Below are 57,530 nucleotides of genomic sequence, written 5' to 3'. Positions count from 1 at the left end.
TTTTTAATAAAATTTTTGTATAAAACCAACCTCATCTCTCATCAAAACTTGGAATCATGGCAAAAACTGCAATAGGGTCTTGCAAGATAATCAAAATCGGCATAGGCTAATCTATTTCGTTTTTATATTCATATACAATCTGTATTAGGGATCATTATGCTGTCAAACTGGGTACGAGCCATCTTACAAGCCACCGTCTATGACGTTGCGATTCAAACACCACTTGAAGCGGCACCCAAGCTGACCCAACGTTTTGCTAATGACATTCGTTTTAAGCGCGAAGATTTACAACCCGTCAAGTCCTTTAAATTGCGCGGTGCTTACAACCGTATTAGCCAATTGAATGATGAGCAAAAAGCGCGCGGTGTCATTTGCGCATCGGCGGGCAATCACGCACAAGGCGTAGCTTATTCTGCTCGCAAACTTGATCTTAACAACATCATCGTTATGCCAACCACCACACCTGACATCAAAGTAGATGCCGTGAGAGCACTGGGTGGCAACGTTGATTTGCATGGCGACAGCTTCGATGAAGCCAACCGTTATGCAATCAATCGCGCTGAAACCGAAGGCTTAACCTTTATCCCGCCTTACGATGATGAATTGGTTATTGCTGGGCAAGGCACTATCGGTCTGGAGCTAACACAACAGTGGCGAAATATGGATTACGTCTTCGTTGCAGTTGGCGGCGGTGGTCTCATCTCTGGTGTCGCGGCCTTTTTGGGCGCAGTGGCTCCGCATGTCAAAGTCATCGCTGTAGAGGCGGAACAGTCTGCCTGTTTAAAAGCAGCACTAGAAACAGGTGAACGCGTCAAACTGGAACAAGTTGGCTTATTCGTCGATGGTGTGGCGGTGGCTCAAATTGGCGAGCTGCCTTTTGAAGTTGTCCGTACACAAAAAAGTGACAACTCAGGCCCTATCGTCGAACCTGATGTGATTACCTGCACCAATGATGAAGTCTGTGCCGCCGTCAAAGATATCTTTGAAGAAAACCGTAGCATCGTCGAGCCTGCTGGCGCCTTGTCTGTTGCGGGTATGAAGAAATATATCGCTGCCAATAATATTCAAGGCAAAAACTGCGTCGGCATTATCTGCGGTGCCAATATGAATTTTGACCGTCTGCGTTATATCGCTGAGCGTACCGAAATCGGTGAGAAAAAAGAAGCCATCTTTGGGGTCACTATTCCTGAACAAACAGGCGCATTCTTAAACTTCTGCCGTAGCCTGCATGGACGTAATATCACTGAATTTAACTACCGTGCTGATAGCAAAAAATCACCAGACTCTATGGAGCCTGCCTCAATCTTTGTCGGTATCGCTCTAAAAGAAGGGGATAAAGAGCGTCAAACTATTAGTAACCAATTGGCCGCTGATGGCTACACTGCCCATGATTTAACCGATGATGACGTCGCTAAATCTCATATTCGTCATTTGATTGGTGGTCATGCACACGTCGAAAACGAGCAGTTATTAAGTGTGGTGTTCCCAGAACGTCCAGGTGCGTTGCTTACTTTCTTAGAGAAGCTTGGTGACGATTTTAATATTACCTTGTTCCATTACCGCAATCACGGTGCCGCTGAAGGTCGCGTACTGGTAGGCCTACAAGCCTCAGAGAGCAACTCTCGCCAGCTACAAGACGCGCTACTTGATATTGGTTACGACTGTACGATGCTCAACGACAATATCGGCTATCAATTGTTTTTGAAATAATAAAAGCAGGTATAAATCACTTTCTACTCTGTCAGTTTTTTAATCCATTAAGAAGCTGACAATGGCGAGCGGATGGTAACAACAGTTAGTTTTTAACGGTTATTGGTGAGTATAATGCCATGATGAAAAATATATTAATGATACTGGTACTGCTGGTTTTGGTAATTGTGGGTTATAAAATTTTTCAACCTGAGAGCGCACCGAGTAGCTCTATCACGGATTCATCCAATACGCCTCCAGTAGGCGCTGCACTAACCACTGCTGACTTTGATGAGATACAGCCAACGTATGTCGATTTGGATCCAAATTCAGAAGCAGTCCCAGTAATCAATTCAACAATAAATTCACAGCCAACAACGTCAAGCTTTTCATGTGATGGTAGACAACACTGCTCTCAGATGACCTCATGCGAAGAGGCAACTTACTTTACACAACACTGCCCTAATACAAAAATGGACGGCAATCATGATGGCATACCTTGTGAACAGCAATTGTGTAACTGATTTTTATAAACTAAAAATACAATATATCCCCTATCCAGCCCATCAACCACAAAAACTTATTTGCAAATTTAAAATATGCCCTAATCTCATTAAGATTAACTTATTTTAAATAAATACAGACATCCATATAGAGTAGCTGTTATGCAAAATAATACAAACAACAAAACCCAAGGCTTAGCTAAAATTCGCCTTGATAAGTGGCTTTGGGCAGCACGTTTTTATCGAACACGTACACTTGCCAAACAAGCCATCGAAGGTGGACGAGTTCACTACGCTGGTAGCCGTGTAAAAACCAGCAAAGAGATTGCGATCGGAGATGAATTAACCATCCGCCAAGGCTCAGCCACTGCCATGACTGAAAAAACCGTCATCGTGGAAGCGCTAACCACTCAACGCGGTAATGCGAGCGCAGCTGAAGTATTGTATTCAGAAACTGATGAGAGCGAAAATCGCCGCGCTTATCATGCAGAGCAACGCAAGCTTGCCAATCTTGCTCGCCCTGATAACAAACCCAACAAAAAAGAGCGTCGTGACATTCAGCGCTTTAAAAGCAAGCAAGACTAAAATACCGCCATCATTACACTGAATCATAGACCCTATCGCCATCAATACTGTGTCATATGACCATATTGTTCAGCCTATACTCTTGCCATTTACGGCATTAAACGTTACGCTGACAGCCGATTCAATCTATCAATTGCATGCTGATAAAAGCCGCACTAATAATGCTGGTCTCTTATGGCATGTTTTTTTTGTTATACAAGGTCATATTATGCTGATGAAAACCTGTACGCCATCGTCTGTATTATTGGTTTGTTTAGGAAATATTTGCCGTTCACCAACTGCTGAAGAAGTATTTCGTCAGCAAGCAGCGATTGCTGGATTATCAATAAAAGTAGACTCTGCAGGCACAGGTGATTGGCATATCGGTCATAAACCCGATGAGCGAGCACAGCGTCATGCCAAAGCGCATGGTTATAAAATCAATAAACTCATCGCACGCCAAATCAATAACGATGACTTCCGCAATTTTGATTTGATTTTGGCAATGGATGCGCAGAACTTAGCCGACTTGCAAGCGCTCAAAAACAATCTAGCAGATACTGAAAATAGTATGGCCAAGCTGGCATTATTCAGTGAAGAAGACCCAACGTATGGCGGTGATGATGTACCTGACCCTTATAAAGGTGATGCTGATGCCTTTGAAGAAGTCATTGAGCGTATAGAATCAAGCGCACAAGCTTGGATTGAAAGCTGGAAAGCTTGCTAGCGATAAAAGCTAGATTTACATGCCTTTTACGTCTCGCATCCTCTATAATGATTACTATGTAATTTTTTATCTATTTGCCATATGAGCTACGTTATGACCTCAGCTTCATGCCTTAATTCTAGTGCTCAACTTGCCACGACAACGGATTCAGTAGCAAACTTATTGCCTAGCGAGTCCGTTGACTTGTCACACAGCAATACTATGGCCCTGACCTGTATCGCTGACTATGTTGTGACGTTGACAGATGAGGCACAACTTGACACCTTTATGGCAGACTATGCGAAAAATACAGAGCAACAAAAGCCATTGTTTGTACTGTCTGGTGGTAGTAACGTATTACTGCCCACACAACTAAATGCAATCGTGCTACAGCCGAAAATGCGTGGCATCAGCTTGACCGCGCAGACGGATCGTTACGTCGATATTGAAGTGATGGCAGGCGAAAACTGGCATGACTTGGTTGTCCATACGGTCAGTCAAGGTTGGTATGGATTAGAAAATCTTGCGCTGATACCTGGCCTCACTGGCGCTGCACCGATACAAAATATTGGTGCTTACGGTGTCCAGTTAGAAGACCACTTACAGTATGTCCGTGCTTACCACATTCCCACCCAGACGTGGCACCAACTATCAATAGCAGACTGTGAATTTGGCTATCGCGACAGCATCTTTAAACAGACTCCCAATACATGGCTAATCAGCCGTGTGGGATTCAGATTACACACAGATATAAGCAAAGTGTTAGCCAGTTACGGTGATGTACAGACAGTGGCACAGCGTTATGCTGAACAGCAAAGCCGAAACAAGGCTACTCCTGCTGATATGATGCACGCTATTATAGAGATTCGCCAACAGAAACTTCCGGATCCCAAGCATCTGGCTAACTGTGGTAGTTTTTTTCAGAATCCTATTATTCCCAAAGAGCAATTTGTTGCGTTACAAGCCTCTTATCCAGCTATCGTTGGTTATCCAATGCCTAATGATAAAGTAAAAGTTGCAGCTGGTTGGCTCATTGAACAGGCAGGGTTAAAAGGTGGTGGTATTGCACCCATTGTCACCCATCAGCAGCAAGCACTGGTACTCACCAACCATGCTCCTTATCAAGCAACTCAAGAAGATGTCGCGATAGCACAGCGTTATATCACTGATGCGATCTATGAGAAATTTGCGATTCAGTTATCACGTGAGCCAGTTTGGGTAAATACTGACAGCTCTATTGGGCATGATGAGCATGTGGCCTAAAAAGTCACGGTCTAAGCGGCTGTTATCTAAGCGATTATGGCATTACTACTTACGTTCAGCTGAACGTATGATAACGCTGTTTCGTATCATCAATATTACCTTTTTGCTTGGCTCCACAACTGTTATTTTAGTCCTCATTAGTTTATTCACCCCCTTATTTTCGCAATCGATTGTTTATCTATTTACGCTACTTCCCTTGCCAAAGATACCTTCTGGAGCGGCGAGCTCCCCACCGACGGCCTATGTAGTATTAGGCGGCGGACTGACCAACGATCAGAACAATCAAATCATTCTAAACAGCTATAGTCTCAATCGTGCTCGTACTGCTGCGGGCGCTTATCACGACCTGCCCTTACCTATTGTGCTCAGTGGTGCTGAAGCGCCTTGGCTCGGTCAATGGCTCATCGAGCATGATATCGATGGACTGATAAGCGAAAACGCCAGTATGAATACTTGCGAAAATGCACGCTTTACCGCAAAGCGTATACCACTACGTCACGTCTACCTCATCACTGATAGCTACCATATGGCACGCGCCCGTAGACAGTTTGCGCTTAATGGTATCAATACTACACCTCTCAGCGCTCCTCTACCAGTTGGTCGAGACTGGGAAAAACCTGCACAGAATCTAACGCATTCACGGCGCGCCGTTTATGAAGTCGCCGCTTATTTACGTGATGTGATACGTCCGCAGATGGATTGTCGTCATGCCAGAGAGGTTACTTCACAGCAGCTATTAACGCCTAGAGGCAATGCGTCAAAGTCACCTACAGAATAAAATTGGATGAGCATTTGAGCTAGATTTTATTTAATGATGAGCATGGCTAATGGCTATTTCACTTTTATGTTCATAAGCAATCACCACACTTATAATAGGTGTATAATGCCACCAGAAATTGCTATCTAAGAGACTCTCCATGCTCAGTATATTTTTATTAATTCCGTTAAGTCTCATGTTATTTGTGGTTGCCATTTGGGCAGTACGTTATGCGGTAAAATCAAACCAATTTGAAGACTTAGACAACGCCTCACAGCGCATTATATTAGATGATCGTCAAGAGCGCAGACAAACCATGCAAGCTCATGAGAATGCTATATCTACTAAGCAAACAAATGGTAGCGCTGCAACTAATACAGCTGGTGGTAAAACAAACGGTACTGACATAGAGTCCGTCAATCCTTCTAATATTGATAGCAATCCAAAAATATAGCTTCGAGAGATAGTCGGTTCGAGATCATCAAGAGGCAAGTAAGACAAGTTCAAGTGTTACACATAATAGACTGAACAAGCCTAGCACCTTGTCTAATCAATATAGAATTGACCATATCTTGACTATACGTGACTCACGATTATGTTTCGTCCAATACCATCTATTTAAGTAGATTCAATCTTTCACTGTTTTTAGGAGAATCACCCCATGACCACAGCTTTACTCGTTGCGGCATTACTAATGGGATTTTTTGGTTCACCACATTGTTTAGGTATGTGTGGTGGTCTTGTGACAGCGTTTGGCCTATCGATGAAAGATGCCAGTCCTGCTAAACGCCGCGCCCTTGTCGCCACCTATCATTTAGGCCGTTTGAGCAGTTATGCATTATTGGGCTTAATCGCAGGATTGATTGGAACCACTGTGCTAGCGCCATTAATGATGGGCAATAGCATGCCACGTATTTTATTAGGCTTAGTATTGGTGTTTGTTGGTGTCACTATGCTTGGTGCACCATTTTTGAACAAACTTGAACGTTTTGGTATGCGTTTTTGGCAATACCTAAGCCCACTTCGTCAAAAAGTATTCCCGCTCAACACTTTTCCACGTGCACTAACTGCCGGTTTACTTTGGGGTTTCTTACCTTGTGGGTTGGTTTATGGTGCCTTACTCATCGCCGTAGTTGCTCATAATCCACTGAATGGTGCGGCACTCATGTTTGTCTTTGGCTTAGGGACAATACCGATGTTGGTCGCCACGCACGAAACGGTTGGTTGGTTACGTGACAAAATTGGACGCTTTCGCCTAAGACAGCTAAATGGCGCTGTCATGGTCATATCAGGTTTGGCCGTGGCGGTCGTGCCGATGGTCATGTCAAGTATGCATGGTGGGCATGATATGTCTAATATGCATGGCGATCATATGCAAATGAGTGACTCAGAAATGATGGACATGCCTATGGACGCAGACATGGATCACAGCAGTCACCATATGATGCCAGCTGATGATAATACATCCCACCAAGGCATGGATCATAGTATGCATGATATGAGTGATGCATCGATGGACAGGAACCACCATGAGCACTCTGAAACGATGGAACATGCTCAATAGAGTCATTGACCACAGATATAATCAGTGAACTACTAAACCGCTACGGCGTTATCCTCTTTAGATGTAATACTTGTACAATCTGCAGTCTGCTGCCTTGTAACCATTTTAGAGTTCTTTGACTATATTATTAAAATATAACATTGCGTGCTATCAAAGCTTGCCGTATGAAAAAGCCCTTAACATCAATACAAATGTTAAGGGCTTTTATCATTTTATTCGCTGCACACTATAGTTAATTCAGTTTAAAAGAGAGTCAAGGCAACCGAGTGCAGATATATAATACTTCAAGCAAGGTTAACGCTGTCACTCTTTTATAGAGGATTGACTACATAGAAAAACTAGCCGCTTTAAAAGTACTACTATTGCCATTGCTCAAGCGAAAACTTAGTATCCAAATGCTTTTCTAAGGCTGGTACATTAAACGCGTCATCCTCACTCACAAAGCTAATGCTGATACCGGTTTGCCCAGCACGTCCCGTACGACCAATACGATGTACGTAATCGTCTGGCTGATCAGGCAAGGTATAGTTAACCACATGACTGATATCATCGACATGGATACCACGTCCTGCGACATCTGTTGCGACCAAGATAGAAGCATGGCCATCTTTAAAGCGCTGTAGGTATTTTTCACGTTTTTGCTGAATAACATCACCTGACAGCATAACGATTCTGTGGTCTGCACGCAGCTTATGATATAACCGCTTAACTTGGTCTTTACGGTTGGCAAATACAATGACTTTGTCCACTGCAGGATCGCTAATAATACGCTGCAAGGCTTCTAGTTTCTGATCTTCTGTCAATAAGTAAAAGTGCTGATCGACCAACTCACTGGTTTTGTGCTCAGGCTCAATTTCAACAAACTGCGGCTCATGTAACCAGCGATAAGCCAAATTCATCACATCTTGGTTAAAAGTGGCAGAGAATAGTAAGCTCTGACGGTCTGTATTGGCTGGCATCCGGCCTACCAGACGCTTGATATCAGGAATAAACCCCATATCCAACATGCGATCTGCTTCATCTAATACGAGTACTTCAACGCGATCTAAGTAGACCATGCCTTTATTCGCAAGGTCAATTAAACGTCCAGGCGTCGCAACCAAAATATCAACATATTGACGCTCAAGCTCATGCTGCTGGGTTTCATAATTAGTACCACCCATGATACACACGCTATGTAGCGCCGTATATTTGGTCAAAGCGATACAATCATCAAATATTTGCTGGGCAAGCTCACGTGTGGGTGCCATTACAACCGCGCGCGGCTCACCTAAATAGCGCTCTTCATCATTGGTAAAAGGACGCTTAAGCAATGCCTCCATGATCGTTAATAGGAAAGTTGCCGTCTTACCAGTACCTGTTTGAGCCTGTCCAATAGCGTCTTGATTTGCCAACGTATGTGGTAGTATTTGTGCTTGGATAGGCGTCAATGCAGTAAACCCTAAATCACTGACAGCACGTAATGTCGGTGCTGAAAGCGGCAAATCAGTAAATGTCGTAAAATTACTCAAAAAAATATCCTTTTTGTGTTAATCACTTGTATGTTGTCCATCGTAAGCAAACGCATTATCAAACGTTATAATACTATATAGCGTCACCAATAATCATTGCCACATCAAATCTATAGATAGCGGATAGTCATGCAGACATAAAAAAGCCAAGCCCGATACTTACTCTGACCTAATATGCGGAGATTCACTCAACATAGGTAAGATAAGACGGGCTTGACTCAGTAGTATATCAGTAGTTTGTACAGACATTATAGCTAAACCGCTCTAATGACCGGATAGATTACTCGTCTACTTTTCTGACTTCTTCAGCTTGAAGGCCTTTTTCGCCTTCTACTACACTGAATTCAACCTTTGCGCCATCTGTTAAAGAGCGATAGCCATCACCTTGAATCGCGCGGAAATGGACAAAAATATCTTCTCCGCTATCACGTTGAATGAAACCAAAACCTTTTGAGTCATTAAACCACTTAACAGTACCTTGCTCACGAGCTGACATAATATTACTTCCTAAAAAAGTCCGCTTAGCCCCAAATTCCTTTGCAACATTGCATACAAACGGGATCTAAAATTATGAAATCAAAAAACTTAAGAGTCCTACACTAACCACTATTACTAACATATAGCTTTTATGATAGACAATTACCTCTATAAACATTCTTTACGCTTATAGAGACGATAAGTGGCTTTCATATCAGCATTACTTTAGCTATAGCAACAAACTTGCAATAATTATTGCATAAAAAATATCATAGCACGGGTTTTTAGCAACATAAAGACTTTTAGCATGCTTTTTTACTTTCAGGTTGATTTTTCATGTAATTTTTTTATAACCACTACTAGCAAGCTGCTATCATAAACAAATAAGCACCATTGGGTGACATAATTCTCTTTTTCTACGACCCTTATGCCTTACAATAAAAGATAAACCACTAACCTTACTTAATCGCTATAGAGACCAGTATGACGACCTCATCACAACCTACCACAGTATTAGATACTTCTAGTCAAAGCAGCACTAAACAACTCACTCATAAGCTGCTGTTGGTTAACGGGGTCAATCTGAATTTATTAGGTAAGCGTGAGCCTGATATTTATGGTCATGCGACGCTTGCTGATATTGAAGAACGTTTGATTGCGCGTGCTGCTCAGCATAATATCGAATTGATTTGCATACAATCAAACCATGAAGGCCAGCTAGTAGATGACATCCAACATCATGGATTGTTAGCAGATGCGACAGCACAAGTAGATGCTATTATTATCAACCCTGCTGCATTTACGCATACTTCAGTTGCTCTACGTGACGCATTACTAGCCACACAAAAGCCATTTATAGAAGTACACTTATCTAATGTTCATGCACGTGAATCTTTTCGCCATCATTCTTATTTGAGCGATGTCGCAGTCGGTGTTATTTGTGGTTTGGGACAAATGGGATATCAAATGGCACTAGATTATTGGCTCAACAACCTCTACTCTATCAATCTTAGCGACTAACATTTATCGGTTTTTTGAAGTGATGGTTTTAAGTGCTAGCAATGATTGCTTGTATGTACTAAAGATGGCTCAGTTAAACGGTAATATAGTTGATTCAATTTAAAATTGTTTGATTAAAATACTAGGGCGTGTCCTCATTTTAGAAATGGTGATAAAAATGAGATAAATTGCAGTCAAACAAGGAAAATAGCGCAAATAATATCGAGATATTAGTCAGCTATTTGACGCCGTTTGGCAAGATTTAGCCATTTTTAACCCATTTAGATGACTATCGATTGAATTGAGGACACGCCCTAGCATTATGGCTGAATAAACAACCCAATATACGGTGATATGAATGGTAAAATCGTCTGGAAAGCGCTTTATGAAACTCGCTGGCATGACTGTAAGTATTGCCGGAAAAGCAGCTAAAAACTCATTTAAGCACCTATCAAGCGATGAAGAGAAACGTCTGCAAGCACGCTCAGAGCTCATGCAAGATGTGGGGATTCAGATAGCTGAGACGCTTGGTGAAATGAAAGGCGCCGTCATGAAAGTGGGGCAAATCGCGTCACAATATAAAGACGTGTTTCCACCTGAGGTTGCCACTGCTCTAGAGAAGCTGCAAAAAGATGCGCCGCCCATGCCATACGCACAGATACAGGCACAAATAGAACGTGAGCTTAAAGCGCCTGTTGGAGAGTTATTCGACGAATTTGAAGAAACACCATTTGCTGCTGCCTCTATTGGGCAAGTGCACAAGGCTGTATTACCCTCTGGTCAAAGAGTCGTGGTAAAGGTTCAGTATCCCGATGTGGATGAAAACTGTGATAGTGATCTTAAACAAGTACGCATGGCTTTAAAAATCGCTGGTGTGCTCAATATGAGTAAGCAACTACAAGAACAGTTGTTTCATGAGATTCGCCAAAGTTTGCATGATGAATTGGACTATATTAAAGAAGCAAATAACTTACGCGTATTTGGTGCGTTTCATGCAGAGGACGAAGGTCTTATCATTCCGAAAGTTATTAGTAGCCACTCATCTAAACGGATTTTGACACTGACTGAAGAGATGGGAGAAACGCTAACCGTCGCAGCGAGTTGGGATAATGACATCAAACAAGAAATAGCCAAGCGCCTGTTTCATTTTACTGCAGGGCAGCTATTTGGACTGTATCGTATGCACTGTGACCCACATCCTGGCAACTTTGCCTTTCGTAAAGATGGTAGCGTCGTGGCTTATGATTTCGGCGGTATTCGCAGTTATAGTGACAACGAGGTTCAACTGTTTCGACGTTTCGCTAAACATGCGATCAAAAGTGACGTCACTGCTCTTGAGCAAGATTTAATAGCATTAGATATTCGCCGTGATGATGATAAAAACATCCCTGGTGAATTCTATGAAAAATGGCTATCCATTGGCCTAAAACCCTTCTCTATTGAACCTTATCAAACAGGCACTTTCGATTTTGGTAGTAGTCAAATACATCACGAAGCCATTGCACAAATGCGGACATCTTTGAAGTATTTTGGTCAGTTTCAGCCTTCTGCGACAACCATGATGCTAGATCGAACCGTGTCAGGACAATATTGGAATTTGGTCAATCTGGGTGTAAATATTGACTTATCACCGCTTATCAGTGAGTACATCGATATATAGCATGACACGAAGTAAAAACTCACATCAAAGCGGCTAAGCCATACTAAACGTGCAGCGCATGTCCACAGCGATCACAAAACTCTGCGGCGATTGCGTGACCAAACTTACCACAGTTGGGACAAGTAACAGGATTGAGTTGAGGACGCATATTACGTGCTAGCTCAGCAGTAAAAATACCGGTGGGTACAGCAATGATCGAATAACCGGTAATCATAACCATACTTGCAATAGCCTGGCCCAGCGGCGTTTTAGGTGACATATCACCATAACCAACTGTAGTCAGCGTGACGATCGCCCAATAGATGGACAGCGGAATACTGGTAAAACCGTTCTCTGGCCCTTCTACCACGTAGATAATCGAGCCAAAAATCGTGACTAGTAGTACGAGAGATAAGAAGAATACCGTAATCTTTTGTTGACTGGTCTTAAGCGCCGAGGCCAAAAATCCGGCTTGTTGCATATAAGCTTTGAGCTTGAGTACGCGAAAAATACGCAAAATACGCAAAATACGTATGACGAGTAGATACTGCACACCTACGAACATCAGGCTTAAATAACTTGGTAATACCGACAACAAATCCACAACCCCAAAGAAACTAAAAACGTAACGCAAGCGATTGGGGGCTGAAAATAACCTTAAGGCATATTCCATTGTAAATAAAATGGTGAAAAACCATTCTGCGTAAAAGAATATGGTGCCATACTGCAAGCGCATATATAGCACACTATCAAGCATCACCACAGCCACACTGGCCAAGATTGCAATCAATAATATAATATCGAAAAGCTTACCTAAACGAGTGTCCGTGCCTTCAATAATGACATGGATACGGTTACGCAAGTGTGTAATGGCTTCGGCAGTGAGTTGCTTCATAGAGTCAGTAACTTCATAAAATCAATGGCTTGATAGCATCCAATGACTTAAAATGTGATGGATAAGGCCAAGTTAGTCAAAATACACAAAACTGGTTTATAATATTGCTCACTTATCACAGTGAATACAATCTATAAGTTGCCACAGTGTAGCAAAAAAGCACTCTCAACAACATACAAATCGTTAACGTGTCAGTAGCTCTATTACGTAAAAGAGATAGAGTATCTATCTGATAAGACACGTGACTTGGTATGAAAGATAATTATTAAACAATTTTTTTAAGCACAATAAATAGTACGCAGAACTTAAGGATGTTATATGGCAGGCCATTCAAAGTGGGCAAATATCAAACACCGCAAAGCTCGTCAGGATGCGGTAAAAGGTAAAGTATTTACCAAGATTATCCGTGAAATTGTTTCTGCTGCCAAGCAAGGTGACCCCGACCCTGATAAAAACCCGCGCTTACGTGCCGTGATCGAAAAAGCACTATCCGTCAACATGACCCGCGACACGATTAACCGTGCGGTCGATCGTGGTACAGGCGGTGGCGATAATGAAAACATGGAAGATGTCAGCTATGAAGGCTATGGCGTGGGCGGTGTGGCCGTACTGGTCGAGACCATGACTGACAACCTAAATCGTACGGTCAGTGAAGTACGTCATGCTTTTACGAAGAACGATGGTAATCTTGGCACTACAGGTTCAGTGGCTTATCTGTTTACCAAACGCGGCGAAATCACCTTTAACGATGTAACCTTAGAGGATGAAGTCATGCTGGCGGCACTAGATGCTGGCGCCCTCGATATCGAAAATGATGGTGAAAGCTTACTTGTCATCACTGAATGGGAAAGCTTCGGTCAAGTTCAAGACGCGCTTAATGCAGCGGGCCTTGTTTCTGACAATGCTGAAGTAACCATGTCGCCATCAACCATTGCCGAAATAGACAATGTCGAAGATGCCGAAAAAGTCATGAAAATGATTGATATGCTAGAAGATATCGATGATGTACAAGAGGTTTATAGCAATGTGAACTTCTCTGCTGACGTAATGGCACAGCTTGAAGGATGATTAATATAGTCTCAAATGTGGCCTATGTTGCTGAACTTTGAGACCTAAATATTAGAAATAGCCTTTAGTATTAATCATTTAAACTTTAGAGCCAGACAGTTTCTTACTGTCTGGTTTTTTGTTGTCACAAGCCGCCTTATGGATATTGTTTTTGTGAAAGTTGAGGAATATAATCGCACAAAAACAGTAATAGTTATTATTTGCAATAATGCGAATAATTAAGGACTCTCTATGAGTATTACGATACTCCCTTCTCAACGCCCCACTACCGATACGTCTACTCTTTCTGATAACAAAACCACATCATCTCCTGTGTGTTCATTGCTGGATTTCGATAAGCGTCAACCTGCCATTATTGATGATATTGTCGCCAATAGTCGGTTTGGTGAAATCGATGGGGCTATCAGTCAACGACTAAAAGACTTAGGGTTTTTGCCTAATACGTTGATTCATATTGTAGCCAAAGGATTGTTTGGTAAACCACCTTATGCAGTGCAGCTGAGCACAGGCGCACAATTTAGCTTACGTGCCGATGAACTGATAAAAATACAGTGCCGTGCTGTCACATAAAGGCAAATGATAAAAGGCACTGATTGTTGGATGCCCACGTGCTCTATCCAAACGCTTTTTTCATATAGTCTATTCCATTTAAAAGTACTACAAGGCAACCGAGTGTAGATGTATATTAAATACGTCAAGCGAGGTGAATGCAGTAACGCTTTTTTAGTGGAATGACTATGCCAGTCCTTTTAACAGCGATTCATAAGCTTATGACCTCTTCAGCAACCCTTTCAGTACCAGCCAATCAAACTAAAGCCAGCACTGCTCCTATCACACTGGCTTTGGTCGGCGCACCCAATTGCGGCAAAACAGCTACTTTCAATGTACTTACAGGCTCTAAAGCTAAAGTGGCAAACTACTCTGGCGTCACAGTTGATAAACGCAGTGCTAGCCTACTTGGGCACTCTAATGTCAATATTTTAGATCTACCGGGCACTTATAGTTTAAAAACAGCCAGTCTCGATGAAGAAGTCACTCGTAAAGTACTGTTTGGTCAGATGCCAGGCGAATCTGTCCCTGATGGGATTATATTTGTGGCTGATGCAACCAATCTACGTATGTCATTACGTATGTTGCTAGAGCTAAAAAACTTAGGCTTACCCATCATCGTGGCACTCAATCTAAGTGATGTGGCGCAGAGCCGTGGTTTAGTCGTAGATGAGTCGATACTATCAGATGAGCTAGGCGTTCCTTTCGTACAAACAGTCGCCATTAAACGTAAAGGCTGTGCGAAATTACTCACTTTAGCCGATGAACTGATTGATTATATTGGTGATAGCGAGCAGCCCATACATTTTTTTGAGACTGATACTGATACCCATACGATGTACCAACAGGCTGACGATATTCTCAGCCGAGCCGTGACGGCAGTACAGCGTTTGCCCAAATGGCATGAACGTTTGGACCAATTGACACTTCACCCCGTGATAGGTGTTGTCATCTTATTGATGATTTTGTTTGTTATATTTCAAGCAGTATATGCATGGGCCACACCGCTGATGGACAGCATTGAGTGGCTAGTAGGTAGCGTGGGAACTCTGTTATCACAATGGCTACCAGATGGAATATTACAAAGCCTAATTGTTGATGGCATCGTAGCTGGCGTGGGCAGCGTCGTGGTATTTGTGCCACAAATTGCATTACTGTTTCTATTTTTGTTGATACTTGAAGATTCAGGGTATCTGCCTCGGGCCGCTTTTTTACTAGACAATTTATTGGCCAAGATAGGACTGTCTGGACGCTCGTTTATTCCCCTACTATCAGGTTTTGCGTGCGCCGTACCAGCGGTTATGTCGACCCGTACTATTCCTAGTCACACAGAGCGATTGGTAGCGATTGCTGTTTTACCCATGCTAACCTGTTCGGCTCGCTTGCCTATTTATGCGCTCATTATTGCCGCTGTGATACCCAATCATGCGGTGCTTGGCATATTTAATTTGCAGGGCATTACGTTATTTATACTATATGTGGCTGGCACGTTTTCAGCGGCGCTCATCTCTTGGCTGTTCAAACATTTTCATAACACAAAGTCAGAATCTTCTGCTTTTCCGTTACTGATGGAACTACCCACATATCGTATGCCCAATGTTAGGCATATAGCAGGTGAGCTTTGGGACAAAGTAAGTGCGTTTCTCATGAAGGCTGGTACCGTTATTTTCACCTTATCTGTTGTACTATGGGTGTTGGTTACCTTTCCAGAAGCCCCTACTGGCAGCGCTGGACCCGCTATTGATTACAGCTTTGCTGGTATGCTTGGGCATTTAATTGAGCCTATTTTTGCGCCTATTGGCTTTACCTGGCAGATGTGTATTTCTTTGATTCCAGGACTTGCAGCAAGAGAAGTCGTTGTAGCGGCTTTGGGTACAGTATATGCCGTGGGCAGTGTCGGTGATGAAGCTATCAATCAAACGCTTATCCCGATTATTCATGCCCAGTGGGGACTTGCGACTGCATTTTCGTTTTTAGCATTTTACGTATATGCGCCTATGTGTTTGGCCACGCTGACGGTTATCCGCCGCGAGACAAAATCGCTAAAGCAGACGTTGGCCATCACTGGCTATTTGTTTGTATTGGCTTATGTCATGGCTTGGCTAGTCTATCGAATAACAGGCCAAATTTTTGGATTCTAAGGAGTTAATAATGAGTATATGGTTAGAATATTTTATCGTCTTTATAATCGTTGCCATCTCTATTTACTATGTATGGACAAAGGTTATATTTAAGAAGTCACAAGGCTGCTCTGGCTGTAATAAATGCGCCAAATAAAAAAGCACCAAACCTCATAACAGGTTTGGTGCTCAATCAATTCGTAAAAAATAGATTTATACTTATGGTTTACATTTGACCCCTTCAAGCGCTAACAGATATTCTTTTTTATCTAGCCCGCCTGTATAACCGCCAAGCTTACCGTCACTAGCAATCACTCGATGACAAGGCACGATAATACTAAAAGGGTTTTTGCTATTGGCATTAGCAACGGCACGAAACCCTTTAGGACTATCAACACGCTTTGCCAATGTAGCATAGCTGATCGTTTCGCCATGATTGATATCTTGTAGTGCATGCCATACTTGCTGCTGGAATTTAGTGCCCAAGCTCATATCTATCGGCAAATCAAACGCCTGAAGTTCACCTTTAAAATACGCCGTTAATTGTGCGATGGCTTCTATTAACAATGCTTGAGAAGGTTCATTATCGCTTAGGCTATTATTGTCTATAAAGGTAAAGTCTTGCTCTGTAAGTTTATAATGATTTTTGAGTTTAGGAATAGATTTTGAGTGCTGCCAAGAGTTACCTGCCAGCAACCAATTGGCCTCAACGAGCATAGGGTGACCATGCTCATTGACACGGGCGATTAGCGTTAATCGATGTGATCCAAAGGCTGCTGTGGTAACTATCATGGCTTCTACTTCCCAATTCTCTTAAAAATTATTTACCAGCTAAAACAGGCTATTTTATTCTTTATCGTCAGTCTCAAATAACGCGGCAACAAACTGTTTTGGACTAAAGGCACGTAAATCATCAATCGACTCACCCACCCCAATATAGCGAATAGGCACGTCCGTTGTCTCAGCAATATTAAAGACTACGCCACCTTTCGCCGTACCATCTAACTTGGTAATGGTAATACCGGTCAATGGTACGATTTTATTAAATAGCTCTACTTGGTTAATCGCATTTTGCCCTGTGCCAGCATCAAGTACAATCATGCCTTCATGCGGCGCGCTTGGATCAGCTTTACGCATGACACGTACGACTTTCTCTAGTTCGGCCATCAAGTGAGTTTTGTTTTGCAAGCGACCAGCAGTATCCGCGATTAACACATCAATGTTTTTTGCTTTGGCAGACTGCATGGCATCGAAGATGACAGACGCACTATCAGAGCCATGACCTTGCGCTACTACTGGTATGTTATTACGCTCACCCCATATCTGTAGTTGCTCTGTGGCTGCCGCACGGAACGTATCGCCCGCCGCTAACATAACTGATTTACCTTCACCTTGTAGGCGCTTGGCAAGCTTACCAATCGTTGTGGTTTTACCCACACCATTGACACCAACGACTAGGATGACAAATGGCTTTTTGGTGCTATCAATTACTAAAGGTGCGACTTTCGGGGTTAAAATATCGACTAGCTCACTTTGCAGTGCTTTATATAATGAGTGTGCATAAATCAAATCACCACGGGCGGTCTGTTCAGTGAGACTTTTGATAATACGATTCGTTGCATTCACTCCAATGTCAGCCACTAGCAGCTGATCTTCCACTTCTTCTAATAGCTCGTCATCAATCTCTTTGCCACCGATTAAGATACTGACCATACCTTCGGCTAGGTTTTTACGTGACTTACTCAGCCCCGTTTTCATACGATTAAACCAACTGCCTTTTTTATTGTTTTCTTGACTCTCTGCTGATTCTGGTGCTGTCTGAGTTACCGCTTGCGAATTGCTACTTGCATTGCTATTGGCATTAATATTAGCATTGCTACTTGCAGCGCTAACAGCTGATGTATCGCCTAACTGATCCTGTAGTGGCATGGTTGGGGCAGTAGAGATACTACTAGGTGTCGCAGCGTTATGTTTATTAACTGTATCACTTTCGATTGGCGAACCCAGAGCGATATTATCTGCTGCATTAGCGACGGCATTGATACTTGGTACTTCTTTACTTACCGTGCTGTCTTTTTGCGCTGCTGCAACATCGACAGTTTCATCGACAATGGGTACGGATTGTGCCGATAGACTGGGTAAAGTAATATCGTCGTCATCCAAGTCATCAAGATCTCCATCGAGGTTAATGACCACACGACTATTATTGTTTGGGTTATTCATAAGCTTGCCCTAAAAGTTATCACAATCAGTTATTTGTTTATTTTAAACGGGTTTATCGGTCATGATGTTTTGAGCATCGACATGACAAATAATTTTGCCTTAGTTTAGCATAATTCAGGTTATGCTCAGCCCTTACCATCATAGACTATCGTCAAAATTTATAAGTTTAAGAGATCATATAACCGACTGAGAAAGTTTTGCTTAAGGTTTGGACACAAAAATCTGACTTTACACATGTTAAACTTCACCTACTCTACCAGTCTTACTTCCTTGTTCTAGCTTTTCATTCTATACCTAGAAACCACTTTGGTTATCACCTTTTAGGAGTTACCTATGTCATCACTATCTAACACTTATAAAAAACATGCACAGAAAATAATCAGTATCAGTACCGTAATGCTGATAGCGACCGCCACACTAGCAACAACAGGCTGTAACACCACACATGATATTAAGCCAACCGCTACTGTTATGGTTGGTGCACATACTTCTCTATAGCACTTTACTACGACAACTAAGGCCTATTAGACATTCACAAATTGTCACTACTTTTCTAACGTTAAGTCATCTGAAAAGTTGAATCGTCTAAACAATAGCCATTGTCTGTCTATACCATAGCTGAATAGTGAACCTGTCCTAATATATTGTTTGATTTATCAATCATCAGTTTACAAGCTATCATTTTATATGAGTAGAACACATCATGACATTGTCTTTACCACTACCTAAAACCGCTTTACGCATTGCTTGTTCCATCGCAATGATGACGACCCTTGCCGCTTGTCAAACCAATGCTATCGATCCAAAGCCATTGTCTACCGCTCAAATTCCAGCAACTCCGAGCACATTGAACCAAGCTAAATCGGGTCAAAACCAAATGACCAATGACAATCAGTCATCATCATTAACCATGGACATGTCCGGTCGACATGAGTATCAGTTAGAGAACGGTCTGAAAATAGTGATAAAAGAAGACCATCGTGCACCAGTGGTCATGTCTCAGATTTGGTATCGAGTAGGTTCAACTGATGAGCCAATCAATAAGGGTGGTATCTCTCACTTACTTGAGCATATGATGTTTAAAGGCACTACTGACGTGTCAAGTGATGATTATGAGCGCTTAATCGCCAAGTTTGGCGGCGTCAACAATGCCTTTACGAGCTACGACTATACGGGTTATTACGAGCTGTTCCCTGCAAACCGATTTCCCCTAGCGCTTGAGCTAGAAGCAGATCGCATGAAAAACCTGCTGTTCAATGAAAAAGAGTTTGTCAAAGAGCACCAAGTTGTCATGGAAGAGCGCCGTCAACGTACCGATGACAATCCACTGGCAAAAGCATACGAGTCCTTTCGTTTACTCGCACTGCCTAACAGTCCAAAAGGTGAGTCCGTCATCGGACCCATGAGCGAGCTTGAATCAATAACGCTTCCAGAGCTAAAAGACTGGTATCAAAAATGGTACGCACCAAACAATGCAACCTTAGTCATCGTCGGTGATGTCGACCCTCAAGACGTGTTGGCTCAGGCCAAACGATACTTCGGTGAGCTAACGCCGAGCACTTTACCGAAACGCCCTACTGTCAGCCAAAAAGGCTTCCGTGGCTATCAGAAAGTCGACTCCGAGCAAGCCGTACAAGTACCAGTTTTATTAATGGGCTATAACGTACCCAGCCTCGTCACAGCAGGTGAAAATAATGAAAAACAAGCGTATGCGCTCTCACTGGCTCAAGATGTATTAGATGGTGGCTTGTCTGCTCGCCTTGAGAGTCGACTGATACGTGAGCAAGGGCTACTGACCACAGTAGGAACGTCTTATGATTTGCTCGATCGCGGCGATGGTCTGTTCCTGATTCAAGCAACTCCGCGTGAAGGCGTGAGCTTAGAACAAGCGCAGCAAGCTATTATGACTGAGATAGAGAAGCTAAAAACCGATCCAATTGCCGCCGACGAAATCAGTCGTGCCAAAACCAACACGGTGACAGGGCTTGTCTACGCACAAGACAGCATGGAAGGTCAGGCACGTATGATTGGCTCATTACAGTCCATTGGACTGGATGACAGACTGCTTGCCGAGCTACCAGCCAAACTTGATGGCATCTCAATCGCTGACATACAAACGGCCAGCAAAAAATATTTAGTAAAAGACAATTTAACGGTCATGCATGTCATCCCGCCTAAAGACCAAGCCAACACAAAAAAATAATGGTGTGGTGATTATGCCGATCATAAAGACGTTACTATTAATAAGAAGAAAACCATGACTCAAAAAAATGACTTATTACAGATACGAAAAAACCCTCTAAATCATGCACGAATGCCAATGCAACGATTAAACGCTGCCTCTAAAAAACTCTCTCATCTAAGCATGGGTATATTATTCGGTATGACGATATTAACGATACCCGCACAGGCGGACTCGGCGGCTACGGAAGAATACCGCGGCTCAGCGGCTGCCGTAGATACGAGCGCACCCATTGCAGCATTATCGAAATTGACGAGCTTAAATGACGCCAAACCTTTGACCGTCACCGTACCGACAATTCAGCAATTCAAAACCAAATCGGGTGTACCTGTGCGTTTTGTACAAACCACAACATTGCCAATTGTCGATATCGACTTGCGCTTTAATGCAGGTAGCGCACGTGATGGCAGCATCCAAAAAGATGGCTTTGGTATTGCTAGTATGACAGCGACCATGCTGACGCAAGGCTCTAAAAGCTTGGATGAAAACAAGTTCACACAAGCAGTTGAAACATTGGGTATAAACCTAAACAGCAGTGCCTATAAAGATATGTTTATCGTCTCATTGCGGAGCTTATCTGATGATAAAAATCTGCTGCCTGCCATCGATTTAATGACTCAGATGCTCAGCGAACCTGCTTTTGATGATGATATTTTAGCGCGCAACAAAGCACGATTATTGGTCGGTTTGCAGCAACAAAAACAAGATCCCAATAGCCTTGCCAGCATTGCTTTTGATCAAGCGCTATACGGGGAGCACCCCTACGCTCACCCATCCGCTGGTACGCTTGAAAGCGTCCCTAGTATCGGCAAGCAACAGCTGATAGATTTCAAAAACCGTTATTTAGTCGCGGCTAATGCTTCACTTGCTATGACGGGGAATCTAACCTTAGCACAAGCAAAAAAACTGGCTGAAGATATCACCACCGAGCTACCGACAGGTCAGGTAGCAACTGAGTTACCTGAGCCAAAATCACTAAGCCAAGCAAAACACATTCATATTCCATTTCCGAGTACTCAAACCACCGTACTGATGGGCCAGTTAGGCAGCAAACGCGCTACCAATAGAAAAGATCAGCAGCAGCAAACAAACTTTGCTGTCGGCAATGAAGTCATGGCTGGCGGAGACTTTAATGCACGGCTGATGACTGAAATCAGACAAAACCTTGGCTACACATATGGCATCTCAGGCTCTATGAACCCAATGCTTGCAAAAGGCCCTTATCAAATTGGGTTTTCGACTCGTAATGATAAAGCTCGTGCTGCCATTGATGCCAGTTTAGAGGTTATCAATGATACTTTAGATGAGGGTATTACCAGTAGCGAGATGCAACTGACAACAGATGGTCTTAAGAATAGCTTTCCAATGGGATTTGCGAGTAATGCGGGGATTAATGGTCTGCTTGGCATGATGAATTTTTATCAGTTACAAGACAATTATCTGACCAATTACGTCAATCGTATTGACCAAGTAAAGCTGTCGGAGGTCAATCAAACCATGCGCGACACGCTAAAGCCTGATGATTTTTTAATTGTCACTGTCGGCCAAGATGACCCTTGGAAAGATAAGAAGCCTAAAAAGTAATTGTTTAATTTAAGAGCGATGCCAGAAATAGCATCGCTCTTGACGTTTATCTTTAGTGATGAAGACAGTTAAGGGCATATTTAATTGGCAATGGTTACGGCAACGTCATAAATAAAATTTTCAGGCTTATAGTCTGCCCCATTGTAAGCCAGTCGAATCACGTGCTTGTCGTAAGAGCTTACTTGATAATCACCATTGGCAAAGTTGTGTAATGTAGGGACTATTAATAATGCTTCGATTTGACGATTATTAACTTTAACAGAAATATTTTGACCTTCTTGTGGATATAGAAAATAATCACAATAATCATTCACCATGACTTCTGCATTACGCTCAATGACATGACTGCCGACATTTTCTTGTATCAGTTTTGGACAGACATCTGAACGTTGTGAAGCCAATCGAGCGTAAGAGTTTCGAATATTGTCTTCGATCTCTTGCGCCTCTTGTAAGTCTTTATCAGCATTGTTAGCAGTCGCCTCGGTCATTGGCATGCTATCCTCAAAAATAGAATCCGGACTACAAGCACTGATAAATAAAATCGAGAGAATTGCTGAACCAAATAAAACAATGCGCTTGTTATTTAACTTCAAAAATGTTTTGGTGGACTTATAGGTATGATTATTTTTTGCTGAGTACTGCTTTTTCATAAATTCTACTTATAATAAATTTCTTGTAAAAGTATGGAATTATTAAGATTGGCAGGCAAGGTTTACAAGCTGTCTAGCGACTCAATCAAGAGGTCAAGTAAGTGTTACTTTTAGTTATGCGGATATAGTTTATCAGCATATTCATTAATACCAAAGAAAATTTATGATTCATCCGTTTATTTTTTACTTTTAAACAATCCTACAGCTGATCTTCTTTCTATTGCTGTCAGCAAATACTTATTTGTTATTCTGATCACTGATAAATAACCTTAATAGCGACAAGGCGAGCCACTACTCGCATGGTTGAACCCCCACTTACGATAGCCATCAGTATCTAAGTGAATAGCACCTGTCGCATATAGGCCTAAACCAAAATTATGAGCTTGTCCTTGATATTGCCAGAACTGACACAAACTATCCTGCATAGTGCTCAGCCTCCATAAGTTGTCTTCATATTCTGGCACCCAGATGTCCATAGCACTAGCATTCATATGCTTACTGCTATCAGCACCACCTGCACAGTCATTGAGGCCGGGACTACGATATACTGAGCGTATCTCGCTACTGGCTGGCAACACTCCTTGCTGCTTCAAATCGCTATACAGACGTAACGTCGGTACAATATTTGCCCACAACTCTTGTGGAGGTAACTGATAAGGCTCATAACCACACTTGTTCCAACTGCGCGCAGTCGTCAATAGTTGAGATAACGGTGGTACGTTTTTTGCACCCACTTGCGAGCTTAGATAGCGCTGATACTCTGCCACTTGCCTAGCACGGTAACTATTACTATTCAACCATGCATTGAAGTCGATACTGGTAGAGTCACTATAGGTATTACTCGGAGTATTATAATTATTATTACCTTGATTCGTACTACCAAAAGGCTCACGCCGATTGATATTCACACGTTTATTTTCTTCGATAGATAGACGGGCATCCAAATTAAAATCACGCTGTTTTTGAGCAATCAATCCCTGCATGCTATCGCCATTGGTAGTATTTTGGCCACTCAGCATCGTAACACCAGGACTGTGAATTGAGCCATTTGTGGAAGGTTCAATGTAGACATTACTACCTTGACGTACTTGTATTCGACGTTCACTATTATCACTGGTAAGCGCAGCATGGGCAGAAATACTGCTGACACACACAAGTAATGCAATCATAGGCTGCTGAATACGCCTATAGCTATGGGTTTTTATATTATTCATTGCAAGATTCTACCGCTAAAAACGTTTTATCGATACTATCAAATTTTCAGCAAGCAGGCTAAACTATCGCCTCTAATCAGAGGAGTGATATTCGTAATTAACACTTATCCTCATAATTTTTATAATTATGTGACTTTGTTGCTTATTTGTTATATTTTACGCAATATTTCACCAGTGTAAATAACATATCTCTCTGAATCTATATCATTAGATAAACCTTCTCTTTTACACCAATTGCCAGACTCACTTTGCCTATGTCTTCTAATCCGCAATATCGTTTTTCACGTCAGAGCCATCACTTCGGCCAAGGTCATGCACCAACGCTATGGCAGCGTATTCATATCGACCCATGGCTAACACTGCTTTTATTAACGGTTTGCTGCATTGGTTTGACGATTTTATACAGTGCTGCAGCCCAAGACGTCAATATGGTCATACGCCAGATGATCAGCTATGGTGTGGCGTTTACGGTCATGGTTATTATGGCGCAGATACCTCCTAGTATTTATCGTACCTTTACGCCCATATTTTATGTGCTTGGGCTGATACTGTTGGTACTAGTTGATATCATCGGTGAAGTACGTATGGGTGCTCAGCGCTGGATTAACCTACCTGGGTTTGGTAGTGTTCAGCCATCAGAATTTATGAGACTGGGCATGCCGATGATGTGTGCTTGGTTTCTGTCCAAACGTGAGTTGCCGCCATCCGCTTCTAGTATCGCTATCACGTTAGGATTGATCATAGTACCTGTCTTATTGATTGCTAAAGAGCCTGACCTTGGCACCTCGATATTGGTAGCAGCCAGCGGTATTTTTGTGTTGTTTTTAGCAGGGCTATCTTGGCGACTGATTTCAGCAGCAGCCATTCTAGCAGTACCTCTTATCGCCTTCGCTTGGAACTTTCTATTACACGACTATCAGCGAACACGCGTCATGACATTGCTAAACCCTGAAGCCGATGTCCAAGGAGCTGGTTGGAATATCATTCAATCTAAAACTGCTATTGGGGCTGGTGGCCTCACAGGAAAAGGCTACTTAGAGGGTACGCAGTCGCACCTACACTTCTTACCAGAGGGTCATACAGATTTTATTATTGCCGCTTTTTCTGAAGAGTTTGGCTTGCTAGGTGTATTGCTATTGATGTTTATTTACTCTTGTATCCTCATGCGCGCCTTGTACATTGCCTTTACCCACCCTGATGCCTATAGCAGATTGTTAGCAGGTGCTATTGCCATGTCTTTCTTTGTTTATGTATTCGTCAATGTCGGTATGGTTGGTGGTATTTTACCTGTGGTTGGTGTCCCTTTACCTTTTATCAGCTATGGCGGTACTGCTATCGTAACGCTGATGGCAGGCTTTGGGCTGCTAATGTCTATCCACACCCATAAATCAGGTTAGCGCTGATTTGTCAAAAAATACTTAAAGATAACTGGGAGGGATAAAATGGGAAATACCCCTCCTTTACAACCTTTAATTTAACGGATTAAAGTAGTGAGTTCAGATAGTAGCAAGTTCAGAGAAAACTAAGCATAAACATCATATATTGATTAAATTCAATAATTTTTAGCATTTGATTATTTCAGTGAAAAACATACACATTGCCATAAAAACCCCCTAGATAGGCTATTAAAATACTCGCAAATATTTGATATAGATAATATAAACATCAACTTTATCTTTAATTCCTTTCTCGCAAAACACACCTCCATAAATAGTACTGATAGATTTTAATCCTTGTTTTTTACAAATAATTGCGTTAACCTCGTTCAAATGTACTTTGATACATAACCCGTACAGAGCTACTAAAAAAGTTTTCATTCAATTATATTCTGGTTGTAGCTCAGCCGTATAGTAAGCAGCTTGTAGATTTTGAGCTTTCAAATACACTACTGGATTAACGGTTTAGCCACAAATTTATACGTAAAGGCATTTATTAAACAATAGGTTTAGTACTTAACTGTCCTATCTGAATTATTTGTTTTACTAATATCGTTGACTATCATTTGAGCGTGTCATAAGTACCTTCAGTGAAGTAACTGTAACCGACTTATGATTATGAAAAATTACCCTATATTAAAATCTATAAAAGTCTTATCTGGTATCAATTATTATATAAAAATCAGATTAATAATAAGACTTAAGTGTATGACACAGTTAAGCAGAACAAATACTGTGACACGCCATCTAACATGATTAGAGTTAGGTTTTAATGTACATGTTATAGAGGTATCTATGAATAAGCGTTTATCTGGTTTACTTACCGTATCAGCAGTATTGTTTGCCGGCTCTGCAGCCGTTACTAATGCAAATGCTGTAGAATCAAAAACCTCCCTTGCGATGATTTCACAAGATAACGCCTCCCATATCGATCGTGTGCTTGGTGAGCTCAGCCGTCAACATGATGGTGCATCAAGTTTGGTTAAGTCAGCACGACAACCTACTTCATTAGCACTTAGCAGCTCACTGTTGGCCAGTGACACAACTCAAGTGACCAATGATGAAGATGTACTAGAGCGTCTGACAGCCGTCGCCTCTAACTCAGTCAGTAAGTTTAAGCAGACTGGCCTAGCTTCTTGGTATGGTCGTAAATTCCATGGCCGTAAAACAGCGAGTGGTGAAACATTCGATATGAATGCATTGACGGCGGCACATCGCTCATTACCATTGAACTGCTATGTTAAAGTCACTAATAATACAAATGGCAAAAGCGTCGTGGTAAAAGTGAATGATCGTGGTCCATTCCATGGCAACCGCGTATTAGATCTATCTTATGGCGCTGCTAAACGCCTAGGTATTACGAACAAAGGGGTTGGCAACGTTTCTATTGAGCGTGTTTCAGGACCATAAGTCCTACTGCAATAGTTCTACCCTAATCTTTATCTAATAGCTATATCAAACCATAAAAAGCGCCTAACTATGACGAGTTAGGCGCTTTTTTGTTTAGCTCAAATTGACTACATCAAAGATATGAAACCCTATAATTCAAATGCGCTCTCAATCGCATCATCAAGCCGCTCTACAGCAATGACATTAATACCTTTAAACTGAGGTGCATTCTTAGCAGGCGCGTTAGCCTTTGGAATGATGGCGTGCTTGAATCCATGCTTCATCGCTTCTTTGAGACGCTCTTGCCCATTAGGTACAGGGCGAATTTCACCAGAGAGTCCTACTTCACCAAAGACAGCTAGTGACGATGGCAATGCCCGTTCCTTGATACTTGAGGCACAAGCCAATAGCACTGCTAAATCAGAACCTGTCTCAATGACTTTGACACCGCCGACCACATTGACATAGACGTCTTGCCCACTGGTATGAATACCACCATGACGGTGCATGACAGCTAGCAACATAGATAGACGCTGAAAGTCCAACCCCAACGCCATCCGTCTAGGCGAACCTTGCGAATCATCAACTAAGGCCTGTACTTCTACCAATAGAGGTCTTGTGCCTTCGCGGCTGACCATGACAACAGAACCAGCCACAGGTTTGTCATAACGACTCAAAAATATCGCTGATGGATTGGCTACCTCTTTAAGACCCATGTCAGTCATACCAAAGATACCCAACTCATTAACCGCACCGAAACGGTTTTTGACAGCACGAATCATGCGAAACTTAGAGTCTGACTGACCTTCGAAGTACAGCACTGTATCTACCATATGCTCAAGTACACGAGGTCCTGCGAGCGTGCCCTCTTTTGTCACATGACCTACTAAGAATAATGCCGTACCCGTTTGCTTAGCATAGCGGGTCAAAATCGCCGCAGACTCTCGAATCTGACTCACACCGCCCGGTGCAGAGTTGATCGCATCTGTATAAATCGTCTGAATAGAGTCAATAATGGCAATGGCTGGCTGCTCTTGCGTTAAAGCTGCACAAATTGTCTCCACATTGGTTTCAGCGAGTACGCGCAGTCTATCTGCAGGCAAGTCCAAACGTTTGGCACGCATGGCTACCTGCGCCAGTGATTCTTCACCCGTCACATACAGTGCACTACCTGCCAGTGAGTCAGCACGTGCCATATTAGTCGCCGTTTGCAACAGAATAGTCGACTTACCAATACCAGGGTCACCGCCTATCAGTACTACAGAACCAGCGACCAATCCACCACCTAGCACTCGATCAAACTCACCAATGCCCGTTGGTAGGCGCGTGTCTAGCGTTACGCTGACTGCATTAAGCGGCATAACCGCGCTATGGGTACCTGAATAATTACCCGCAGGTGCACCAGTACTACGAGAGACGGCACGACTGGCATTAGGTTTGGCTGTGTTTTTATTATGATGTGGCATGCTGACATTAGGCGCTTCGACCAAGCTATTCCACTCGCCACAATCCGTACACTGCCCTGCCCACTTACCAAAATGCGCACCGCAATGCTGACAGACATAACTGCTCTTATTTTTTGCCATAATTTATGAGCCTTATTCAGGTGTTCAATCAAAAATAACTGAGAAAATATCGTGACACTTGTATGAGTGCGAGTCTAGTCTAGTTTACATATAAGTATGACTTAGAGATTAATTAGCCATAGCCATAATAGGCTGTGACCGATAGAAGGGACGGTATCAAATGAGGTGATGTTCTAGAAATAAGAAAATTAGCGATAGCAGTAGCTGGCTGAAGGCATCAATTAAACCTTTTGATTCTAGCAACCAGCTTAAATATTAGCGTGGTATATATGAAAAGGTATCGGTTTATACCTGAAAATCCTTACCTAAATAGACAGATTTTACTAGCTCATTATCTAAGACTTCAGCCGAAGTACCTTCCGCAATGATGGCGCCCTCTGAAACGATATAAGCTTTTTCACAAATGGCCAATGTATCGCGTACATTATGATCCGTAATTAAAACCCCAATACCACGATTTTTTAGGGACAGAATAACGTCTTTGATATCACCAACAGAGATAGGATCAACGCCTGCAAAAGGCTCATCTAATAAGATGAATTTTGGGTCAGCTGCCAATGCGCGTGCAATTTCACAGCGACGACGCTCACCACCTGACACACTCATTCCCAAAGATTTTCGTACATGCTCTAAATGAAATTCACCGATTAACTTTTCAAGCTCTTGCTTTTGCTCACTTTTAGTTAATTCTTTACGAGTTTGCAAAATAGCTAGGATATTATCTTCGATAGACAATTTGCGAAAAATTGAAGCTTCTTGCGGTAAATAGCCAATACCTGCACGAGCACGCTCATGCATCGCATATTTAGATAGGTCCATTTTACCTAACGTCACACGGCCTTTATCCATGTTAACCAGACCCACCACCATATAGAAACTGGTCGTCTTACCTGCACCGTTGGGGCCTAATAACCCAACAACTTGTCCTTGTTCAACAGAGAACGAGACATCTTTTACGACCCAACGTTTACCATAGCGCTTACCTAGATTTTGCATCGATAATCGCTCAGCAGGTACTATATTATTACCCGTGGCTGGAGAGTCTATATTTTTACTATCACTCATAACTTACTCATACTGTTGAAAAATCTAAGCACTGGTGCAGATTATTTTGTATATTGGTACATAGACGATTTAACGTCTTAGCGTACGCCACTTTGGCTGCTGCCATTACTGGGCGGAAATACCAATTCTACTCGCTGATTACCACCAGCCGTTGCCTCAACATCACCTGCTTTTAGGCTATAACGAATGACATTACCAGCAAAACTTGCACCATTCTGAACCAACTTGGCATTACCCGTTAGAGTAATGATGCCAGTGACTGCATTATAATCGATCTTGCTGGCTTGGCCTTTTGCTAGCCCTTTTTCTTGAGTCACTACTTGCTGCATAGTCGCTGGACGCCCAGTCGCTACGGCTGAGTTAATACTACGCTGCTGCGATAAGTTAACAGTGATATTGTCCGCTGTCATCTTAAACGTACCTTGGGTAATACTGACATTGCCTGAGTAACTGGTCACGCCTGTACGCTCACTATAAGTCGCTTTGTCAGCCAACAGTTTTATTTCTTGATTGGAATCTGATGGTAGCGCATGGCTATAAAGTGGTAATGCTAGCAGCATGACCATTGGTAACTTGCACAGTTGGCGCAAGCTATGTGCTTTTGAATTTGAGCGCAAAGTAGGCAAAAATTTAGATTTCATAAAATCACTCGTTTTATAATGGGTAGTAGAATTTGCAAACTTTATGCTAGCTGCTGTCTTTTTATATAAGCAATAAGCACCGTTATCATTAGAACAATGCTTTATCTTGGCGTTCAGAAGGAGTAAAAGCAACAGCGACGTGGCCAAACTCATATTCACCTGTTTCAAGATTGGCAGTCATACTAGAGGCTTCAAACCGGTTCATCCCTTGCTCGACCTGAACAGGCTCGTCACTATATACTTTGCCTGACTTAGTATTACCTTTAAGGATACTACCTGTCACTTTTATTGGCTCAACTTCAGACGCGTCTTTATTGCCTTCACTAACAAGTGAGAAGCCACCTGACAAACTAAGCTCACCTGTCTCTTGACTGATAGCAGCCGTACCCGCTTCAATACGATAGCGCTGTTCAGCGGACGGCTCCCAATTCATAGTGATACCTGACATTTCGTCCAGATTGGTTTCTGGATTATGCGTCAAGGACTCAGCCGTTAGCTCATACTCAGTCTCACCTTCATCGTTAGTCTGTACCGCCTTAATTTCTGTTGCCTCATAATCGACATCAGTGGGTGCCATACTAACTGGTGGCGCAACATCACCCTGCTGCTGAAAAAACCAACCTGCAATACCAGCAATAATTAATGCAATAATTACTAAAACACGAGTATTCACGACAAATCATCCTGAGTTTTTACTTCATCAAGCGTATAGTGCGCAATAAAGTCTTGATAGTGTCCATGACCCTTTAAGATGAGATCACATATTTCACGTACAGCGCCAGTGCCACCTGCACGAGTCGTGACCATATCGCTTCGATTGATTACTTCCGCATGTGCATTAGGGACTGTTGCAGAAAACCCGACTGTTTGCATCGCTTTAATATCTGGTAAATCATCACCCATATAAGCACAATCAGCGGCCGTAATATTAAGTGCTGGATCAAGGGTTGATAGCAGCTCATTTAGCGCAATGAGCTTATCATCACGTCCTTGTACCACGTAGCCAACACCCATCTCGAGGGCACGTTTATCAACCATAGCACTGCTACGACCAGTAATAATAGCCGTTAAGATACCATAACGTGCTAAAGACTTAACACCAACGCCATCATGAACTGAAAATGCTTTGGTCTCGATACCATTGGCATCATAGATGATTTGACCATTTGATAATATACCATCAACATCCATTACCAGTAATTTTACTTGTCCAGCTTTTTTGATTAAGTCCTGCATCATGTACCTCTTGCTTAAAGCCGTTTGTTAGATTTTATTATGATAAGCCGATATCACCAGTCTACTTACTTTACACCAGCTTGCAACAAGTCATGTACCGTAATAATCGCTTCCAAACGATCTTCGTCATCAATAATTAACAACTGACTGATGCTGTTTTCGTTCATCACGCTAAGCGCATCTGAGGCACGCATAGATTTACTAATACGGCGTGGATTACTGACCATCAATTCACCCATTGGTGTTTGTAGATCAATACCTTTTTCTAGGCCACGACGCAGGTCACCATCTGTAAATACGCCAATGACTTTATCACTATCATCAGTCACTACTGTCATACCCAAGCGCCCAGCAGACATCGTAAATAAAGCTTCTTGCAGTGGAGCGTTCTGATGAATAAGTGGTAGATTTTCAGACTGAGTATGCATTAAATCTTCAACTCGCGTTAGCAGCTGGCGGCCTAGTGCACCTGCCGGATGCGACAATGCGAAATCTTCTGAGGTAAAGTTGCGAGCATGTACTAAAGCAACTGCCAAGGCATCGCCAAGGGCCAAAGTAGCTGTGGTACTCGAGGTAGGTGCTAGATTAAGAGGACAAGCTTCCTGAAACTGACCAAGTGTCAAGACAATATCAGCAGCACGAGGCAGCATGCCACGCTTATCACGGCTAATGCTAATCAATGGAATATTTAAACGTTTAACAACAGGCAGTAGCATCTTAATTTCATCAGACTCGCCTGAGTTAGAGATAGCAAGTAGCACATCACCTTTTACCAACATACCCAAGTCACCATGCCCCGCTTCACCAGGATGCATAAAAAATGATGGTGTACCAGTAGAGGCAAATGTTGCCGCGATTTTACGGCCAATCAGTCCTGACTTACCCATACCAGTCACTACCACTCGACCTTGACAGGCTAGGATAGTATCGCAAGCTTGTGCGAATCTATCATCTATCTGTTCTGTCAATAATGTTAGCGCAGATATTTCGGTATTAATCGCCTCGATAGCTCTATTGATAAACTGCTTATGGGTCAAATTAGCTTGGGTGTTATCCATGAAAACGCTCTATTTTTATAATGAATCAATCAGCTATTTTACTATACTATGACTAATATTAATAATATTAGGCTATTAATAGCATCAGGAAAAACCTATCAATAGCCATCACGATCTACCTATTGAATCATTATTATGTGTTTATTTATACAAAAAAAACCCACTATAGTAGCAGGTCTTAATCGAATAAGTCATATCTTAACGATGCAGTTTAGGCAATGCACTGAAAGATTTAACCGTTGTTATCATTAGATCCATCATTTGGCTTATCTTCAAAGCCTGCATTGTCTGTTGGACTCTCAAAACCACGGTCCTGACCAAATCCACCACGCTCAAACCCGCGCTCTTGGCCTTGACCAAAGCTACCGCGTTCAAATCCGCGCTCTTGGCCTTGGCTAAACCCACCACGATTAAAACCACTACGGTTAGAAGCAAAACCACGCTCTTCAAAACCACCCGTGCTAGCAGGGTTACTGCCGCGCTCAAAACCACCACCTTGATAAGCCGTTGGCGCTGCGCTTTGAGGTTGTTGGGTGCTAGTGCCAGTCGTCGTGCTACTACGAGGATTTCGAGCTGGCACTACGGTTGAGATGGCATGTTTGTATACCATTTGACTGACAGTATTCTTAAGCAAAACAACATATTGATCAAATGACTCAATTTGGCCTTGCAGTTTGATGCCGTTGACCAAAAAAATAGAAACAGGAATGCGGTCTTTGCGCAGTGAGTTCAAGAACGGATCTTGTAAAGTTTGTCCTTTTGACATGAAATCTCTCCTAAATATTATATAGTTATGTTTTGAGCGCCAATTATTTTAAGTGTTGATTTAATTATAATGGCTGAAGGTAGATACAATAATAAGCTATCTTTATAAAACGTATCTAAATAAACCCTAATTGTTGTCAAGTGATTCCACTTTATCGTGAATACATTATTATTGTAAATAATTAAGTAACTACTTGTATCATTGATGATTATTTTCAACAAGCATCAGTAACTAGCAATTAGGAAAGTAGTGTTAAAGCCGTTACTTTCATAGATTTAAATTATAGCAGTTATCTACGTTATAATTTGAAACTAATTGTCACTACTTTCTGATGGCTGTGTAGCGTCTGTTTCTATACCAAATTTTCAGTACGTTACGCTTTGCGCGCAACTTACCTTTGAGCTGATAGTCTACTCATACGAGCAATTTTTAGTATAGATACTCTCTTGCCTGCGCCATCGTTGTAAATGTCTTTATAATCATACCCGTGTCTATAGAGGTATTCTCATCGTTAGGTAAATCCGGCATCTTTATCACATCTGTCGTAGCATGAGGCAATTGCATGACTTTACGCAACCAAGTGTACTGCCGTTTTGCCAGTTGTCTTGTAGCATATAATGCCTTATTTTGCATTTGCTGACAAGCAAGTGCCTCGGTCTCTTCACTGTGGAGCAATGATTGTGCTGACAGCTCAACAGCATTATTTGATATTACTTGTGCATCAACTGATTCTGAATATCCTTCAAAAGCATCATAAAACTGCGCTTTGTCCAAATGCGGCAATTCAAATATCGGATGATTAATATGTACCAAATACTCCAATACTTGTCTATAGCCAACACAGCGCATAGCAGGCAAATTAGGTGTTAATGTATATTGCTCAAGTAAGCCAATCACTTCAGCTACCAGCCCTTCATCCCACATTATATCTAGACGCTGAGCAATACGCGCATGCAGCCATGGACGATCCGGCATAATTGTCAATGCATGCCACTGCTGATTGGGATTATGTGCCAGTGCTTGTTTAGGCTGACGTTGCCAATCACTGATTGGGATGTTTGTTTGCAGATAAACCTCAATTGCTCGGGTAATGCGCTGAGTATCAGTTGCATTAAGACGCTCATGACTTATCGGGTCAATTTGACCAAGGTAATCATGCAGTGCTTCAATACCTTCCTCTTGCCGCCACTGATCCACACGAGCGCGGACGCTATCATCACTATCAGGCACAGGTGATAGTCCATCAAGTAGCGCCATGTAATACATCATGGTACCGCCCACTAGTAACGGTATTTTGCCATTCTTATGACAGTTATCAATCAAATTAGCAACATCTGCAACAAACTCAGCAACACTATAGCTCTGTGTCGGATCAATGATATCAACCAGATGATGCGGATAACGTGCCAGCTCATCAGCTGACGGCTTTGCTGTACCGATAGTCATATCACGGTATATCAATGCTGAATCTACTGAAATTAGCTCGTAGCGCCCTGTATCATATAGCTCATATGCCAATGCAGTTTTGCCACTCGCGGTTGGCGCCATCAAGCACACCACGCTATTATCTGTCAGCTTATGAGATAAACCATCAGACGAATGTCTCATAGAATTGCCTTTAATTATTATTTATAGGTAAGTAATATTTATGGGTAGTAATTAAGGTGTTGTCGAACCTAACTTAGTATTGCTTCAGGCGTAGATAAGAGCATCAACGTTACTAAGTGATTACTACTGATGGCCTTAACTGAATTTGTAGTCAGCAACGCTTCAAGGTCTGTTATAAATAGCATCAAGTCTTGTGTAGACATCTGCTGGCTCATAGTAATAAGCTGGTGATTTATTTCTCTCGCACTATTGGGCAGCTTGTCTTTATGCAATACCTTATTGCTCAGTATCTGTGATTCAAACAGTTGATTCAACTGTGATTGCCAATCCGTTTCAGCAATCAGAAAGCACTGTGCTTGGTGGAAAAACAACAACCAAGGTAAGGTCTTATCATCAATGCTTTTAGCAATGTCTTTAACAATGTCAGTGCCAAGTGCTAACTTATCTAAACCACTAATAACCTCTAAGCAAACTGGTAAATATCTCGTTCCTACCAACATGCCATTAGAAATATCAGTACGCTGACCGGTAAACTTATTGCTACCTAATTCTGACTCTGCTGAATATTGAGATTGAGGCATTGTCTGGATTGTCTGACTGGCTGGCAGCTCATATGATTGCTTAGCAGTATTTACCTGCCTACTGCGATTCTGAGATACAACACTGTCGTAAGGCCGATCGGTAGCGACAACTTTTACCCTTTCATCACTTGTCAGCTTGTTTTTTTCTATTAGTGGTTTATCAAATTTTTCAGGCTGTTCGTTTACTTCGATATTTTTCAGCTGAGACTGAATCGCGTGGTTTAAATGCGCCATGATATTATTTAGCGGGCTAATCTTAATGCGCTGCTTCGATGGATGCACATTGATATTGAGCCACTGGGTTGGCAGGTCAAAATAAAGTGCATAACCCATACCATTTAATTGCGCACTCTGAGCCAATTGACGCATCTGATTATTAATTAAGGCTTCTTTGACCAGTCGACCATTCACATAGATTAGCTTTGGCAAGTCAGATTTTTCATGATGCAGCGGCCATAGCCAGCCACTAATCGCTGCCTGACTAATATTGCTATTACCGTACTCTACAGACAGCTGTATAAGATTCGTTAAATCTATCGATATTGCTAACGCATTATCCGTCAATGCCATACCAGTCGCTTGTTCTAGACGCGGCAATGGCAAACGACTGTCATCGTGATTATTCATACCCGTAGTACTTGCGGATAATGATAGCCGTTTTTTATGATCATGAAAGAGTGTCAAAGCAACATCTGCTCGCGCCAAAGCAACTTCTCGAACGATTGTCTCAATATGCCCAAACTCAGTCGCAATAGATTTTAAATTACCGCGACGGGCTGGCACATTGAAATACAAATCTTTGACGGTAATCGTCGTTCCACGATTGTGAACGATAGGTACTAATTTTGGCGTATCAGCCAAGACACCAGCGACCTGTAACTGACGACCAACACCACTATCATCATGACTACTCATTAGAGTCAAACGGGACACTGCAGCCGTTGCCGCTAGTGCCTCACCACGAAACCCCAAAGTGGTGATGCCGTGTAGATTAGCGACATCAGCGACCTTACTGGTTGCGTGACGAGTAATGGCCATGACCATATCATCGGGATGGATACCCACCCCATTATCGACCACTTCAATCAAGCCCATACCGCCTTGAGTGATGCGAACCTCAATATTGGTAGCACCAGCATCGATGGCGTTTTCAAGCAGCTCTTTAACCACAGCTGCCGGACGCGTCACTACCTCACCCGCTGCTAATTGATTGATTAACAATGGCGACAGTTTTTTGATACGTGTATTAGCGTAATTATTAGACATTAATGAGCATTATATATTTTGGACTACAGGCATTGTGTATAACATTAAATTTTGAGCGTTGATAGATCTAAATCTAGCGCTTGTCCTGCTTTCGATAGCCGCAGCTCAACCAAACGAGACTCTTTACCATGATTATTACCATCACCTTGGGTCATATCAATAAACAAAGTCGGTGGTGGTAAATAGCCATCCGCACGGCTTGCCCATTCGATAATGACCAGAGCATTTGGCTCATCCAGATACTCATCAAACCCAATGAAAGACAGCTCTTCTGGGTCTTGAAGACGATACAAGTCTGCATGATAAACTGGCTTCGTTGTACCATCACTTTTCTGAATACTGTAAGGCTCAACCAAGGTATATGTCGGGCTTTTTACTGCGCCTGTATGACCAAGCCCTTGCAGCCAATAACGAGTCAACGTGGTTTTACCTGCACCCAAGTCACCTGCCAGCCACACACTGCCCGTCAATGGCAAATCAGCCAGCTGCTGAGCCAATGATTGAGTGTCTTGGTCAGAGTTCAGTATCAATGTTTGCGAGTACTTGCCGTCTTTTATAGATTCATCAGTGTGCATCAGTCTGAACCTGCCTGTACTTGCTCAGTCTGTACCTGCTCTGTCTGTACTTGCATGGTCACTGATGGATTGATAAAACTCTCACCGCGAATCAATTTTGCATACAGCTCAGGGTCATGCCATTCTTTAGAAACTTGGTCACTAAATGCAAATTCTTCCAAAACCAGTTTGCCCATTTGATCATTGGCCACATCATCAGCGAAACACTGCGCATAACCCGTTGCTGTTTCGTGCGCGATTACTGAGTAGACACTGACATCTGACTCGCCATTTTGCATTTGAGTCTGGCGCAAAATCTCTTGCGCCCAAAAGAAGATAACGCGTGAGAATTGCTCTGCTGACGGTGATACTGGCAAGCTTATCCAGCGTGCACTGAACTTTTTGCAGGCATCAATATATTCAGGATCGTCTTTATTCCAAAAACAAATAGCATGATCGAAGCTGTCGATAATGTCTTTGATCGAAGACTTTAACAAACCAAAATCATAGACCATCTGACCATGGTCTAAACGCTTGGCTTCTAGAATCAGCTCAATCTGATAGCTATGACCATGGATAGAATGCTTGCAACGCTCAGAGCTACAATTACGAACGATATGGGCATTTTCAAATTTAAAAAGTTTACGAATACGCATAATAATTTGACCAAAACAGTAAGCACCATCGTGCTAGATAGTAATATCATCAAATCCACATAAATCCGCTACATTGTCATCTTCGATAGGCACACTAATGTATAGCTTGCTTTCGACTTCTTTGTATCAAAATTATTTGAATTCGATTAAAAATAAGGGTTTGCCGCGTCTATTCAACAGCTTGTCACCCATTATAGCAAATCACCATGTATCCGTAAGTAAGCACTTATGAATACTCATATTTATTATACGAATTGACATGACGCAATTTTAGTTAATAGGAGCAATCCATTTAATCGTAGACGAATTGTGCGAATACTATCTATTACTAGTGCTTAAGCCTATACTCAACCCAGTAAACGGCTATGTTGGCCGTCATTATAACGGCACTGCCTCAAACCAGCTCACTTTGGCTTAGAGAATGGCATGTGTTATCTAAAAAGGAAACTACCATGAGCAAAGGTCAAGATAGTAAAAAGAATGTAAAAAAGAAACCGCTTTTGACGGCAAAAGAAAAGAAAGCGGCAAAACAAGCTAAGAAAGAAGACAGCGGCAGTATCTTAGGTAAGCATTAATAGTAAGTGTATCAATATGCCAATCAAACTTAACGGTTTGATTGGCATTTTTTTGAGTGAGCTACTAATTTTTAATTAGGGCGTGTCCTCATTTTAAAAATGGTGATAAAAATGAGATAAATCGCAGTCAAACAAGGAAAATAGCGCAGATAATATCGAGATATTAGTCAGCTATTTGACGCCATTTGACAAGATTTAGCCACTTTTAACCCATTTAGATAACTATCGATTGAATTGAGGACACGCCCTAGCCACTGCGCGGTGCAAACATAATAATCGCCATCCCCAATAGCGCGACAATAGAACCTACAACATCCCAAGTGGTTGGTCGTATACCATTCACTGTCCACAACCATAAAATCGCCATGACCACATATACCCCACCGTAAGCAGCATAGACTCTGCCCACAGCCGTCGGATGCAATGTCAGCAACCATACAAAAGCTGTCAAACTCAGTACAGCAGGTATCAGAAGCCAGATTGACTTACCTTCTCGCAGCCATAAATAAGGCAGGTAGCAACCGATAATTTCTGCTAATGCAGTAAGCGCAAATAGCCCAACGGTCTTTAATTCTGTCAAAACTTACTACTCCTCACCCACTACTTTTCAATGGTAATAGAACCAGTCAGATACTGTACGGCATTACCAGAGACCAGCACCCTATCCTCTACAACCACGCAATCGAGTACCCCACCGCGACTGGAGGCTTGATAAGCAACCAATTCATTTTTCCCTAAACGCTCAGCCCATAATGGCGCTAAACCTGTATGCACCGATCCTGTCACAGGGTCTTCATCGCCACCGTTGGCAGGCCAAAAATATCTCGAAATAAAATCGTAATTTTTATAGTCGTCTGATTCAGATTGACATGTCACCACCACATCTAAAGGCGCTAGCTGCTTTAACTTTTCATTATCACGTTCTACATTTAGCACATCCGCTTCAGAATGATAAATCACGAAATACGCTTGCTCATTACGATAAACGTCAACCGGAGTAACTGAAAGACCTGCCAACAACTCCTGAGGAATGTCGGTAATCTTTTCAGGCTTTCTGTTTGGGAAGTCCATTTGTATTTTACCAGTGTCTGTTTGCACAACGGTCAAAATACCAACGGATATGGCTGAGAGTTTGATAGACGTTAAAGTGGGGTTTTTCTTAAATAACACAAAGGCAGACGCCAAGGTTGCATGCCCGCAAAAAGCAATCTCAGTAAATGGTGAAAACCAGCGGATATGGTAAACATCTTTGTCATCAGTCTCATCTAAAACTAGAAATGCCGTCTCGGATAAGTTGTTTTCCATCGCAATAGATTGCATCAGCTCATCGGACAACCAATTTTCTGTGATAATAACCGCTGCTGAATTACCCTTAAAAACGCTATCAGTGAAAGCATCGATGACATTTATTTCTAGCTGCATTTTATATTCTCAATTTTATAATTGTTTAAAGATTAATCTTGATCCTCATCCTCTTCAGAGAAGTCAAAATACAGAATATTTGACCAAAGTCCAAGGCCTAGATCGTAGATAGCTTGTTCTGGGTTATTCGCGGACAATGCTTTTTGCGGTGTTGGACGACGACCAAAAATTTTTGCCCAGAAACCAATAGGTTTAGGCTGCTCGCTCACGACTGGCGCAGGTGGCAACAATGACTGATACGCTGCTGCTATCTCAGGCTGAAGGTTCTGCACTTGATTGAGAAGTGCCAGATTTCGCGTTTCTACTGGTGTCTCACTCATCTCAAAAATCTCGCCACACTCCAAAATAAAATACTGATTTTGGTTCTCTGGCATTTTTAAAAATTCAAGCGCTTCTGTAATTGGAGCCTGAGCAGCAGGTAACCTAATACCTGCTAAGAATGCTTCAAGATTTTGCACACCGCTGGCATAGTCTCCAATGAGAGCAACCTTTTCAGGGTTATCCCAAATTACTGATAGACAGGCTTGCGGATTACCAGAGAGCAGAACTTTAAAGACGATTGGAATATCATAGTTATATTCTGAAATACCCGTTAGCACACGGCTGCTATCATTTTGATTTGGTTCAGGGATAGTGTTGGTCGAATACAGATAACTACGGTTCGCCATAATAATCACTCCAATTTATAGTCATTAAATCAATCGCCATACGTTCTTTTGTTTACAATAGTATTTAAGACCGTTCATTCGATAGTTAATGTGAGCGCCATTGTCATTATCCAATATACCCTGATTAAAATGACATGACAGTCAGAATTACCGTAAAATCTATTATATAGTTGAATTCAAATAATTTTGATACAAGGAAGCTGAGTGCAAGTGATACATTAGTATGCTTAGCGAGGATGACGATGTAGCGGATTTATATGGACTTGACTATAGCAAACAAACCTCTTAGAGAGTGCTCTATCGAGGTCATACCGACACTTTACATAGGAAGTTAGCGTCATGATGCGTATTGGATTATTTTTATTAACCAACTTAGCAGTGATTGTGGTATTTAGCATTGTGTTTGGTATATTGTCGAGGTTTTTTGGGCTTGGCGGTGTACACGGTGCAGGCGGGCTTAATTATGTTAGCCTTGCCATTATGTGTGGTATCTACGGTATGGTTGGCTCGATGGTATCGCTATTTATATCAAAGTGGATGGCCAAAAGATCAACGGGTACGGTCGTCATAGAATCCCCACGCAACGCTACTGAGCAATGGCTGGTCGATACGGTCGCCAAACAAGCACGAGCAGTCAATATCGGTATGCCTGAGGTCGGTATTTTTAATAATTCTCAGCCAAATGCTTTTGCGACTGGCTGGAATAAAAATAAAGCGCTGGTGGCAGTGTCGTCTGGTCTACTACAGAATATGAATCAAGATGAAGTCGAAGCCGTATTGGCGCATGAAATTGGTCATGTGGCCAATGGCGATATGATCACACTTGCTCTCATTCAAGGCGTGGTGAACGCTTTTGTGATGTTCTTTGCTCGCATTATCGGTAGTTTCGTTGACCGTACTGTGTTCAAAAATACCAGTGGTCGCCCAGGTATTGGTTATTTCATTACCAGTATTGTGATGGACATTCTGCTTGGGTTTTTGGCGTCTGCCATCGTCATGTGGTTCTCACGCTTACGTGAATTCCGTGCGGATCAAATGGGCGCAAAACTTGCCAGCCGCGAAAAGATGATCAGTGCGCTTGATGCGTTACGTCCTTCTGCACAGCGTCCCGACCAAATGCCAGAGAGTATGAAAGCGTTTGCAATCTCATCTGGGCAAACTCAAGGTTTTAGTATTGCAAATCTATTCCGCTCACACCCAACGCTTGATGACCGTATTGCGGCGTTGAGGGAATATAATCCTAGTGAGGGGTAATGGAAAAAATACAACTACGATATCATTAAAAGAATAATATAGAACACAGTGCCTATTTTACTACTCTAGCTAAGCCAATCTATTTCCATAATTTTATCGATTTCCTTCCTATACTTTGGCTCGACATAAATGGGAATATATTTTTCTCCTATTTCTTTTGCGATAGCATACCGGTGATGTCCACCCTTCAATATAACCTCGCCCATAAGGTGAGGTTGTACCAGCGGCGGCGATATAAGCCTATTTTCAGACAAATAGACAATCAAATATGCCAACCTACTTTTATGCCCTACCATCCACAACTCACCTTCATCTCTACGGCTAAAATGGCATAATTTTCTATCTAAGGTATCTAATTTAACTTTTCCTAATATAAAACCTTCTGGATAGTGAGTTTTAAAACTTAATTCATTCTCAGCATCCAAAGAGAAACGTTGACCTTCTTGTGACAAATTCCAATTAAAAGTAATGGGCGGCCAAGCTGAAGAATCTGTCTCTACATACTGACTTGCTTCACTTGATATTCTTGAGCGTAACTTATATTTATCCTGATGAACTTCTAATGTTTCACCCGCTATAGCAGCAAAAACTTCATCCATATCCATACTTATTCCCATTATTTAAATATAAAATCAAACCTCATTCATCATAATCGATGCTTGATGACTATATTGGAATTTTGCGTATCTATGACCCTAATTATGCATGAGGATTTGATTATTTGAAAACAAGCCTTAGCCACTTCATTCCTCAGACCCAAAAAGCGATATCAAACCATCCCCTATTATCCCTCGCCAAGAAAAGTAATCATGCCCTGCACCATACTCTTCATAACGAGTGTCATACCCTTTTGCCAATAACACATCACGCAGATGACGATTGGTTCCCAATATACCATTACTACTACTTTCGCCACGAGCCGTTTCAAACACGCCAGCACTCAAAAAGAAACGAATGGGCGCTTTATCCATTTTTATGACTTCAGACGCTACAAAATGCTTATCATCTGCCATCTGATCTTCTGGCTTCCACCAAAAAGAACCAGACATAGAGATAACATTGCCAAATATATCAGGATGACGTAGCGCAATAGTCGTAGCAGCCAATCCGCCATAGCTGGACCCTGCAATGACTGTTCTATCCTTTGGTATCGCTATTGGCAGTCGTTTATTTATTTGCGGCACCAGTTCATTGGCCAATACATCTGCAAATACAGGATTGGCAGGCAATTCACGCGCACGAGCATCACCATCAGGATTACTGATAAACACCGCCGTCACAGGTGGAATCTCACCTGCTGCAATTAAATTGTCTAATATCGTTGGCAATCCAACCGTATCGATATATGACTCGGCATCAAAGATATACAACAACACCGCATCGTCTCTATTATTCTGACGGTCATCAATAGCAGGAGAATAGATAGTAATGTCTCGGGTATTATCTAATGTGCTACTGGTGAATTTAAAAGTAGAAAGTTTGCCCTTGGGGATTGCTTTTTGCACATCTAACCAAGGATTTTTTGGTGCATCTTTTAACGTAATAGTAGATTTGGTTGTGTATTTGTCGATTGCTGAATGAGGCCATGGATGATGGTTATAAGAATCTGCCTGAGCCACAGCTTTTATGGCAATTCTACGGGCACGCCCAGACAATGGTGGTTGAGGCACATTGGGCGCTATTTGATAAGACAGATGGGTATTTTTTGGCACAATAAAGCTTTTGTACCATGTATCAGAGTCCGCCAATCGTTGCAATGCATCATGATTATTGGACGGGCCACCCATTAGCTTGATATTACGATAGTCGCCTCGCGCCAAAAACGTCATTAAGGTACCAGAAGGTGTCTCTTCGATAAGCGGCGTACCCAATGCTTCTACATCTGCCCAAAAACTATCAGTACTCTCACCCTTTTGCAGTGATTCACGTAATGCCGATACTTTTGGACTGAGTAGCGTATCAGAACTTTCTAAATTACTTTGTAAATTACTTTCTAAATGATTTTCTAAAGAGCCTTCTAAATCCTGTTCCGCTAAACTGACACGTTGTTCAAGCACTATCTGATATGCACCTGTTCCCGACAGTCGCCATATCTCTGCGCAGTTTTCGGCCACTGAATAGAATTTTTGCTTGCCAGTTTTATGATCAATCAAACGGCGCGATAATTTTCCTGTGGCATCGATGATATCCATCGTCATCGTATTATCACCGCTCTCAACATATCCGGTCAGATAGTCACCCTTGTCACAGGGTACTTTGATATCTAACGACTTAGACTGTGACTGAGTGTGTGGCTGAGTGTGTGGCTTGATATTATTATTCTCGCTGTTGGAATAACTTAGCTCACCTTTCACAGGATTTCCCACTTTTAACACTGGTGTCTCCAAACCAAATGCCGAAAATGACGTCGAATATAACAAACAAGTAAATCCTGCTATCGCCCATTTATTAGAGAAAAAACGTGTGTATGTCATTCATTGCTCCTTATTCTATTCACTGACAAACATCTAACCTCCGCCGTTACAAGATGTTAGGGCGTGTCATCAATTCAAACGAGTGCCCTCTAAATGGGCTAAAAATAGCTAAATTTTGCCAAACATCGTCAAATATCTGGTTAATATCCCGATATTATCTGTGTTATTTTCCTCGTTTGACTGCAATTTATCTTATTTTGATCATCATTTTTAAAATGAAGACACACCCTAGCAAATGATACAAAGCTGAAATACTACCTTATTTTCATTATTAATGATATTGAAAATCATTATCATTAAAATATTTATAAACTGAATGCCTAATAATGGCTTACCATTCCTGCAAACCATTGAACCTAAAATTTTATAAAAACAAAAAAAAGCCCCTCTGACTCAATAGTGAGTCAGAGGGGCTTTCGGATACAGATTACGACTAACTAGATATCAAACTCAAGCGCTCTATCACCATTCTCGTCTTTGATACGAGTTGGCAAACCAATCTTATTCAATAGATTGATAAGTGGCTTGGCATCAAGCTCTTCGACGTTGACCATCTTGCCTGCGTCCCATTCACCGGTAGCAACAAGCATAGCAGCCGCAACAGGTGGCACACCCGCAGTATAAGAAATGCCTTGGCTGCCCATGGCTTCAAAGGCTTCTTTGTGGTCAGAGACATTGTAGATAAATACTTCGCTATCCACGCCATCTATCTTGCCTTTAACCTTGTCACCGATACAAGTCTTGCCAGTATATTCTGCTGCTAATGAGCTTGGATCTGGTAGTACGGCTTTCACCACTTTTAGCGGAATGACTTCTTGCCCTTCAGCCGTCATAACAGGCTGCTCAGACAACAAGCCTAGGCTTTGAAGCACAGTAAAGACATTGATATAGTGCTCACCAAAACCCATCCAAAAGCGAATGTTTGGCACATCTAAGTTAGCTGATAATGAGTGAATCTCATCATGTCCGCTTAGATAGCTGTTTTGCATACCAACCACAGGCAGATCATCCGTACGCTTCACTTCAAACATTTTGTTTGACTGCCACTTACGATCTTGCCAAGAGTAAACCGTACCCGTAAATTCACGGAAATTAATCTCAGGATCAAAGTTAGTGGCGAAATATTTGCCATGGCTACCAGCATTGATATCGATAATATCGATGTCTGTGACCGAGCCTGCATCCATCATGTCATAGCCAAGACGCGCATAAGCGTTGACCATACCAGGATCGAATCCTGCACCTAAGATAGCGGTGATTTTATTGTCCGCACAGCGCTGCTTACGCTTCCACTCATAGTTGTTATACCATGGCGGCGTCTCACAGATCTTACGAGGATCTTCGTGAATAGCCGTATCAATATAAGCAACTTCCGTTTCGATACAAGCTTCTAGCACACTCATATTCAAAAAAGGTGAGCCAACGTTGATGACGATTTGGATGCCTGTTTCTTTTATCAGCTGTATCAGCGCAGGGATATCCATGGCATCGATTTGGTGCGTATGCAAAGTCGCTGGCTGCTTAAAGCTGCCTTTCTCTTGCACACTTTGGGCGATGGCATCACACTTATCTACCGTGCGCGACGCAATATGAATAGTGCCAAGCACGTCATTATGCATTGCACATTTATGCGCAACCACTTGAGCGACACCGCCTGCTCCAATGATGAGCACGTCTTTTTTGTTGGTTGTAGCTTGTTGGTTTGTGTTCAATGAACAATCCTCCTTTGTGTCCCTGTCGATACCATTGATAGCGGCTATGCAAAACAGAAACGAGTGAATGATATGCGTGAATTAAAAAGGAAGACCGAGGAAAACCCACGCACCCGTCGGGCAAATGCCATTTTTTACCAATGGATATTTGCCCGAGGCGATTATAACAATTTTTTAATCTCTTTTTGGCAAAAATTCATGAATAAACATCAATCTTATTAACAATGTAAATATGATGCTAATACTCAATTCTGAATATTAAGACAAGCTGGCCTTATAATCTTGATAATCAAATTCACGCTGCACATCAATTGATCCATCAAGGCGACGAATCACAATTGCTGGCATGTTGACGCCATTGAACCAGTTTTTCTTCACCATGGTATAACCTGCGGCATTACCAAAGGTAATCTGATCGCCTATCTGTAAGTTACTTGGTAAGTCGTACTCACCAAAAATATCCCCTGCCAAACACGAGCGACCATAAATGAGCGTACTGTCTATCTCACTGTCGAGAATAGGTTCTGACGTCTCAATCACTGAATGACCAATAGGAGCGATATCCATTGCTGTATTATTGATAGCGGCAATGGGTGCTGACTCGCGGTAAATCAGTAGATCAAGCATGTGTGCCTCGATAGATGAATCAACCACGGCAAGATGCTTTTCATTGTGCATGGTGTCTAGTACGGTAGTGACTAATGAGCCAGCGCCATGAATGCTCGCTTCACCCGGCTCAAGATAGACTTGCACGCCATACTGTTCGCTAAATCCTTTTAATCTTTCAGCGAGCTTTTCTAGCGGATAATCAGGCGCGATAAAATGGATACCACCACCTAAGCTTACCCACTCTAATTGCGCCAGAATATCGCCAAATCTGTTTTCAATATCTGCCAGACTTTCGCTAAACGCTTCAAAGCTGTCATTTTCACAGTTGTTATGAATCATAACGCCAGTGATGTCACCAAGTACTGCGGTGATTTTATCTTTATCGTGCTCGCCTAGACGACTAAAAGGACGGGCAGGATCAGCGATAATAAATGACGAGTTACTGGTTTTTGGGTTTAAACGCAAGCCGACAGGAATATCTTGCTTACGTGCCTGTTCGCCAAAAGCATTGAGCTGCGAGATAGAGTTAAAGATGATTTTATCCGCGTATTTTAATACTTCAGGGATTTCATCTGCACTATATGCCACGCTGTAGGCATGCGTTTCTTTTTTGTCTTTGCTACTCGCATCATCATTATTGCCAAAAGTCTCATAGCCCAGACGGACTTCATTCAGTGACGATGAGGTAGTGCCATGCAAATAAGGCTGCATAATATCGAACACGCCCCATGTGGCAAAGCATTTCAGTGCTAATAATGCCTTTGCACCGGATAGCTCGCATAACCGTGCAATGATTTGCATATTGGCAACGATGGCCGCTTCATCGAGTAAATAGTACGGTGTTGGCACGTTGATAGACTGGCTGGTAGATTTGGTAAAAGTTGGATTGGTAGACGATGTATTCATGATGGTGCACCCGATAGCATTTGATAACAGTAGCGAATAATATTTTTCGCTATAGTAGACTAAATTTATCATGATTAGAATAGTTTATGGCACTTTCAACCGACTACTCCACCTCGTCCAGTCAAGCCAACTCGGCTCAATTGGATCCAAAAAATATTGATTTGACCCATCTAGATCCTAATGCGCGGGCCGTATTGGACTTTTGGTTTGATACAAACAATGAGCAATATTGGTTTGCACAAAATGATAATTTTGATAGACAAATAAAAAATAAATTTGGCGATATCTGGCAAGCAGCCAAACAGGGTGAATGTGCGACTTGGCGACTTTCAGAATCCTCATTAGACAGTAATAGCTCAATCACGGCTTTGGCTGGACGCTTGGCAGAAATTATCGTGCTGGATCAATTCTCACGTAACTTATGCCGCGGGCAAGTCGGTGCTTTTGTACAGGATGGTATGGCTGTCGCTTTAGCACAAGAGGCCAGCCAGCAACCCTATTTTGATACATTACCAATGGCATGGCGTAAGTTTATTATCATGCCGTTTATGCACTCTGAATCGGCAGTCATTCACGAGCGCTATCTGCCATTCTTTGAACAATTGGATGATGCTTATACTTTAGACTTTGAACATCGCCATAAAAATATCATTGAGCAGTTTGGCCGCTACCCTCATCGCAATAATACGTTGGATCGTGAGTCTACTTACGAGGAAGAAGTGTTTTTACAGCAGCCAAACTCATCGTTCTAAGTATTTTTGAACACTTAATTTTTTTACCACTTAAATTTTTTGGTGGTTAACTTATGAAAAAAAAGCCACCTGTTCGTAAGCAGGTGGCTTTTTGTCTTTCAATGATAGCATATCTTATGCTTAGGCTATTTTATAGGGACAGTATGACGGTCAAATCTACTGCCCTTTCTATAGAACCTAAAAAATATTAACGTACTGATAAGTTGTAGGATAAATTTCTTCAAATTTTATGGATAATTATGAACAAGCACCTGCTTGTTGTGCTCCATAGGCTGCTTCATTTGCAGTATACTTGTCACCTGCACTCGATGAAAGTTGTTCGATTAGTCCATTACAAGAGAAGCCTGTCATATCAAGATACTGGTTTGCCGATCTCACGGCTTGTTCATTCCAATTGATATTTAAGCTGTCTATAGCAACGGTAGCATCAGCTACTTCATAGCCATCACCATACTCTGATGAAAGCTGATTGATAAGTCCATCTCGTGAGAAGCCCGTCATATCAATATACTGTTTTGGTGATCTAACAGCATTCTTTTGTGGCCGAGATAGGCCTTTTGGCTTTTCTAGTGTGACTTTTTCACTTTTTACTTGTGTTTGTTCAAGTTTGGCATCGGAGAATTTCGGAGCCGTATAGTAATTACCGTTCTCACTCCAAAACTCTAGATCACCATTTTTATTAATAATGAAGTATTCATTGTGATCTTTTACACTCTCATCTTGAAGCCTTAATCCCTTATCTAATTGAGTTGACTCATAGACTGTGTCTTCTTTTGAGAGTGGACCGAAATCATATAATTCTTGAATATAAATCTGACCATCTTTCTTATATGCAGTCACCTTTGAGTCCATTCCACGACTGGCCATCCAGCTCCCTATTAATTCACCTTTAGATATATTGGTGTTTTTTATTCTTTCGTAATCCGATGCGGTTGCCCCAACTATATTTACCTCAAACTCAGGATTATAGTGAGTCGTTGCCCAAGCACTCCCATCACCTCCACTAGCAAGCCGATACGTGATAAAAGTTCGCTCAACTTTTGCATCTGACAGAGCATAAATCTTTTCTGCTAAAGCAATAAGAGATTCCTCATCCATCCGTGACGATAGCTCCACTTCTACAGTACGTTTAATATCGCCCTTAAATGTATCTTCTACAATTTTATATTCAGGCAGTTTCTCAACTTCAGGTTCTGGAGTGGGTTCAGGCTTTACAATATCAACCTCTGTTTTTGCAGTTACTGGTTCATTGGTTGCTGTCTGGTCATCTGTTGGGATAAATAACATTGATATAAATATTAGAGTAGAGCCTGCTACTGTTATTTTACCCCTACCTATTTTAGGTTTCTTATCTAAGATTAAACGCTTGATAGGTGGTAACAACAGAACCGATCCGATTAGCATTAATACACTAGTGACAATAGCTCCTTGTGCCATCATTCCTAGTGCCGTTGCTATAAAGAAAATTCCAAAAAACCAAGCGCACACTGATAGTATCTTTGATTTTAAATTATTCATTATCACCACCTAAAATGTAAAATATCCAACTATAAAGTATTATTTAAATATAACAAATGTTTAGTTTAAAATACTTTTTTACAAATTAGTTGTTAGAGCTTTTTAACCTCATTAAGGATATATTTTAGCTTTCTAGCGCCTTTCTAACAGGTGCAAAGCTACGTCTATGCTCAGATAATACGCCATAGGTTTCAATCGCTTCCATATGTGCACGCGTTGGATAGCCTTTATGTTTGGCAATTCCGTATTCTGGGTGCTGTGTATCAAGCGCATACATGGCTTCATCACGGCTTACTTTTGCCAAGATACTGCCCGCGGCGATACTAGTATGACGAGCGTCGCCCTTCACCCATGCTTGGCAGTCGATATTAGCCTGTTCGACCCCGCATTTAGTAAGCTTAGCAAAGTCCAACTCTGGACAACGATTGCCATCGAACAACACCTCAACTTGTAACGGTTTAGCAGCATCTGCCTCGATTTCATGAGCCATGGCAAATTGTTGAGCAACCACTTCTATCAACGTTTCGGTACATAGGCGCATCCCTAGCATGGTCGCTTGCAAGATATTGACTTGATCAATCACTGCTGCAGGTATGTCAGCGATGACATAGCCGATGGCATATTGCTTCACCAACGGATAAAGAATGTCGCGTTTTTTTTCACTCAACTGCTTAGAGTCTGTCAATATGGATAGCGGCGTACCTGTGAGTGGCTGCTCCTCAATCAGTCCTGACCAAGCGGCAGGCAATATCGCAGCGGCGACATTGACACTACCGAGCAAAGGCCCACGCCCTGCTTCATCGATGCCAATCTGTAGCATTGGCTGTGTTAAATCTTGCTGTCTATCTACTGAATATTGAGTGAGAAACTCAGAGACATTGAGTTGCCCAGTCAAATGAATGGGGACTGCCAATTGGATATATTGACCTTTAATATCAATGCTCTCAATACTCATTTTAATTGGTGTCATTGAGCTGTCGGTACTGTGCTGTTTACTCATAGCGTTGCTGTGTCTTTTTATCAAAATAGTGGAAATGTAGCATGCGTCAATCTGCAGTATTAAGCTTTAGCGTCTTTTTGAATAAACCATTGCTCAACCACGCTATTGGCTGGGTCATGGTTACTTTGTTGCTCTAATGACTGCTTGGTAGCGACAAGGTCTTTTAACTGCTCGGCATAGGCCCGCGGTTGCAATAAACGCATGAGTGTACGGCAAATATTATCGCCACTTGCCTGCTCTTGGATGAGCTCAGGGACGATAGCCGTACCCGCCAAAATATTAGGCAGCGCCACATACGGCACTTTTACCAGGCGTTTAGCTATCTGATAGGTTAGCTTGTTTAATTGGTAAACCACGACCATCGGCCGCTCTAGTAGCATCGCCTCTAACGTTGCCGTACCAGACGCTAGCATAACGATGTCTGATGCGGCCATGGCCTGCTGACTAAACGTTGGCTGGCTGTCATCATATACCACGACTATCGCGGCTCGCAGCTGCTCTGAGCGTTGATCAATCACATCTTGCACGATATATTGATGATTCTGATCCACTGTTGGAATGATAAAACACAGCTTTGGATCTAATAGTATTAGCCTTTGAATACCGTCTAGCATCAACGGTAGAATAGCGGTTATCTCTCCGCGTCTAGAGCCTGGCATCACACAAATAAGTTGGCTGACGTCATCAAATCGCTCGATAAAGAACTGCTGCAAGCCATCGTTGTGCCAAACCAACTCACTACGGCGCTGATTAATCGGTGTCTCTAGTAATGTCTGATCAATAGTGCGTAGTAGCGGATGACCGACACATATCGCTGGGTGATTGTGACGCTCATAAACAGGTAGCTCAAAAGGAAATAAGCACAGCACCAGATTGGTCGCCGCTTTAATATTATGAATCCGTGACTCACGCCATGCCCAAATAGACGGACTGACATACTGCACACAAAACACGCCTTTTGGCTTTAGCTTTTTAGAGACTCTGAGATTAAAGTCAGGGGCATCAATACCGATGAACCAATCAATATTAGCGGATTTGAATGCGCTCAACAGCTCACGGCGGGCTTTAAGCAAATCAGGCAGTTGGCCCATCACTTCCACCAATCCCATCACGGCCAAACGCGACAAAGGAAAAATACTTTGCAACCCCTGCGCCTCCATCATGCTACCGCCCACACCTACCCAAACAATATCATCACGCAAGTTGTTCATTTGTTGCATAAAATCTGCACCCAAACTGTCACCTGATACTTCACCTGCGACGATACCTATCACTAATGGCGTCGATTTTAACTCAGGTGTCTGCTCTGTGAGTTCAGTATGTTTATCAGGCGTAGAAAAATCTGTCATGACAAGCTCTCGATGTTAAAAAATACAATGTTATAAAGAATAAAAAATAATTATTATGAAATAATACTTGGGAAATCTACACTAAAATATAGTGATTAATGAGTATTCTCAGCACGCACTATTTTAGCGTCCTCTCATTTATGTTGTCATCATACGTGACGATGATATAAATAGCTAAGTTAGCTGATAAAAGTGGCGTGATATACCTATGAAAAATGACTCAACATTTCGGTCATTTTTTCATTATGGATAAGAATATTAAGCAGAAATCTTACATCTATTACGCCCAATACAAGACTGATAATAACCAAGTATAACTAAGTTTTGTTTTTATCATTCCAGTTATGAGTCAATAAACTCGCCGACTACCCTTGTCAACAGCCTGTTTTGTCCGCATAATGATTATTCCTATAAATTAGCTAGACGATATAATCATGACGACACCAGCTACCCATAATGCAGATATTGATGACGTGAACATTGAACAATTCATCCCCCTAATCACTCCAAACGAGCTCAAAACTGAGCTGCCTTTGTCAGAGAAAGCGTATGATACGGTTTTGAAAGGCCGTAATACTATCCAAGACATTTTGGATGGCAAAGATAAACGCTTATTTGTGGTCATTGGCCCTTGCTCTATCCATGATATCAAAGCCGCCCACGAATATGCCGATCGCTTAGCCATATTGGCAAAAGAAATCGAAGACAGCGTTTTCGTTGTGATGCGTGTCTATTTTGAAAAGCCGCGTACCACTGTCGGCTGGAAGGGTATGATTAATGACCCTGATATGAACGATAGCTTCGATATCGAAAAAGGTCTACGTACGGCCCGTAAACTGCTGATTGATCTGAACGAAAAAGGTTTGCCTTGTGCGACTGAAGCATTGGATCCAAATACGCCGCAGTACATGCAAGATTTGATTAGCTGGTCAGCGATTGGTGCACGTACCACTGAGAGCCAAACTCACCGCGAGATGAGCTCTGGTCTATCGTGCCCAGTTGGCTTCAAGAATGGTACTGATGGCGGCATGACAGTCGCAGTCAACGCTATGCAAGCTGTAAAAGCCGGCCATAGTTTCTTAGGTCTATCATCAGATGGCAAAGTCTCTATCATCAAATCTAAAGGCAACCCTTACGCGCACGTGGTATTGCGTGGCGGTAATGGCAAACCTAACTATGATCAAACGGCTGTCTCTGAAGTTGAAGATGCGCTGGCTGCAGGCAAAACCAGTAGCAAGATTATGATTGACTCAAGTCACGCCAACTCAGGTAAAGACCCATATCTACAGCCTATGGTCATCAAAAACGTCGCTGAGCAAATTCAGAACGGCAACAAATCTATCATCGGTATGATGATAGAGAGTCACCTAAAAGGCGGCAATCAAAAACTGACTGCTGATTTGAGCCAGCTTGAATATGGCAAATCTATCACTGATGGTTGTTTAGATTGGGACAGTACCGTCGTTGCGCTACACAACTTACGTGACATGGTAAAAGACGTATTGCCTAACCGCTAGTCGTCATTGGCTTATAGTTGATTACTATAAGCCAAGCATAAAAAATCCCGTCCGACATAATAATGTTGGACGGGATTTTTTATGCTTTCAATTCAGTCACAAGGTCATTTAACCTACTCGCTCGTTGCACCTAACACACTATTCAAACTCTCAAGCACATGCTTAGATGAGACTTGCTGCTGCAACTCAAGCAACTGATTGTGCGCCATCTGGCGATGTGATTCAGCCAACGTATTCCAACGTGCCAGCACTTGCAACAAACGCGAGGCCAAGACAGGATTGGCATCATCTAGCTTTCTGATCACACCTGTGTAGAGACTCAGCCCTTCTGCTGTCCACAACGCTGTTGGCTGTGACGTAAATGCGCTAATGACCGAGCGTACGCGATTGGGCGTATTCCAATCAAAATCAGTATGAGCAATCAACGACTCGATAGTATCAGCCGTGACCGTATCAGCGGACGCTTGCACACTAAACCATAAGTCAATAACCAAATCATTGCTGTTAAAGCGCTCATAAAAATCGGCTAAATAAGCATCAGCACTTGCCACTTGATGATTGACCATCACTTTTAGCGCACCGAAACGCTCGGTCATACAGCTGGCATTGTCATACTGCTGTTGTGCCCATACTGCTGCATCTTCAATTTTGGCCGTTAATGCCATGTCTAACACCACATTACGTAGCGCACGAGTACCACGTGCCTCAGGGCTATCTTCATAAGACTGCATCGGTAGCTGTTTATAAAGCTCTGCCCACTGATCTTTTAAGGTATCTGCTACCAGTTGGTACAAGCCTTCACGCTGCGCTTTCACCAACGCTGGATCGTAATCTTTGTGAATCGCAGACGCCAACTCTTGGGCTGATGGAATATCGAGCAAACGTGCTGCCAACATCGCATCTTCAGCTGCCAACTCAGGCAATGTCTGAGCCAGTGCGCTTAGATAGACGTCAGGACTACTCTTCGAGCTTTGGCCTTGTAGCAGGATACGATTTACGAGCATCTGCGTTACTTGCCAGCGATTAAAACCATTGGTTTCATGTTTGAGCAAAAACGCCAAGTCTTCATCTTGATAATCATAATTAAGCTGTACTGGCGCACTGAAATCACGCAGCAACGAGACTACTGGCTCACTAGTCACATTTTCAAAGGTAAATAACTGTGTTGCTTGATCGAGCAATAACATACGTTCGTCGATGATGTCACCGGAGTCTTGATCAAATAGCGCAGTCGCTACCGGAATCGGCAATGGTTTTGGTGCATCAAAGCCACTGACATGGCGAGTTTGCTGACTCAGCGTAATGGTTAGGGTTTGTGCTGCACTGTCATAGCTTTGATGGCCAGAGACCACTGGTGTACCTGGCTGACGATACCAATCTATGAAGTTTTCAATCTTGCTATCAGTGATACTCAGCGCAGATAAGAAGTCCTCAACTGTCACTGCCTGCCCATCATAACGGCGGAAATACTCATCAGTACCTTTGCGGAAATCATCAGGCCCTAACGTATTCGCAATCATACGGACAATTTCAGCACCTTTTTCATAGACAGTCGTCGTATAAAAGTTATTGATCTCAACGAAACTCTCAGGACGCACAGGATGTGCAAGCGGCCCTGCATCTTCTGCAAACTGATGCGCACGCAATGTCGCGACATCGTCGATACGCTGTACAGCACGCGACTGCTGATCCGCTGAGAACGATTGGTCACGGTAAACGGTAAAGCCTTCTTTTAGACACAGCTGGAACCAGTCACGGCAGGTGATGCGATTGCCTGTCCAGTTATGAAAATACTCATGGGCGATGATGGCCTTGACACTGAAGCTACGTGAGTCAGTCGTTGTCTCTGGGCTAGACAATACGCAGGCCGTATTAAAGATATTTAGACCTTTGTTTTCCATCGCGCCCATATTAAATTGGCTGACAGCAACGATCATATAACGATCTAAATCGTATGGTCGGCCATAATTGACCTCATCCCACTCCATGGCGTCTTTTAGCGCTTGCATACCGACATCGCACTTATCGATATCGGCAGATTTGGCATACACTTCAAGCTTGACGTCTCGACCTTCGCTTGTCGTATAAGAGTCCGTTAGTACGTCTAAGTCAGCGACGACACAGGCAAACAGATAGCTTGGTTTGTTAGTCGGATCATGCCAGATTGCATAATGGCGGTCTGGCGCATCTACCAATTCACCAGACTCAACCAAATTACCATTGGCCAACAGCGTTGGGTAGCGCTTATCTGCTTCTAGACGTGTGGTAAATATCGCTAGCACATCGGGACGATCTGGATAAAAGGTAATTTTGCGAAAGCCTTCAGGCTCACATTGGGTAACAAACATGGTATCCTCACCACTACCTGCCATATATAGACCTTCAAGGGCAGTATTGGTCTGCGGGCAGATACGTACTTGGATCTCTAAAACAACCTCATCAGGTGCATTCGATATTGTCAGCTTACCAGCGTCTTGCTGATATTGCTCTCCAGTCAGTGTCTCACCATTCATGCTAATAGCAAGCAGCTCTAACGCTTCACCAAATAATACGATATCTCCTGCGGCTTGACGTACCATTTTTAGCGTACTGTCTACCTGCGCAAACTCTTCAAACAACTTAATATTTAAATCAACTGTTTCAACATCGAAGCTTGGTTTTTTATAGTCCTTTAGGTTAATTTTACTCGGTGCTTGAGGTGGCACGTCTGGCATATCAGCATTGATGATTTGAGCATCAGTTTCAGCAGTAGACATATAAATCCCTATTCTTTTTTATGATATAAATATACGAATGGTATTGGTACAAGGAGCTTGTTAGACTTATAACTAAATTGACCTGAACGGCCAAATTTCAAGTGCAGGTCTAAAGATTATAGCATCCAGAAGAAATGCAGATGTATATGTGGTACTTCAAGCTAGGTTAAGACCACTTGTGTTAATCAATCATTGGATAATGATGCTTAAAATGATTTAATAGATTCACTACTGATCACTATTCAATTAATGGCCTATCATATGACAAAGCATACTGCCCGTCGTTCAGACATTACTTTACCATTACTTATAGGTTACGTTGATGCCCTACTACCATCATTAGTGACGCAAGAAGACACACCGGAAATGATTGAACAGCTCAATGATATCACTGAGTTATTATGGGTGGTACAAGACAAAAATGCACGCATGGCATTAAAGACAAAACTAAAAGAATATCTCAGTAATAAAAACAGCAAGAATGAAATGGAACAGGTTGAAGCGCTACAGATAGTAACGTTATCAGAGCTTACACAGCAGCAACTGCCTGAACGGTATGAGCTCGCTTGTTTTTGGTTACCTGCATTGTCATCCGAGCTCCTACAGCAATATATTCCATTACTCATGCGCTATCGTGACCTGTATGCTGCGCACCTACTTATCGCACTTGAGAGCAGTATAAATCTACAAGCTTATGGCTTTACACCATTTGATATTTTGAATGAGCAACCTTCAGATATTAGCTTAATGGACCAAAAAAATTCGCCTGTAGCAACAACAGCCACTCTCTGGCAGTTTAATTTATATGACTATAAACAGCTACCAAATTGGCTCAATGCTGACTACTGGGCCAACCCTGAAAACTGGGGCAAGCATCGGTGGTAGTAAGCCTCATATCTATATGTAAATTCTAGAATTATTTACAGTAAAACTAATTACATAAAGTAACATTTAGTATA

52 protein-coding genes and 1 pseudogene are annotated in these 57,530 nt (G+C 42.2%); 24 read left to right on the top strand and 29 right to left on the bottom strand.

Going from position 1 to position 57,530, the window contains the following annotated elements; all coding sequences use genetic code 11:
- The first annotated feature begins 156 nt into the window (after positions 1–156).
- The 8 genes and pseudogenes from ilvA (at position 157) to ACZW67_RS07370 (ending at position 7,046) form a co-directional block, all read left to right on the top strand.
- Positions 157–1,710: a threonine ammonia-lyase, biosynthetic gene (ilvA, locus tag ACZW67_RS07405; RefSeq protein ID WP_465182746.1), complete on the top strand. Its 1,554-nt coding sequence runs from the start codon at positions 157–159 to the stop codon at positions 1,708–1,710.
- A 359-nt stretch (positions 1,711–2,069) separates the two neighbouring features.
- Positions 2,070–2,213: pseudogene (locus ACZW67_RS07400) on the top strand (excalibur calcium-binding domain-containing protein); the annotation flags it as partial.
- 141 nt (positions 2,214–2,354) lie between these two features.
- Positions 2,355–2,777, top strand: a complete 423-nt coding sequence (locus ACZW67_RS07395) for an RNA-binding S4 domain-containing protein (protein WP_465182745.1) — start codon at positions 2,355–2,357, stop codon at positions 2,775–2,777.
- Between the two features lie 208 nt (positions 2,778–2,985).
- A complete protein-coding gene (locus ACZW67_RS07390) occupies positions 2,986–3,483 on the top strand; it encodes a low molecular weight protein-tyrosine-phosphatase (RefSeq protein ID WP_465182744.1) in 498 nt (165 codons plus the stop codon).
- Positions 3,484–3,576: 93 nt separating this feature from the next.
- Entirely contained in the window at positions 3,577–4,725 is a 1,149-nt protein-coding gene (gene murB, locus ACZW67_RS07385) for a UDP-N-acetylmuramate dehydrogenase (protein ID WP_465182743.1), read from the top strand.
- Positions 4,715–5,503, top strand: coding sequence for a YdcF family protein (locus ACZW67_RS07380; RefSeq protein WP_465182742.1), 789 nt, complete (start codon positions 4,715–4,717; stop codon positions 5,501–5,503). Before murB ends, ACZW67_RS07380 begins: the two co-directional genes overlap by 11 nt.
- A gap of 139 nt (positions 5,504–5,642) precedes the next feature.
- Positions 5,643–5,936: a cbb3-type cytochrome oxidase assembly protein CcoS gene (ccoS, locus tag ACZW67_RS07375; RefSeq protein WP_465182741.1), complete on the top strand. Its 294-nt coding sequence runs from the start codon at positions 5,643–5,645 to the stop codon at positions 5,934–5,936.
- Positions 5,937–6,143: 207 nt separating this feature from the next.
- A complete protein-coding gene (locus ACZW67_RS07370) occupies positions 6,144–7,046 on the top strand; it encodes a sulfite exporter TauE/SafE family protein (RefSeq protein WP_465182740.1) in 903 nt (300 codons plus the stop codon).
- Between the two features lie 359 nt (positions 7,047–7,405).
- Here ACZW67_RS07370 and ACZW67_RS07365 read toward each other — a convergent pair whose 3' ends face one another.
- Positions 7,406–8,557 carry a DEAD/DEAH box helicase gene (locus ACZW67_RS07365; protein ID WP_465182739.1) on the bottom strand — a complete coding sequence of 384 codons (1,152 nt, stop codon included), beginning with the start codon at positions 8,555–8,557 and terminating at the stop codon, positions 7,406–7,408.
- A gap of 280 nt (positions 8,558–8,837) precedes the next feature.
- A complete protein-coding gene (locus tag ACZW67_RS07360) occupies positions 8,838–9,053 on the bottom strand; it encodes a cold-shock protein (protein WP_110923792.1) in 216 nt (71 codons plus the stop codon).
- A gap of 464 nt (positions 9,054–9,517) precedes the next feature.
- Between ACZW67_RS07360 and aroQ the strand changes: the two genes are divergently transcribed.
- Both aroQ and ACZW67_RS07350 read left to right on the top strand, forming a co-directional pair.
- Positions 9,518–10,054 (top strand): type II 3-dehydroquinate dehydratase, encoded by a 537-nt coding sequence (gene aroQ / locus ACZW67_RS07355; RefSeq protein WP_465182738.1) that lies wholly within the window; start codon positions 9,518–9,520, stop codon positions 10,052–10,054.
- Between the two features lie 337 nt (positions 10,055–10,391).
- Positions 10,392–11,693: an ABC1 kinase family protein gene (locus ACZW67_RS07350; RefSeq protein WP_465182737.1), complete on the top strand. Its 1,302-nt coding sequence runs from the start codon at positions 10,392–10,394 to the stop codon at positions 11,691–11,693.
- Positions 11,694–11,736: 43 nt separating this feature from the next.
- Here ACZW67_RS07350 and ACZW67_RS07345 read toward each other — a convergent pair whose 3' ends face one another.
- Entirely contained in the window at positions 11,737–12,567 is an 831-nt protein-coding gene (locus ACZW67_RS07345; RefSeq protein ID WP_465182736.1) for an ion transporter, read from the bottom strand.
- A gap of 318 nt (positions 12,568–12,885) precedes the next feature.
- Here ACZW67_RS07345 and ACZW67_RS07340 point away from each other — a divergent pair, with 318 nt between their 5' ends.
- From ACZW67_RS07340 to ACZW67_RS07325, 4 genes are all read left to right on the top strand, one after another.
- Positions 12,886–13,635, top strand: coding sequence for a YebC/PmpR family DNA-binding transcriptional regulator (locus tag ACZW67_RS07340; protein WP_110923788.1), 750 nt, complete (start codon positions 12,886–12,888; stop codon positions 13,633–13,635).
- 231 nt (positions 13,636–13,866) lie between these two features.
- Entirely contained in the window at positions 13,867–14,205 is a 339-nt protein-coding gene (locus ACZW67_RS07335) for a FeoA family protein (RefSeq protein WP_465182735.1), read from the top strand.
- 200 nt (positions 14,206–14,405) lie between these two features.
- The gene (gene feoB, locus ACZW67_RS07330; protein ID WP_465182748.1) at positions 14,406–16,325 is read left to right on the top strand and encodes a ferrous iron transport protein B; all 1,920 of its coding nucleotides are present in this window, start codon (positions 14,406–14,408) and stop codon (positions 16,323–16,325) included.
- Positions 16,326–16,335: 10 nt separating this feature from the next.
- Positions 16,336–16,461 (top strand): FeoB-associated Cys-rich membrane protein, encoded by a 126-nt coding sequence (locus ACZW67_RS07325; protein WP_465182734.1) that lies wholly within the window; start codon positions 16,336–16,338, stop codon positions 16,459–16,461.
- 62 nt (positions 16,462–16,523) lie between these two features.
- Here the strand turns inward: ACZW67_RS07325 and ACZW67_RS07320 are convergent, their stop codons facing one another.
- Together ACZW67_RS07320 and ftsY are read right to left on the bottom strand one after the other, a co-directional pair.
- Positions 16,524–17,096, bottom strand: coding sequence for a methylated-DNA--[protein]-cysteine S-methyltransferase (locus ACZW67_RS07320; protein ID WP_465182733.1), 573 nt, complete (start codon positions 17,094–17,096; stop codon positions 16,524–16,526).
- A gap of 54 nt (positions 17,097–17,150) precedes the next feature.
- Positions 17,151–18,062: a signal recognition particle-docking protein FtsY gene (ftsY, locus tag ACZW67_RS07315; protein WP_227680899.1), complete on the bottom strand. Its 912-nt coding sequence runs from the start codon at positions 18,060–18,062 to the stop codon at positions 17,151–17,153.
- Between the two features lie 798 nt (positions 18,063–18,860).
- Between ftsY and ACZW67_RS07310 the strand changes: the two genes are divergently transcribed.
- The 3 genes from ACZW67_RS07310 to ACZW67_RS07300 all read left to right on the top strand — a co-directional run bounded on the left by ACZW67_RS07310 (position 18,861) and on the right by ACZW67_RS07300 (position 22,353).
- Positions 18,861–19,025 carry a hypothetical protein gene (locus ACZW67_RS07310; protein WP_197101362.1) on the top strand — a complete coding sequence of 55 codons (165 nt, stop codon included), beginning with the start codon at positions 18,861–18,863 and terminating at the stop codon, positions 19,023–19,025.
- 205 nt (positions 19,026–19,230) lie between these two features.
- Positions 19,231–20,730, top strand: a complete 1,500-nt coding sequence (locus ACZW67_RS07305) for a M16 family metallopeptidase (protein WP_465182732.1) — start codon at positions 19,231–19,233, stop codon at positions 20,728–20,730.
- Between the two features lie 54 nt (positions 20,731–20,784).
- Positions 20,785–22,353: a M16 family metallopeptidase gene (locus ACZW67_RS07300; RefSeq protein ID WP_465182731.1), complete on the top strand. Its 1,569-nt coding sequence runs from the start codon at positions 20,785–20,787 to the stop codon at positions 22,351–22,353.
- Positions 22,354–22,433: 80 nt separating this feature from the next.
- On the opposite strand, the gene ACZW67_RS07295 is transcribed toward ACZW67_RS07300, so the two are convergent.
- Together ACZW67_RS07295 and ACZW67_RS07290 are read right to left on the bottom strand one after the other, a co-directional pair.
- Positions 22,434–23,003, bottom strand: coding sequence for a hypothetical protein (locus ACZW67_RS07295; RefSeq protein ID WP_465182730.1), 570 nt, complete (start codon positions 23,001–23,003; stop codon positions 22,434–22,436).
- 269 nt (positions 23,004–23,272) lie between these two features.
- Entirely contained in the window at positions 23,273–24,172 is a 900-nt protein-coding gene (locus ACZW67_RS07290) for a D-Ala-D-Ala carboxypeptidase family metallohydrolase (RefSeq protein ID WP_465182729.1), read from the bottom strand.
- Between the two features lie 299 nt (positions 24,173–24,471).
- Between ACZW67_RS07290 and rodA the strand changes: the two genes are divergently transcribed.
- Both rodA and ACZW67_RS07280 read left to right on the top strand, forming a co-directional pair.
- Positions 24,472–25,614, top strand: coding sequence for a rod shape-determining protein RodA (gene rodA, locus ACZW67_RS07285; protein WP_465182728.1), 1,143 nt, complete (start codon positions 24,472–24,474; stop codon positions 25,612–25,614).
- Positions 25,615–26,448: 834 nt separating this feature from the next.
- Positions 26,449–27,063, top strand: a complete 615-nt coding sequence (locus ACZW67_RS07280) for a septal ring lytic transglycosylase RlpA family protein (RefSeq protein ID WP_465182727.1) — start codon at positions 26,449–26,451, stop codon at positions 27,061–27,063.
- 128 nt (positions 27,064–27,191) lie between these two features.
- Here the strand turns inward: ACZW67_RS07280 and radA are convergent, their stop codons facing one another.
- The 11 genes from radA to ACZW67_RS07225 all read right to left on the bottom strand — a co-directional run bounded on the left by radA (position 27,192) and on the right by ACZW67_RS07225 (position 38,059).
- Positions 27,192–28,628 (bottom strand): DNA repair protein RadA, encoded by a 1,437-nt coding sequence (gene radA / locus ACZW67_RS07275; protein ID WP_197217417.1) that lies wholly within the window; start codon positions 28,626–28,628, stop codon positions 27,192–27,194.
- A 285-nt stretch (positions 28,629–28,913) separates the two neighbouring features.
- The gene (lptB, locus tag ACZW67_RS07270; protein WP_197130789.1) at positions 28,914–29,624 is read right to left on the bottom strand and encodes an LPS export ABC transporter ATP-binding protein; all 711 of its coding nucleotides are present in this window, start codon (positions 29,622–29,624) and stop codon (positions 28,914–28,916) included.
- 146 nt (positions 29,625–29,770) lie between these two features.
- Positions 29,771–30,259 (bottom strand): lipopolysaccharide transport periplasmic protein LptA, encoded by a 489-nt coding sequence (gene lptA, locus ACZW67_RS07265; protein ID WP_227681408.1) that lies wholly within the window; start codon positions 30,257–30,259, stop codon positions 29,771–29,773.
- A gap of 163 nt (positions 30,260–30,422) precedes the next feature.
- Positions 30,423–31,007 (bottom strand): LPS export ABC transporter periplasmic protein LptC, encoded by a 585-nt coding sequence (gene lptC, locus ACZW67_RS07260; protein ID WP_197217423.1) that lies wholly within the window; start codon positions 31,005–31,007, stop codon positions 30,423–30,425.
- Positions 31,004–31,570 carry a KdsC family phosphatase gene (locus ACZW67_RS07255; protein WP_465182747.1) on the bottom strand — a complete coding sequence of 189 codons (567 nt, stop codon included), beginning with the start codon at positions 31,568–31,570 and terminating at the stop codon, positions 31,004–31,006. The genes lptC and ACZW67_RS07255 overlap by 4 nt, the downstream gene beginning before the upstream one ends.
- A 65-nt stretch (positions 31,571–31,635) precedes the next feature.
- Entirely contained in the window at positions 31,636–32,628 is a 993-nt protein-coding gene (locus ACZW67_RS07250) for a KpsF/GutQ family sugar-phosphate isomerase (protein WP_465182726.1), read from the bottom strand.
- Between the two features lie 232 nt (positions 32,629–32,860).
- Positions 32,861–33,394, bottom strand: coding sequence for an RNA chaperone Hfq (gene hfq / locus ACZW67_RS07245; RefSeq protein ID WP_465182725.1), 534 nt, complete (start codon positions 33,392–33,394; stop codon positions 32,861–32,863).
- 429 nt (positions 33,395–33,823) lie between these two features.
- Entirely contained in the window at positions 33,824–35,002 is a 1,179-nt protein-coding gene (gene miaA, locus ACZW67_RS07240) for a tRNA (adenosine(37)-N6)-dimethylallyltransferase MiaA (RefSeq protein ID WP_465182724.1), read from the bottom strand.
- 68 nt (positions 35,003–35,070) lie between these two features.
- Positions 35,071–36,849 carry a DNA mismatch repair endonuclease MutL gene (gene mutL / locus ACZW67_RS07235; protein ID WP_465182723.1) on the bottom strand — a complete coding sequence of 593 codons (1,779 nt, stop codon included), beginning with the start codon at positions 36,847–36,849 and terminating at the stop codon, positions 35,071–35,073.
- A 44-nt stretch (positions 36,850–36,893) separates the two neighbouring features.
- Positions 36,894–37,424: a tRNA (adenosine(37)-N6)-threonylcarbamoyltransferase complex ATPase subunit type 1 TsaE gene (gene tsaE / locus ACZW67_RS07230; protein WP_465182722.1), complete on the bottom strand. Its 531-nt coding sequence runs from the start codon at positions 37,422–37,424 to the stop codon at positions 36,894–36,896.
- Positions 37,424–38,059 carry a 6-pyruvoyl trahydropterin synthase family protein gene (locus ACZW67_RS07225; RefSeq protein WP_197101333.1) on the bottom strand — a complete coding sequence of 212 codons (636 nt, stop codon included), beginning with the start codon at positions 38,057–38,059 and terminating at the stop codon, positions 37,424–37,426. Before ACZW67_RS07225 ends, tsaE begins: the two co-directional genes overlap by 1 nt.
- Positions 38,060–38,511: 452 nt before the next feature.
- Between ACZW67_RS07225 and ACZW67_RS07220 the strand changes: the two genes are divergently transcribed.
- On the top strand, positions 38,512–38,634 hold the full coding sequence (locus ACZW67_RS07220; protein ID WP_265090119.1) for a hypothetical protein: 123 nt from the start codon (positions 38,512–38,514) through the stop codon (positions 38,632–38,634).
- A gap of 247 nt (positions 38,635–38,881) precedes the next feature.
- Here ACZW67_RS07220 and ACZW67_RS07215 read toward each other — a convergent pair whose 3' ends face one another.
- Genes ACZW67_RS07215 through ACZW67_RS07205 form a run of 3 tightly spaced genes read right to left on the bottom strand, consistent with a single transcriptional unit; the run spans position 38,882 to position 40,724 of the window.
- Positions 38,882–39,214 (bottom strand): YnfA family protein, encoded by a 333-nt coding sequence (locus tag ACZW67_RS07215; protein ID WP_465182721.1) that lies wholly within the window; start codon positions 39,212–39,214, stop codon positions 38,882–38,884.
- 20 nt (positions 39,215–39,234) lie between these two features.
- A complete protein-coding gene (locus ACZW67_RS07210; protein WP_465182720.1) occupies positions 39,235–40,056 on the bottom strand; it encodes a PhzF family phenazine biosynthesis protein in 822 nt (273 codons plus the stop codon).
- Positions 40,057–40,088: 32 nt separating this feature from the next.
- A complete protein-coding gene (locus ACZW67_RS07205; RefSeq protein WP_465182719.1) occupies positions 40,089–40,724 on the bottom strand; it encodes a DUF7822 domain-containing protein in 636 nt (211 codons plus the stop codon).
- A gap of 339 nt (positions 40,725–41,063) precedes the next feature.
- Here ACZW67_RS07205 and htpX point away from each other — a divergent pair, with 339 nt between their 5' ends.
- Entirely contained in the window at positions 41,064–41,978 is a 915-nt protein-coding gene (gene htpX, locus ACZW67_RS07200) for a protease HtpX (RefSeq protein WP_465182718.1), read from the top strand.
- A gap of 65 nt (positions 41,979–42,043) precedes the next feature.
- Here the strand turns inward: htpX and ACZW67_RS07195 are convergent, their stop codons facing one another.
- From ACZW67_RS07195 to ACZW67_RS07180, 4 genes are all read right to left on the bottom strand, one after another.
- Positions 42,044–42,583 carry a hypothetical protein gene (locus ACZW67_RS07195; RefSeq protein ID WP_465182717.1) on the bottom strand — a complete coding sequence of 180 codons (540 nt, stop codon included), beginning with the start codon at positions 42,581–42,583 and terminating at the stop codon, positions 42,044–42,046.
- A 138-nt stretch (positions 42,584–42,721) separates the two neighbouring features.
- The gene (locus tag ACZW67_RS07190; protein ID WP_465182716.1) at positions 42,722–44,452 is read right to left on the bottom strand and encodes an alpha/beta hydrolase-fold protein; all 1,731 of its coding nucleotides are present in this window, start codon (positions 44,450–44,452) and stop codon (positions 42,722–42,724) included.
- A 437-nt stretch (positions 44,453–44,889) separates the two neighbouring features.
- The gene (locus ACZW67_RS07185) at positions 44,890–46,164 is read right to left on the bottom strand and encodes a saccharopine dehydrogenase family protein (RefSeq protein WP_465182715.1); all 1,275 of its coding nucleotides are present in this window, start codon (positions 46,162–46,164) and stop codon (positions 44,890–44,892) included.
- A 258-nt stretch (positions 46,165–46,422) separates the two neighbouring features.
- Positions 46,423–47,679, bottom strand: coding sequence for a carboxynorspermidine decarboxylase (locus ACZW67_RS07180; protein WP_465182714.1), 1,257 nt, complete (start codon positions 47,677–47,679; stop codon positions 46,423–46,425).
- Between the two features lie 86 nt (positions 47,680–47,765).
- On the opposite strand from ACZW67_RS07180, the gene ACZW67_RS07175 reads away from it, so the two are divergent.
- A complete protein-coding gene (locus ACZW67_RS07175) occupies positions 47,766–48,431 on the top strand; it encodes a DUF924 family protein (protein WP_465182713.1) in 666 nt (221 codons plus the stop codon).
- A gap of 237 nt (positions 48,432–48,668) precedes the next feature.
- Here ACZW67_RS07175 and ACZW67_RS07170 read toward each other — a convergent pair whose 3' ends face one another.
- From ACZW67_RS07170 to lpxB, 3 genes are all read right to left on the bottom strand, one after another.
- Positions 48,669–49,949: an Ltp family lipoprotein gene (locus ACZW67_RS07170; RefSeq protein WP_465182712.1), complete on the bottom strand. Its 1,281-nt coding sequence runs from the start codon at positions 49,947–49,949 to the stop codon at positions 48,669–48,671.
- Positions 49,950–50,073: 124 nt separating this feature from the next.
- On the bottom strand, positions 50,074–50,949 hold the full coding sequence (locus ACZW67_RS07165) for a ribonuclease HII (RefSeq protein WP_465182711.1): 876 nt from the start codon (positions 50,947–50,949) through the stop codon (positions 50,074–50,076).
- Between the two features lie 59 nt (positions 50,950–51,008).
- The gene (lpxB, locus tag ACZW67_RS07160) at positions 51,009–52,298 is read right to left on the bottom strand and encodes a lipid-A-disaccharide synthase (RefSeq protein WP_465182710.1); all 1,290 of its coding nucleotides are present in this window, start codon (positions 52,296–52,298) and stop codon (positions 51,009–51,011) included.
- A 434-nt stretch (positions 52,299–52,732) separates the two neighbouring features.
- On the opposite strand from lpxB, the gene ACZW67_RS07155 reads away from it, so the two are divergent.
- Positions 52,733–53,815, top strand: coding sequence for a 3-deoxy-7-phosphoheptulonate synthase (locus ACZW67_RS07155; protein ID WP_110923758.1), 1,083 nt, complete (start codon positions 52,733–52,735; stop codon positions 53,813–53,815).
- A 113-nt stretch (positions 53,816–53,928) separates the two neighbouring features.
- Here ACZW67_RS07155 and pepN read toward each other — a convergent pair whose 3' ends face one another.
- Positions 53,929–56,571, bottom strand: a complete 2,643-nt coding sequence (pepN, locus tag ACZW67_RS07150) for an aminopeptidase N (RefSeq protein WP_465182709.1) — start codon at positions 56,569–56,571, stop codon at positions 53,929–53,931.
- A gap of 261 nt (positions 56,572–56,832) precedes the next feature.
- Between pepN and ACZW67_RS07145 the strand changes: the two genes are divergently transcribed.
- Positions 56,833–57,456 (top strand): DUF6231 family protein, encoded by a 624-nt coding sequence (locus tag ACZW67_RS07145; protein ID WP_465182708.1) that lies wholly within the window; start codon positions 56,833–56,835, stop codon positions 57,454–57,456.
- Positions 57,457–57,530 lie beyond the last annotated feature (74 nt).

Source organism: Psychrobacter sp. TPE 89C (assembly GCF_055522395.1).
Note: the sequence above shows the minus strand (reverse complement) of the source record. Positions and strands in the feature narration are given on the sequence as shown.

Coding starts and splice junctions, on each gene's coding strand:
- ilvA (WP_465182746.1), top strand. CDS start 157: ATGCTGTCAAACTGGGTACGAGCCATCTTACAAGCCACCGTCTATGAC.
- ACZW67_RS07195 (WP_465182717.1), bottom strand. CDS start 42,583: ATGGATATGGATGAAGTTTTTGCTGCTATAGCGGGTGAAACATTAGAA.
- ftsY (WP_227680899.1), bottom strand. CDS start 18,062: ATGAAAACGGGGCTGAGTAAGTCACGTAAAAACCTAGCCGAAGGTATG.
- mutL (WP_465182723.1), bottom strand. CDS start 36,849: ATGTCTAATAATTACGCTAATACACGTATCAAAAAACTGTCGCCATTG.
- ACZW67_RS07225 (WP_197101333.1), bottom strand. CDS start 38,059: ATGCGTATTCGTAAACTTTTTAAATTTGAAAATGCCCATATCGTTCGT.
- lptB (WP_197130789.1), bottom strand. CDS start 29,624: ATGCAAAATCTAGGTAAGCGCTATGGTAAACGTTGGGTCGTAAAAGAT.
- ACZW67_RS07305 (WP_465182732.1), top strand. CDS start 19,231: ATGACATTGTCTTTACCACTACCTAAAACCGCTTTACGCATTGCTTGT.
- ACZW67_RS07300 (WP_465182731.1), top strand. CDS start 20,785: ATGACTCAAAAAAATGACTTATTACAGATACGAAAAAACCCTCTAAAT.
- hfq (WP_465182725.1), bottom strand. CDS start 33,394: ATGTCAAAAGGACAAACTTTACAAGATCCGTTCTTGAACTCACTGCGC.
- ACZW67_RS07310 (WP_197101362.1), top strand. CDS start 18,861: ATGTCATCACTATCTAACACTTATAAAAAACATGCACAGAAAATAATC.
- ACZW67_RS07155 (WP_110923758.1), top strand. CDS start 52,733: ATGACGACACCAGCTACCCATAATGCAGATATTGATGACGTGAACATT.
- rodA (WP_465182728.1), top strand. CDS start 24,472: ATGTCTTCTAATCCGCAATATCGTTTTTCACGTCAGAGCCATCACTTC.
- radA (WP_197217417.1), bottom strand. CDS start 28,628: ATGGCAAAAAATAAGAGCAGTTATGTCTGTCAGCATTGCGGTGCGCAT.
- ACZW67_RS07255 (WP_465182747.1), bottom strand. CDS start 31,570: ATGCAGGACTTAATCAAAAAAGCTGGACAAGTAAAATTACTGGTAATG.
- ACZW67_RS07250 (WP_465182726.1), bottom strand. CDS start 32,628: ATGGATAACACCCAAGCTAATTTGACCCATAAGCAGTTTATCAATAGA.
- ACZW67_RS07205 (WP_465182719.1), bottom strand. CDS start 40,724: ATGGCGAACCGTAGTTATCTGTATTCGACCAACACTATCCCTGAACCA.
- ACZW67_RS07320 (WP_465182733.1), bottom strand. CDS start 17,096: ATGATAGTTACCACAGCAGCCTTTGGATCACATCGATTAACGCTAATC.
- ACZW67_RS07145 (WP_465182708.1), top strand. CDS start 56,833: ATGACAAAGCATACTGCCCGTCGTTCAGACATTACTTTACCATTACTT.
- ACZW67_RS07175 (WP_465182713.1), top strand. CDS start 47,766: ATGGCACTTTCAACCGACTACTCCACCTCGTCCAGTCAAGCCAACTCG.
- htpX (WP_465182718.1), top strand. CDS start 41,064: ATGATGCGTATTGGATTATTTTTATTAACCAACTTAGCAGTGATTGTG.
- ACZW67_RS07345 (WP_465182736.1), bottom strand. CDS start 12,567: ATGAAGCAACTCACTGCCGAAGCCATTACACACTTGCGTAACCGTATC.
- ACZW67_RS07280 (WP_465182727.1), top strand. CDS start 26,449: ATGAATAAGCGTTTATCTGGTTTACTTACCGTATCAGCAGTATTGTTT.
- ACZW67_RS07165 (WP_465182711.1), bottom strand. CDS start 50,949: ATGAGTAAACAGCACAGTACCGACAGCTCAATGACACCAATTAAAATG.
- ccoS (WP_465182741.1), top strand. CDS start 5,643: ATGCTCAGTATATTTTTATTAATTCCGTTAAGTCTCATGTTATTTGTG.
- ACZW67_RS07390 (WP_465182744.1), top strand. CDS start 2,986: ATGCTGATGAAAACCTGTACGCCATCGTCTGTATTATTGGTTTGTTTA.
- ACZW67_RS07190 (WP_465182716.1), bottom strand. CDS start 44,452: ATGACATACACACGTTTTTTCTCTAATAAATGGGCGATAGCAGGATTT.
- tsaE (WP_465182722.1), bottom strand. CDS start 37,424: ATGCACACTGATGAATCTATAAAAGACGGCAAGTACTCGCAAACATTG.
- ACZW67_RS07170 (WP_465182712.1), bottom strand. CDS start 49,949: ATGAATAATTTAAAATCAAAGATACTATCAGTGTGCGCTTGGTTTTTT.
- ACZW67_RS07180 (WP_465182714.1), bottom strand. CDS start 47,679: ATGAATACATCGTCTACCAATCCAACTTTTACCAAATCTACCAGCCAG.
- ACZW67_RS07350 (WP_465182737.1), top strand. CDS start 10,392: ATGGTAAAATCGTCTGGAAAGCGCTTTATGAAACTCGCTGGCATGACT.
- feoB (WP_465182748.1), top strand. CDS start 14,406: ATGACCTCTTCAGCAACCCTTTCAGTACCAGCCAATCAAACTAAAGCC.
- ACZW67_RS07290 (WP_465182729.1), bottom strand. CDS start 24,172: ATGATTGCATTACTTGTGTGTGTCAGCAGTATTTCTGCCCATGCTGCG.
- aroQ (WP_465182738.1), top strand. CDS start 9,518: ATGACGACCTCATCACAACCTACCACAGTATTAGATACTTCTAGTCAA.
- ACZW67_RS07210 (WP_465182720.1), bottom strand. CDS start 40,056: ATGCAGCTAGAAATAAATGTCATCGATGCTTTCACTGATAGCGTTTTT.
- ACZW67_RS07340 (WP_110923788.1), top strand. CDS start 12,886: ATGGCAGGCCATTCAAAGTGGGCAAATATCAAACACCGCAAAGCTCGT.
- murB (WP_465182743.1), top strand. CDS start 3,577: ATGACCTCAGCTTCATGCCTTAATTCTAGTGCTCAACTTGCCACGACA.
- ACZW67_RS07220 (WP_265090119.1), top strand. CDS start 38,512: ATGAGCAAAGGTCAAGATAGTAAAAAGAATGTAAAAAAGAAACCGCTT.
- lpxB (WP_465182710.1), bottom strand. CDS start 52,298: ATGACAGATTTTTCTACGCCTGATAAACATACTGAACTCACAGAGCAG.
- ACZW67_RS07325 (WP_465182734.1), top strand. CDS start 16,336: ATGAGTATATGGTTAGAATATTTTATCGTCTTTATAATCGTTGCCATC.
- ACZW67_RS07395 (WP_465182745.1), top strand. CDS start 2,355: ATGCAAAATAATACAAACAACAAAACCCAAGGCTTAGCTAAAATTCGC.
- miaA (WP_465182724.1), bottom strand. CDS start 35,002: ATGAGACATTCGTCTGATGGTTTATCTCATAAGCTGACAGATAATAGC.
- ACZW67_RS07360 (WP_110923792.1), bottom strand. CDS start 9,053: ATGTCAGCTCGTGAGCAAGGTACTGTTAAGTGGTTTAATGACTCAAAA.
- lptA (WP_227681408.1), bottom strand. CDS start 30,259: ATGGTCATGCTGCTAGCATTACCACTTTATAGCCATGCGCTACCATCA.
- ACZW67_RS07380 (WP_465182742.1), top strand. CDS start 4,715: ATGTGGCCTAAAAAGTCACGGTCTAAGCGGCTGTTATCTAAGCGATTA.
- ACZW67_RS07370 (WP_465182740.1), top strand. CDS start 6,144: ATGACCACAGCTTTACTCGTTGCGGCATTACTAATGGGATTTTTTGGT.
- pepN (WP_465182709.1), bottom strand. CDS start 56,571: ATGTCTACTGCTGAAACTGATGCTCAAATCATCAATGCTGATATGCCA.
- ACZW67_RS07295 (WP_465182730.1), bottom strand. CDS start 23,003: ATGAAAAAGCAGTACTCAGCAAAAAATAATCATACCTATAAGTCCACC.
- ACZW67_RS07335 (WP_465182735.1), top strand. CDS start 13,867: ATGAGTATTACGATACTCCCTTCTCAACGCCCCACTACCGATACGTCT.